Source organism: Rhodovarius crocodyli (assembly GCF_004005855.1).
Lineage (GTDB): Bacteria > Pseudomonadota > Alphaproteobacteria > Acetobacterales > Acetobacteraceae > Rhodovarius > Rhodovarius crocodyli.
Genome location: NZ_SACL01000008.1, coordinates 164797 through 220088, shown reverse-complemented (window position 1 = coordinate 220088; position 55292 = coordinate 164797). Strand labels below are relative to the sequence as shown.

The following is a 55292-nucleotide window of genomic DNA, read 5'->3' as shown; positions in this document are numbered from 1 at the left end:
AGAGTCGGTCGCCGCCAGACCACCTAACCAGAGAGTTTTTCCACTTTTACCGCGGGGTGGAGCAGCCCGGTAGCTCGTCAGGCTCATAACCTGAAGGTCACAGGTTCAAATCCTGTCCCCGCATCCACTGATAGCGAACATAAAAGCCCGTCGCACACTTGCGACGGGCTTTTCGCGTTCCGGGGCACAAACACACCCTCTACCCCACTCGCTCGAAGCAACGCGCTCAACTCACCTAAAAGCTCAATGCAGCCGTTAGCGCTCACCTCGACACGGGCAATCAGCGCACGCGATGCCTCCAGAACCTCCCGCCCATCATCGCTCTCCAGGCTCGTGACGCGCGCCCCTCAGCCGCGCCCGCTGAATTGATTGGCCGGTCGCGGCAGGCCGAAATGGTCGCGCAGGGTGCTGCCGCTGTATTCGGTGCGGAACAGGCCGCGCCGGCGCAGCTCCGGCAGCACCATCTCGACGAAGCGATCGAAATCGACCGGCAGGTTCGGCGCCAGCAGATTGAAGCCGTCGCAGCCGCCTGAGGTGAACCACTCCTCGATGTGGTCGGCGATCTCGGTCGGGGTGCCGGCGAAGGTGTCGTGGCCGCGGCCGAACGCGATCTGCTGGATCAATTGCCGGATGGTGAGGTTTCCGCGCCTGGCCATCTCCACATAGACCTGGAAGCGGCTCTTGCCGCCGTTGATCTGCTCGATCGGCGGCAGTTCAGGCAGCGGGCCGTCCAGCGGGTAGCTGAACAGGTCGATGTTCATGTTCCTGGACAGCATGTGCAGGCCGTATTGCGGGATGATGTATTCGTTCAGCTCCTGCTGGCGCTCCTTCGCCTCGGCGGTGGTGCGGCCGATGATGGGTGCTAGGCCCGGCAGGATGCACAGCTGATCGGGCTTGCGGCCATAGCCTGCCATGCGGGCCTTCACATCCGTGTAGAAGGCCTGGGCGTCGGATAGCGTGTTCTGCGCCGTATAGATCGCCTCGGCGAAGCGCGCCGCGAATTCGCGGCCGTCATCCGAGGAGCCGGCCTGGACCAGCACCGGATAGCCCTGGGGCGGCCGGGGGAAATCCAGCGGGCCGCGGACACGGAAATGCGCGCCCTGGTGGTCTATGGCATGGACGCGACCGATATCGACGAAGCGCCCTGCCTTCCGGTCGGCGATCAGGGCCTCCTCCTCCCAGCTGTCCCACAGCGCCATCGCCACCTCCAGGAACTCGGTGGCGCGGGCATAGCGCTGGCTGTGCTGCAGATGGGTGTCATGGCCGAAGTTCTGGGCCGCGCGCTCGTTGCTGGAGGTGACGATGTTCCAGCCCGCCCGCCCCCTGCTGACCCGGTCGAGCGAGGCGAAGCGCCGGGCGATGTCATACGGCTCGCCATAGGTGGTGGAGGCGGTGCCGATGACGCCGATATGCGTGGTCACGGCCGCCACGGCCGCCAGCAGCGTCAGGGGCTCGAAGAAGTTGTTGAACGGGCCGAATTCGATGTTCGCGTTGATCGCCAGGGCGTCGGCGATGAAGACGGCGTCGAACTTCGCGGCCTCTGCTTTCTGGGCAAGCCCCTGATAATAGCCGATGTCCATCATGTCGGCCGGGTTGGTCTCGGGGTGGCGCCAGGCGGCCTCGTGGTGGCCGATGCCCTGGATGAACAGGTTGAGGTGAAGCTGGCGCTTGGCGGGGGTCATCGACGCGGTCCCTGCATGGATCATTCGGCCACCGGGAGCCCCGCGCCGGGCGGCGCACTCACGGAACGGCTGGGCCCCAGCCTATCGCGCCGGGCCCGTCGAGAAAGGATGCGCCCGGCGTGCTTGATCCGGGCATCCGGGCAAGCTGCCGCGCCGAGGCGCATGCAGGCGATCCTGCTGCTCACGCAGCGACCAGGATGGTCCGATGGAAAGGCGGAGATTCGGTCTCGTCCGCCCGGCCTTCAGGCGGAAGGCCGGCTCGCACCGGGCAGGGGGCCATGCCGCCCCCCGCCCGATCCAGCCCGATCACCAGCTGTAACGCAGCCCCGCCGTCACGCTGTGCGCCGTATAGCGGTCGGCCAGGCGCGTCTCGTAGCCGGCAAACGCGCTCAGTCGCGTTCCCGTCTCCAGCCGCGCCTGCACACCCGCCACCGCGCTGTCACGCGCGGTCGGCGCATTGCGCACCGAGAATCCGGCCCCGGGCAACGCCGCGAAGGACGCGCTCGCGCGCAGGCTCGTGTCCAGCATCTCGTGGTTCCAGCCCAGGCTGCCCACCGCCGTCACGGCATAGCGCTGATTGATCCGGAAGCGACGGTCGATCTGAACGCCCAGCTCCGTCTGCAGGCTGCCCAGCGACCGCCCGCCGACACGCAGGCCGGCCAGCCCCGCCTGGCTTTCCGTCACGCCGCGGTTCGACACGGAAACGCCGCGCAGCGTCAGGCTCGGCTCGATCCCCCAGCCATTCGCCTCGAAGCGGCGGCCGCCGCGCACGGACCCGCCCCAGCCGCCGCCCGTCACGGTGCCGCGCGCGTCCAGCCCATGTGCCCCCATGCTGCGGCGCATCCGGCCTTCCTCGAAGGCGCCGCCGAACTGCCCGTCCAGGAAGAAGCCCCGCAGCCCGATGCTGCCATAGGCCATCAGCTGCGCCGCCTGGCCGTTGTAATGGCCCAGCCCGGCGCTGGACACGTACTGGCTGCCGAAGGCCGCCGCCACGCCCACCCTCGCGCGGCCCAGCGCCGTATCGGCACCCAGCACCGCCCCGCCCGAGGAGGCATGATAGCCGGGCGTGCCGTCCCGGCCGCTGCCGATCCGGGAGAAATCGCCGCTGCCGCTCATCCACAGCGTCAGCCCGCGCGGGCCCTCGGCGGTCTGGCCGCGGCCGGTGGCCGCCGGGCCGCGGCGGGCCTGCATCTCACGCCCGATGACCGAGGACGCGGCGTAGAAGGCATCCCGCTGCGCCGCGATCGCATCGGCATACAGCAGCGGCGACATCTGCCCCAGCGCGAGCGGAATGCGATCCGCCGTCAGCCGGTACAGCGGCGCGAACAGCGCGGTCTCCGCCGCCGTCATCGCCGGGCCTGCCGCCGGGCGCAGCCGGTCCAGCGCGGCCCCGACCGGTACGGCCCAGCCCGCCAGGGCCTGCGTGCCGTACTGCGTGGGCGTCACCACCAGATCCACCGCATGGGTGCCATACAGCGCATCGAAACGCGTGCCGTCCGCCAGCCCCACCGGCTGCGTCAGCCCGGTGAAGGAACCCCGCACCCCGCCCTCGGCCGAGATGACGTTGAACGCCGTCCCGATGCCCGGCGTGTAGCTGTTCGTCGCGCTGCCCGTGATGCCCCGCAGCTTCGGCACCACCGTGCCGTTCAGCGTGACGGTGCCGTTGCCGCCTGTCAGGATCAGGCGGCTGTAGCTGCCGGCGCCGTTTCCCGTGCCGGTACCGTCGATGTCGAACTGCGCGGTTGAGCCCGCCGACATCACGACCGGCCCCGCCACCGTCAGCGTGCCCGGGCTGTTGCCCGGCGCGATGGTGCCGCCCGATGCCACCAGCACGCTGTTGCCGATGCTGCCCGTGCCGCGCAGCATGCCGTCCGCGTTCACCGTGACGGGTGAGACGAGCGAGCCGTTGATCGCCAGCGTGGCGCCGCTCTCGATCGTGGTGCTGCCGGTATAGGTGCTGGTGCCGCTGAACACGACGCGCCCATCCGTGCCGCTGTTCATGATGATGATGTTGCCGCCCGAGGTCGCATCGCTGAACGCGCCGCTGAAGGTGGCGGTACGGCCCGCCTGGTCGATCCGGTTGGACCTCGACGTATCCAGCGTGAAGTTCTGCGCATAGACCGCGCCGGTCTGGTCAAGCCGCAGCGTGCCGCCCTGGAAGGTGGGGTTGATCGTGCTGCCCAGCGCGGTGGTCAGCGCCGTGCTGCCCGCCAGGATGGAGGTGATGCAGCTGTTGACGCCCGAGAAGGCGGCGCAGCCCGGCCCGTTCATGCTGAAGTTGAAATAGTCGCCCGACTGCGTGCCGCCGATGTTGAAGGCGATCAGCACGCTGTAGGTCTGGCCCTCCGTCAGCACCAGGGAGGGGAAGGTGCCGCTGTAGGAGCCGGTGCCGTTGCTGATCAGCTGGCTGTAGAGGAAGTTCGAGATCGGCGTGGTCGGGGTGCCGGTGCTGTTGGGGCTGAACAGCCCCTGCAGGAAGAAGGTGGTGTTCACCACCGGGCCGGTCGTCACGGTGGCCGAATAGGTGCCGCTCTTGGTCACGGTGAAGGAGTAGAGCGCGTAGTTCCAGGCGAATGCGCTGGAATAGGCGCTGAAGCTCGTGTTCACCGTATTGGCGGGGGTGGGGATCGTGGGCGCCTGGGTGCCGGTCGTGCCGCTCCAGCCGCCGGAGAAGCTGATCGTGTCGGCCGGGGCCAGTACGGGCAGGCAGGCGAGGCCAAGGGCCAGCGCCGCCGCCTTCTTGCTGGAACGGCGACGACGGGCGGAAGATGAGCTGGACAATGCCGGACTACCTCAGTGGGTTGATGCTTGCCCCCAGATGCGCAGCGCGCGGTTAATGCCCGGTTCCCAGCCGCCGAGTCCGTGCCACACTCCGCCATCCGGATGAGGTCGGCGATGGAATTGAACGAAGCGGTGGCGGCGTCGGAAACCCTGGTGCAGCGCCTGCTGGACGGCGTGGCCGAGATCGGGCGCGACCCGCCGGGCATCACCCGCGACGCCTATGGCCCCGGTGAGAGCCGCGCCCATGCCCTGCTGGCCGAAACCGCGCGCGGCATGGGCATGGAGGTCTCGGTCGATGCCGGCGCCAACCTGTCCATGGTGTGGCGCGCGGCTGACCCGGCCGGCCCGCCGGTCATCATCGGCTCGCATCTCGACAGCGTGGTGCAGGCCGGCAATTTCGACGGCGCGGCGGGCGTCATCGCCGGCATGGGCGTGGTGGCCGCGCTGCAGGCAGCCGGTGTCCGCCCCCGGCATGACATCGAGGTGCTGGCCCTGCGCTGCGAGGAAGCGGTCTGGTTCGGCCTGGGCCTGATCGGCAGCCGCTGCCTGCTGGGCCGCCTGCCGGAGGGCGCGCTGGAACTGCGCCACGCCCGCACCGGGCTGACGCTGGCCGAGAGCATCGCGGCCTGCGGTGGCGACCCGTCAAAGTTGGGCGCGCCGCTGCGTGTCCCGGCCACCATCGGCGCCTATCTGGAGGCCCATATCGAGCAGGCGCCGCAGTTGATCGAGGCCGGATCACCCATCGGCATCTGCCTGGCCAATCCCGGCAATCTGCGCCACCCGCATATCCGCATCACCGGCGAGGAAGCCCATACCGGCCTGCCGCACCGCTTCCGCCGCGACGCGGCCCTGGCCGGTGCCGACCTGTCGCTGTCGCTGGAACGCCTGTGGCTGGCCGAGGAAGCCCAGGGCCGCCCCATGGCCGTCACCATCGGCCGATTCTTCACCCCCGCCGACCGCCACAGCCTGACCGCCGTTTCCGGCACCTTCGAGATGAGCCTGGACCTGCGCGCCTACAGCCCGGACCATCTGGCCGCGCTGGAACCGGCCCTGCATCGGGTGGTGGCGGAGGTGGAGGCGCGCCGGGGCGTGACCATCGACCTCGGCCCGCGCAGCGCGGCCGCCCCGGGCCCGATGGACCCCGGCCTGATCGAGGCGCTGGCCGCCGCGGCAGGGCAGGGGGTGCCACGGCTCAACAGCCCCGGAAGCCATGACGCCAATAACTTCGCGGCCAGCGGCGTGCCCACCGGCATGATCATGGTCCGAAACCGGAACGGCAGCCACAACCCGCATGAGGCCATGGACACCCCGGACCTGATGGCGGCCGTCGGCGTGATGGCCGAATGGCTGGCGACGCGGTAAGAAGGGGAAATCATGAAGAACACCCCCGAGATCTGGCGCCACGTCGACGCCAAGGCCCCCGACATGATCGCCCTCGCCGACCGCGTGTGGGACATGCCGGAGCCCCTCTACACCGAGTTCCGCTCCGCCGCCGAGCACACCGAGGAACTGAACCGCCAGGGCTTCCGCGTGCAGCAGGGCGTGGCCGGCATTCCCACCGCCATCATGGCCGAGGCCGGCGAGGAAGGCCCCGTCATCGCCATCCTGGGCGAATACGACGCCCTGCCCAGCCTGTCGCAGGAGGCCGGCATCGCCGAGCCGAAGCCCGTGGCGCACCACAACGGCTTCGGCCATGGCTGCGGCCACAATCTGCTGGGCGCCGGCGCCATGCTGGCCGCCACCGCCGTGAAGGACTGGCTGGCCGCCCGCGGCATCAAGGGGCGTGTCCGCTACTACGGCTGCCCGGCCGAGGAAGGCGGCGCAGCCAAGACCTTCATGGTGCGCGAGGGGCTATTCAAGGACGCCGACATCGCCATCACCTGGCATTCGCAGAGCTTCACCGAAGTGGCGCCCGCGGCCTCGCTCGCCAATTCCCGCGTGGACTTCACCTTCACCGGCCGCGCCAGCCATGCCGCCGCCGCCCCGCATCTGGGCCGCTCCGCGCTCGATGCGGTGGAGCTGATGAATGTCGGCGTGAACTACATGCGCGAGCACATGGATAGCGCGGCGCGCATCCACTACGCCTATCTGGATGCCGGCGGCGTGGCCCCCAATGTGGTGCAGCCGCGCGCCAAGGTGCGCTACTCCATCCGCCACCCCGACACACCCGGCATGCGCGCCGTGCTGGAGCGCGTGAAGAAGATCGCCCAGGGGGCGGCCCTGATGACCGAAACCACGGTGAAGGTCGACATCATCTCCGGCGTGTCGAACCTGATGGCGAACACCCCGCTTGAGGAAGCGATGCAGCAGCAGTTCGAGCTGCTGGGCCCGCCGGAATACTCCGACGCGGACCGCGAATACGCCCGCGCCATCCGCGCCACGCTCTCGGTCGAGGATATCCAGGCCGCCTTCCGCGCCGCCGGCCGCACCTACGACCCCGACATGGATTTGTGCGACCAGGTGCCGCCCCGCGACGCCCCGCGCCAGTTCATGATCGGGTCCACCGACGTCGGCGACGTGTCCTGGGTGGTGCCGCTGGTGCAGGCGCATGGCGCGACCTGCGCGGTCGGCACGCCGCTGCACAGCTGGCAGATGACGGCCCAGGGCAAGAGCGGCCACGCCCATGCCGGCATGGTGCATGTGGCCAAGATCATGGCCGCCACCGCCGTGGCGGCGATCGAGAACCCGGCGCTGATCGAGGCCGCCAAGGCGGATCTGGCGAAGCGGCTGGCGGGCACGCCGTATGACTGCCCGATCCCGGCGGAGAACATGCCGCCGCTGGATATGGCCAAGGGGTAAGCAGTCAGGGGCGTTGCCCCCGACACCCCCACCAGAGGGCTCTGCCCTCTGGACACCCGCCAGGACCGTAGCGGCCCTGGACCCCGGGGAGTTGGGGCGTATCCGGCCAAGGTATTTCTGATTGATATTTATGATAAAAATGGCGCCCTACCTGCGAAGGTAGGGCGCCAAATTCATATCAGGTCCAGGAGATATTATCTCCTGGCGGGGTCGTCAGGGGCAGCGCCCCCGCCTTACGCCTTCACCGCTTCAGCCAGCGCCCGCACGTCATCCAGCACCGCCCGCACCGTCCCCGGCGTCGCGCGCCCTTCGCTGTCCAGCGTGCTGGCCAGCTTGTCGATCAGCGCGCTGGCCACCACGGCGCCATCGGCGATCTTCGCCGCTTCCGCCGCCTGTTCGGGCGTGCGCACGCCGAAGCCGATGGCGATCGGCAGGTCGGTGTGCTGCCGCACCAGCGGGATGGCGGCGCGCAGGGCGTCGCCCGTCGCGCTGCGCGTGCCGGTCACACCGGTGATGGCGACGTAGTAGATGAAGCCCGAGCTGTTCTTCAGCACCGAAGGCAGCCGCGCCGCGTCGGTGGTGGGCGCCACCAGCCGGATCATGTCCAGCCCCTGCGCCATGGCGAAGGGCTGCACGTCCTGGCTTTCCTCGGGCGGCATGTCGACGACGATCAGCCCGTCGACGCCCGAGGCCGCGGCATCCACGCAGAAGCGTTCCGGCCCGTAGCTGATGATGGGGTTCAGGTAGCCCATCAGGATGATGGGCGTGTCCTGGTCTTCCTCGCGGAAGTCCCGCACCATGGCCAGGGTGCCGGCCATGGTGGCGCCGGCCTTGAGCGCGCGCTGCCCGGCCAGCTGCACCGTCGGGCCATCGGCCATCGGGTCGCTGAAGGGCATGCCGATCTCGATCAGGTCGGCGCCCGCGCCCGGCATGCCCCGCAGGATGGCCATGCTGGTCGCGGGGTCGGGGTCATAGGCTTCGAGGAAGGGCATCAGCGCGCCGCGCCCTTCCTGCTTCAGGGCGGCGAAGCGCCTGGCGATACGGCTCACAGCTTCACCCCCAGATGGTCGGCCACGGAGAAGATGTCCTTGTCGCCCCGGCCAGAGAGGTTGATCAGGATGACATGTTCCTTCGGCAGCGTCGGCGCGATGGCCATGGCATGCGCGATGGCGTGGGACGGCTCCAGGGCGGGGATGATGCCTTCGAGCTTGGAGCAAAGCTGGAACGCCTCCAGCGCCTCCTTGTCGGTCGCGGAGACATACTTCACCCGCCCGATCTCATGCAGCCAGGAATGCTCCGGCCCGATGCCGGGGTAATCCAGGCCGGCCGAGATCGAATGGCCCTCCAGGATCTGGCCGTTCGCATCCTGCAGCAGATAGGTGCGGTTGCCGTGCAGAACGCCGGGGCGCCCGCCGGTCAGGCTGGCGCAATGGCCGTTCTCCACGTCCAGCCCATGGCCCGCGGCCTCCACGCCACGGATTTCCACCGAGGCGTCGTCGAGGAACGGGAAGAACAGGCCCATCGCGTTGGACCCGCCGCCGATCGCCGCCACCAGGGTGTCCGGCAGGCGGCCGATGGCCTCCTGCATCTGCACCTTGGCCTCGTCGCCGATCACGCACTGGAAGTCGCGCACCATCTGCGGATAGGGGGCGGGGCCCGCCACCGTGCCGATGCAATAGTAGGTGTCGTGGACGTTCGCGACCCAGTAGCGCAGGGCCTCGTTCATCGCGTCCTTCAGCGTGCCGGCGCCGGCCGTGACGGACACGACCTCCGCGCCCAGCAGCTTCATCCGGAACACGTTCGGCTTCTGGCGTTCCACATCAGTGGCGCCCATGAAGACCGTGCAGGGCAGGTTGAACAGCGCGCAGGCGGTGGCGGTGGCCACGCCGTGCTGGCCGGCCCCGGTCTCCGCGATGATGCGCGTCTTGCCCATGCGCTTGGCCAGCAGGATCTGGCCCAGCACGGCGTTGATCTTGTGGGCGCCGGTGTGGTTCAGGTCCTCGCGCTTCATCCAGACCTGGGCGCCGCCCAGGTGCTCAGTCAGGCGTTTGGCGTGCCACAGGGGGCTGGGGCGCCCCACGTAATCCTTCAGAAGCCAACGCCACTCGGCCTCGAATGCGGGATCCTGGCGGGCGGCGTCATAGGCCTCCTGCACTTCCTGGATGCACGGCATGAGGGTTTCGGCCACGTAGCGGCCGCCGAATGTGCCAAAGCGGCCGGCCGCATCGGGGCCGGAGCGCAGGCTGTTGGGCTGAAGGGGCTGGTTCAACGTCGTTCCCCGTTTCCTTGGGCTTGTGACGCTGGTGCTTCTAAAGCACTTCCGCCCCCGCTGATACCTAGGGGACGCGAACCACTTCGCAGAAGCGCAGCCCGCCCGGGTCCATGCTGGTGCGCATCAGCGCGCAGGGGCCGAGCGCCAGCCCGTGCCGCGCCAGGGCGCGGCGCATCGTGTCCTCGTTCTCGGACGGGTCCGTCAGCAGGCGGAAGGGGCCGCGATGTTCCGCGATGGCGCGGTTCACGCGGCGGCGCAGGCCATAATCCTCGCCCAGATGGTCGGCCAGGATGTTGTTGTAGAGGGCGACCACCCGCACCGTGGGCGGCAGGAACGGCACCACATAGGACAGCGGATAGCCGCCCGCGATCAGCAGCATGCCGTCGGCCGGCATGTCCGGTGCGGGCTCGAAGCGGAACAGCGGCGCGCGATGCGCCGTATGGCCCCAGTCAGGTTTTACCGTGTTGAAGATCGCCACCGCCGCCAGCCCGCCGAACAGCGCCACCGCCACTAGGCGGGGCCGCTGCACCAGCCGGCCGACGGCCACCATGGCCAGCAGGCCGGACAGGCTCTCGGCCAGCAGCAGATAGCGGTAGATGCCGAACATCCAGGCCCACATCGCATAGGCGCCGGCCATCACGACCAGCAGCATCAGCGGCGCGCGTTCACGCCGGATGACGTCGAGCCTGACGCCCCGGCGGAACAGCAGCACCAGCAGAAGCAGCGCCGCGAGGTAGCCGATGGCCATGCGGGCATCCATCATCGGCACTTCCGTCGAGATGACGCCCGGCTGCAGCCAGTAGAAGGGATAGAACAGCGCCTGCACCACGCCGCGCGGCAGGAAGCGCTCGTCGGCCAGGCGGATCGGCGGAAATTCCGGCGAACGGAAAAACTGGTTGTGGAAGGGGAAGAACAGGCTGCCGAATTCCGCCTGCAGCATCAGCGCGAAGGGCAGCCACGCCAGCAGGAAGCCCGCCAGCATGCCGCACCCCATCAGCAGCACAGGCCGCCGCCCCGGCAGCAGCAGCGCGGCGAGGCCCAGCGGCAGGGCGTAGAGGCCGTTCACCGGCTGCAGGCCCATCGCCGCGCCGCAGGCCAGGCCCGCCAGCAGAAGCCTGGCCCCCTCACCCCACCCGTTGAGCGGGGCGCCGGCCTGGCGCAGCATCAGCCACAGGCCGAGCAGCAACGGGCAGGCGAACAGGATGTCCTGGGCGCTGCTGCCGATCTGGGACGCGAAGCCCGCGCCCGTCACGCCCAGCAGCACTGCGATCCAGGCCGCCAGCTTGCCGACCCGCCGCGCCAGGAAGGCGCCCGCGGCCAGCTGAAGCGCGATGCGCGACAGCAGCCACGCATAAAGGCCCGCAGGCATGCCCATCACGAAGGCCAGCAGCCAGGGCCTGTCCCCCAGCCGCGTCGCCAGCCAGTAGTAGGGCACTCCCCCCAGCGGGTTCAGATAGGTCTGGAGCTGCGCCGGCGCGACGTCGAGGCCCAGCCGCCCGTGCAGGAAGGCGTGGCTTCCATACAGAAGGGAATTCCGCAGGTTCCAGTTGGTGTCGGTGCCGAGGGAAGCGGAGGCGTATCCGCCCAGGACCATCAGGGCCAGCAGCAGCGCCGCCTGACGAAGAAAGCCCTGCGTGAAGGTTGGATGCTGCATGGGCCCCCTGCGGTCGAGATCCCGCCGGGAGGGCGGCGCCGTTCGGTCTTAGGAACCACCCCCAAGCGGGTCAAGTTGTGAAGCGGGTTACCGCTCCAGCCGGCACAGTTCATAGCCGCCGGGCTCGAGGTTGCTGCGGACCGGCGCGCAGGGGCCGATGCGCATCCCGAAGCCCGCCAGATAGGCGGCCTGCACGCCACGGTCGCGCCCGTTCTCGGCCAGCATCAGCAGCGGGCCCCGGTGCCCGGCGATCGCCGCGCGTATGCGCCGGATCAGGCCATGTTCCTCGCCCTCGCGCACCAGGTTGTTGCGCAGGCCGATGGCGCGGATGCCCGGCGGCATGAACGGTACCAGATAGGACAGCGCGTCGTCGCCCACGAGCAGCACCATGCTGTCGGGCGCCATGGCCGGCATCTCCACCCCGACCGCTTGCCGTCCGTGGCGGACATGCGGCCAGTTGGGCGCGCGCGTCGATACCAGGATGGCGGCGGCGGCCAGGCCATAGGCCGCGCCCAGCCGCAGCCGGCGCTCCCGGAACAGCTCCCGTCCCGCCAGCATCATCAGCACGCCGGACAGGCTCTCGACCACCAGCAGGTAGCGGTAGATGCCGAACATGTGGGTCCATAACGCCAGGGCGCCCGCGCAGAACAGGAACAGCAGCAGGGCAGGGCGGGCAATGCGGGGCGGTTCCTCAAGCAGCCATCGGCTCGCGGCAGCCGCCAGGACCAGCACGGCCGAGAGGTAGCCGGCCGCGACCCGCCAGTCCCGCATGCCCAGCTCGGTGACCAGCCCCGTGTTCCGGACCGTCCAGTAGAAGGGGTAGAACACGGCCTGCATCGTGCTGCGCGGCAGGAAGCGGTCATCGGTCAGCCGCACCGGCAGATAGTCCGGCGAGGCGAAGATGTCATTGTAGAGCGGAAAGACCGGGCTGGCGTGCAGTTCGCGCATGATCAGGGCAAAGGGCCCCCAGCCCGCCAGGAACGCGATCCCCATGGCGATGCCGGCGGGCACCGCGGCGCGCAGCCCGAACAGGCCCAGCACCAGCAGCCCCAAGGGCGCGGCATACAGCACATTGGTCAGCTTCAGCCCCACCGAGGCGCCGGCCAGCAATCCCAGCAGCACCATCGCCCCGGTCCTCGGCCGGCCCCCGGCATAGGCCGCGCGCAGGGCCAGCCAGACCGCGAGCATCACCAGGGCGGCCACATTCACATCCGCCATGGATGAACCGATGGAGGGCCGCACCCCGGCGCCCGTCATGCCCAGCAGGGTGGCGGCCGCCGCCAGGGCCAGGGCGGCCCGGCCGCGCCCCATCACGTCCCGCGCCACCAGCAGCGCCACCTGCCACAGAGCGAAGGCATAGACCCCTGCCGGAACCCCCATCAGGAAGGCCAGGACGCGGGGGAAGCCGTTCAGGCCCCGGAACAACCCGTAGTAGTAGAAGTTCACGAGAGGGTTGAAGAAGCTCTGCTGCTGGGCGGGCGCGATGTCCTGGCCGATGCGCCCGTTCAGCAGCGCATAGGGGCCGTAGAGGTGGTAGTTGCGAAGGTCCCAGTTGGCGTCGGTGCCGGTCCGCACCGACCACAGCCCCGCGGCCATGCACATAAGCACCAGCAGCAGCCATTGCGGGCCGCTGCCGCCGCGCCCGGCCCACCGGCGCAGCTGTGACCATGCCATCGCAACAACCTCCGCCGCCGGGAACCGCTGAGCCGGGCTTAGGCAGCGCGCCCCATACGGTCAAGGCGCCGTCCCACTCTCGCGCGGCGTGCCGTCAGGCTCTAGAAGGACCACGAGTTCACAACCGGAACACCATGTTCGACCACCACACCGCCGCCGGGACCCGTGTCGCCGTCCTGGTGCCCTGCCACAACGAGGCCCTGACCGTCGCGGAGGTCGTGGCCGGATTCCGCGCGGCGCTGCCTGATGCCGAGATCTATGTCTACGACAACAACTCGACCGACGGCACGGCCGAGGCGGCGCTCGCCGCCGGCGCCATCACCCGCTTCGAGGAGCAGCCCGGCAAGGGCAGCGTGGTGCGCCGCATGTTCGCCGACATCGATGCGGACTGGTACATCATGGTCGACGGCGACGCGACCTATGACCCGACCGTGGCGCCCGAACTGCTGCGCTTCGGCGCCGCGGGCGGCTATGACCTGGTGAACGTCGCGCGCCAGGAAACCGCCGAGAAGGCCTACCGCCCCGGCCACCGCCTGGGCAACCAGCTGCTGACCGGCATGGTGGGCGCGGTGTTCGGCAGGCGGACCACCGACATGCTGTCGGGCTACAAGCTGTTCTCCCGCCGCTTCGCGAAAAGCTTCCCGGCCATGAGCAGCGGCTTCGAGATTGAGACCGAGATCATGATCCATGCGCTGGAACTGCGCATGCCGATCGGCGAGATCGCGGCCCCCTATGGCGAGCGGCCGGAGGGCTCCGTCTCCAAGCTCAAGACCTATGCCGACGGCTTCATCATCCTGAACATGATCGGCCAGCTGATCCGGCGCGAGCGGCCGCTGGCCTTCTTCGGCGCGGCGGGGCTGGTGCTGCTGCTGGGCTCGCTCGCCCTCGGCCTGCCGCTGGTGTTCGAGTTCCTGGAGACCGGCTTCGTGCCCAAGCTGCCCACGGCGGTGCTGGCCTCGGGCATGATGATCTCGGCGCTGCTGTCCTTCGCGGTGGGGCTGATCCTGGACGCGACCACCCACACGAGGCGGGAGCTGAAGCGCCTGGCCTATCTCTCGGTGCGATAGGCCATCATTTCCCGCAGATGGGCGGCGGCGCCTTCCGCCAGCCCCTCCAGGTCATAGCCGCCCTCCAGCATGCTGACGACGCGGCCGGGCGGCGAGGCCGCCATGATCTCCCGCGTGATCCAGGCGAAATCCTCGGCTTCCAGCTCCAGGCTGGCCAGCGGGTCGCGGCGGTGGGCATCGAAGCCGGCCGAGACGATCACCAGCTCAGGCGCGAATTCCCGCACCCGTGCCAGCAGCCCCTCCCAGGCGGCGCGGAACTCGGCCCCGCCCGAACCAGGGCGCAGCGGCGCGTTCGCCACATTGCCCACGCCCACCTGCCAGGCCGCCCCGCTGCCGGGATAAAGCGGCATCTGGTGGCTGGAGCAGAACAGGATGCTCGGGTCGGCCTCCACGCAGGCCTGGGTGCCGTTGCCGTGATGCACGTCGAAATCCAGTATCGCGACGCGGCCCACCCCCAGCGCCCGCTGGGCATGGCGCGCGGCGATGACGACGTTCGAGAAGATGCAGAAGCCCATGGCCGTGTCGGGTTCGGCATGATGGCCGGGCGGGCGCACCGCCGCGAAGGCCGCGCGCGCCTCGCCGGCCATGACCGCCTCCACCGCGCGGATGCCGGCGCCCGCCGCGCGCAGGGCGGCCTCCAGGCTGCCGGGGCCGATGGCCGTGTCGGCGTCCAGCCGCACCAGCTCTCCGTGCCGGGGGTGGGTGGCCAGCACGCGCTGCACGTAATGCGGGGGATGGGCCAGGGTCAGCTGCGCTTCGGTGGCCTGCGGCGCGTCCTCGCGCAGCAGGGCGTCGAACTCGGCCTCGGCGAAGGCCGCATGCAGGGCGCGCAGCCGGTCCGGGCGCTCGGGGTGGCCCTCGCCCATGTCATGCAGCAGGCAGGCCGGATGGGTCAGCAGCAGGACAGGGGCGGTCATGCTCAGCCCTCCCGCCGGCGCAGCACCACGCGCAGCACCTCATCCTCCTTCGCCAGCGACACCAGCCCATGGCCGGTCTCCTCCGCGAAGGCCGGAAAATCCTTCTCGGCGGCGGGGTCGGTCGCCAGCACCAGCAATTCGGCCCCCGGGGCCATGCCCCGCAGCGCCTTGTTGGCCTTCAGGACCGGGAGGGGGCATTTCAGCCCCCGGACATCGAGCGTTTCCATCCCCTGTATGATGCGACGGGAAGCCTTGCCCGCAAGGGTGCGGCGCGCGAAACAGGGGCATGCGCATCGGTATTGATCTCGGCGGCACGAAGATCGAGGTGGTGGCCCTGGCGGAAGCGGGCCATGCCCTGCTGCGCCGCCGGGTGCCCACCCCCCGCAGCTACAACGGCGTGCTGGACGCCATCCGCTTCCTGGTGGACGGCGCGGAGGAGGAGCTGGGCGCCAGCGGCACGGTGGGTGTCGGCATTCCCGGCAGCCTGTCGCCGGCCACCGGTCTGGTGCGCGGCGCCAATTCCACCTGGCTGAACGGCGGCCGGCTGGAGGAGGATCTCTCCCGCGCCCTGGGCCGCCCGGTGCGCATCTCCAACGACGCCAACTGCCTGGCGATGAGCGAGGCGAGCGACGGCGCCGCGGCCGGGGCCGCCAGCGTCTTCGCCGTCATCCTGGGCACCGGCGTCGGCGCCGGCGTGGTGCTGGACGGCAAGCTGCTGGAGGGGATGAACCGCATCGGCGGCGAATGGGGCCACAACCCGCTGCCCTGGATGACGGCCGATGAGTTCCCCGGCCGCCGCTGCTTCTGCGGCCGCGACGGCTGCATCGAGACCTTCCTCTGCGGCCCCGCCCTGGCACGCGATTGCGACGGAGAGGGCGCGACCGACGCCACCGGCCTGCCGGCCCGCGCCGCTGCCGGGGATGAGCGCGCCGCCGCCACCCTGGCCCGCCACGCGGACCGGCTGGCCCGTGCCCTGTCCCATGTCATCAACATCCTGGACCCGCAGGTGATCGTGCTGGCGGGCGGGCTGTCCAACATGCAGCACCTGTACACGGAGGTGCCGAAGCTCTGGAAACGCTGGGTGTTCTCCGATGTGGTGAACACCCGGCTGGTGCCGGCCAGGCACGGCGACAGCTCCGGCGTGCTCGGGGCGGCGCGATTGTGGTAAGCGGCCGTCCGGCAGGGCTGTCGGGCCGGTCTGGCGTGGCCTTTTCCGCGCCGGTCCAAAGCCAGCCCTCAGCCGACCGCCCTGCCGGACGGCCGCCCGCGATCTGCCGCGATTGCGACGAGCAGGAGGTGCCGGCCGCCACCTGCCCGCGCTGCGGCAGCCGGCGCATCCTGCGCCATGCGGAGCTGTTCGACCTCTCGATCGCCCATGTGGACTGCGACGCCTTCTATGCCAGTGTCGAGAAGCGGGACCGCCCGGAACTGGCGGCCAGGCCCGTCATCATCGGTGGCGGCAGGCGCGGGGTGGTCAGCACGGCCTGCTACATCGCCCGCACGCGCGGCGTGCACTCGGCCATGCCCATGTTCAAGGCGCTGGCCCTGTGCCCCGATGCCGTGGTCATCAAGCCCGACATGGCCAAATACGTGCATGAGGGCCGGCGCATCCGCGAGATGATGCAGGCGCTGACGCCCCTGGTGCAGGCGCAGAGCATCGACGAGGCGGTGATGGACCTGTCGGGAACGGCGGCCCTGCACCGCGCCCCGCCCGCCGTGGTGCTCGCCCGCCTCGCGCGGCAGGTGGAGCGCGAGGTGGGGGTGACCATCTCCATCGGCCTGGCCCCCAACCGGCTGCTGGCCAAGATCGCGGTGGACCGCGACAAGCCGCGCGGCTTCGCCGTGATCGGCGCGGCGGAGGCCGCGGGCCTGCTGGCCCCCGAACCGGTCACGCTGCTGCCGGGCGTCGGGCCCGCGATGGCGAAGCGGCTGTCCAGCGCCGGCTTCACCCGGCTGGGCCAGCTGGCCGCGCTGGACGCGCGCGATGCCGCCCGCCGCTTCGGTGAGGAAGGCCCGGGCCTGGCCGCCCGCGCGCGCGGCGAGGACAGCCGGCCGGTGCGCCCGGAGCGCGACACCAAATCCGTCTCCACCGAGACCACCTTCGAGCGCGACATCAGGGGGCTGGAGGAGCTGGAGACCATCCTGTGGAACCTGACGGAGAAGCTGTGCCGGCGCCTGGCCGGCAAGGAGCTGGCGGCGGGCGGCGTGGTGCTGAAGCTCAAGACCGCTTCTTTTGCCCTGCGCACCCGCAATGTGCGCCTGCCGCATCCCAGCCTGGTGCCGGAGCCCATCTTCGAGGCCGCCCGCGCCCTGCTGGCGCGTGAGGTGGACGGCACCGCCTATCGCCTGATCGGCATCGGCGCCCAGCCCCTGGCCGATGCGCGGGACGCCGATGCGCTGGACCTGGCGGACCCGGATGCGCCCCGCCAGGCGAAGCGCTGGCAGGCGATGGAGAAGCTGCGGGAGAAGTTCGGCGCCGGCGCCGTGGTGAAGGGCCGTTCGCTGAAGTGATCAGCCGGTGCCGATGTAGAAGATTGTGCCCGTGAAGGCGAAGCCGCCCACGCCCAGCCCGCCCTGAATCTGCGGCAGGTCCATCAGCGCCTGGCCCACCTGGGGCAGGTTGGACGGCACGTTGATGCGGGTGGAGCACAATTCCCGATCCGGGTGGAACAGCCCCACATCCGTGATGCTGAACACGCAGAGCTGCGCTCCCAGCACCACCGCCGAGGCACCCACCTGCACGATGTCGAACTTCTCCCGCTGGATGTCCTGGCAGGAGAAGGTGCCGTCCAGCGCGCTCCAGCCGTAATCCTGGGTTGGGGGGTGGAAGTTCGGGTTGATCAGCTGGCGGATGATGTCGGAGTAGGGGATGGAGACGGCGCTGCCGATGCTGCCGCCCGCGCCCGCGCCGCCGGCCACAGCCAGGAACACGGGGCGCACCGGAATGTCCGGGCTGCGGAACTGCATGAAGAACACGCCGCCGCCCAGTATCGCGGCGCCGCCCACCTGCGCGATGATGCAGGCCTGCCAGCGCGACGAACGCTGCTCCCACCAACCCATGACGCTTCTCCTGCACCGAAGGCGGAACTATCCGGCGCTTCGCGGCAATTTCAGGGCGACGGCGCCCGTCCGTGCCGATCCCGCAACATCGTGATGATGGCCGAGAAATCCTGGCCCGCATGCTCCGCCGCGAACTCGCCGTACAGGTCGAGCGCGAGCCGGCCGAGCGGTGTCTCGGCACCGAAATCCTCGGCCGCCTGCTGCGCCAGCCCCAGGTCCTTCAGCATCAGGGAAGTGGCGAAGCCCGGCACATAGTCCCGGTTGGCGGGGCTGGCCGGCACCGGGCCGGGCACGGGGCAATAGGTGGTCAGCGACCAGCACTGGCCAGAGGATGTGCTGGCCACGTCATACAGCGCCTGGTGCGACAGGCCGAGCTTCTCGGCCAGGACGAAGGCCTCGCAGGTGCCGATCATCGAGATGGCCAGCAGCATGTTGTTGCAGGCCTTGGCCGCCTGCCCGGCGCCGGCGCCGCCGCAATGCACGCGCTTCCTGCCCATCGCGGCCAGGATGGGGTCTGCGGCCGCGAAGGCTTCCGCCTCGCCGCCCACCATGAAGGTCAGGGTGCCGGCCTCGGCGCCCATGACGCCGCCGGAGACGGGCGCATCCAGCATGCGCGGGCCCAGTGCCGCCGCCAGTTCCCGTGCCGTGCCGACATCGATGGTGGAGCAGTCGATCAGCAGCGCGCCAGGGGCGATGGCACCCGCCAGCCCGCCTTCCTCCAGCCAGGCCTCATGCACATGCCGCCCGGCCGGCAGCATGGTGATGACGACCCCAGCCCCCTGGGCGGCCTTGGCCGCGCTGGGCATCACGATGCCGCCGCCGGCGGCGAAAGCCTCCAGCGCCGGCATGCTGAGGTCGAAGCCCTTCACGCTGTGCCCGGCCTTGACCAGGTTCAGCGCCATGGGCAGGCCCATCCGGCCCAGCCCCACGAACGCGATGTCGGCCATGTTTCCCCCTGTTGTCTTGCTTCAGGCGGGGATGATGCCCGGCGCGCGCGCCTCCGTCATCAGCTTCGCCACCGGGGCGGCTTCCGCGCCCGGGCGGCTGACATAGGGCAGGGCCAGGTATTCGGCCGTCATCCGGCCCCGGGCGGCCTCATGCCGGGTATAGCCGCGCCGGGCGGAGTGAAAGCGCAGGTGCGGATGCGCCGCGATCAGCGCCAGGGCGCCGGCATCGGCATCCCGGCCATCGCCGTCGCTGGCGATGGAGGTCGCGACGAATTCCGTGCCCAGCGCCCGGTCCCCCGCCGTGACCAGCCCCGCCCAGGCGCGGTGCACATCGCCCGTCAGCACGATGGGATTGGCGATGCCGCGATCGCGCAGCCCCTGCATCACGCGGCTGCGGGCAGCGGGATAGCCGTCCCAGCTGTCCATGCTGAACTGGTCGCCCGGATAGGGGCGGGTGGCCATGAAGATCTGCTGGCCCAGCACCTGCATCGCCGCGCCGTTGCGCACGCTGTCGAACAGCCAGGCCTCCTGCGCGCTGCCCATCACCTGGGCGGCGGGGTTATGCACGGCCTCGCAGGCCTGCTTGCGGCCATCGCCGCAGGGCTGGTCGTCGCGGAAGCTGCGGGTGTCCAGCACATGCAGCGCCATCTGCCGGCCGAACACCAGCCGGCGATAGGCCGTGATGTCCGGCCCGCGCGGCAGGGCGGCGGGGCGCACCGGCATGTTCTCGTACCAGGCGCGGAAGGCGGCGGCCTTGCGCAGCGCGAACTCCACCCCCGCCGGCTGCGGTACGGAGGGGATGTCGCTGACCCAGTTGTTCTGCACCTCATGGTCGTCGAAGGTGACGATGAAGGGGTGGGCCGCGTGCACGGCCTGCAGGTCGGCATCCCGGCGATACTGGGCATAGCGGGCGCGGTACTGGTCCAGCGTGACGCATTCCGGCCCGTCCACCGCGCGCGCGATCAGCGGCGAGGCACCCACGGCACGGTGGCCGTATTCATAGATGTAGTCGCCGTTGAAGAAGACGAAATCCAGCGCGTCATCGGCGGCCGCATGGCGCCAGGCGGTGAAATAGCCGTGCTCGTAGCGCTGGCAGCTGGCGTTGACGAAGCGCACGGGCACATCGGCATCCGGGGCGGGCGCGGTGCGGGTGCGTCCCACCCGGCTCGTCTGCCCCTGGGCCGTGAAGCGATACCAGTAGTGCCGCCCCGGCTGCAGGCCGGTGGGGATGACATGCACGGCATGGCCGTGGTCGGGGCCGGCCACGGCCTCGCCGCGCGCCACCACCTGGCGGAACCCGTCATCGGCCGCGATTTCCCAGCGCAGGGGCACGGGCTCCGGCGTGCGGGGCGTCAGGCGGGTCCAGAGCACGACGGAATCGGGCCAGGGGTCACCGCTGGCCACCCCCAGGCCGAACAGCCCTTCCTCCTGCGCGAGCGCGACGCAGCCGGGCTGGGTGGCCAGCGCCGTCAGCGCCAGCGCGCCGGTCAGCAGGCCGCGGCGGTGCAGATGGAGGATGTGGCGGTCGGCGCTGTGCATGGGCGCGACCATACCGCGCGCGTGACGATTTGCGGATGACGGCACGGCAACAAATGCCGTGCCGCCAGGGGGATCAGTCCAGGGTGATCCGCGCTTCGCGCGCGATGCCCTGCCAGCGGGTGGCGCTGGCGGCCACCCAGCTGTCATTCTCGGCGCGCGGCACGGCCAGGGGCTCCACGAAGGCCGTGCGCAGGCGTTGCGCCGTCTGCTCCGTGCGGGACTTCTCCAGCGCCTCGGTCAGTCGCGCCACGATATTGGCCGGTGTGCGCTTGGGCACCGCCAGGTTGAACCAGATGCCGAGGTCGTAACCCGCGAGGCCCGCCTCGGCCATGGTCGGCACATCGGGCAGGGCGCTGGCGCGGGTGGTGGTGGTCACGGCCAGCGGGCGGATGGAGCCGGCGCGGATCTGCGCGGTGGAGGTGGCGGTGGTGTCGAAGCCGAAATCCACCTCCTTCGCCAGCATCGCCGCCACCAGCGGCGAGGAACCGCGATAGGGCACATGGGTCGCCTCGATGCCCGCCATGCGCAGGAACACGGTGGCGGAGAGATGGGAGGAGGAGCCGTTGCCGACCGAGCCATAGGTCAGCGGCTTGCGCCGGGCCTCCGCGATGAAGCCGCGCAGGTCCGTCGCCTCGACGCGGCCAGGGATGACGGAGAGGATGTTCGCCACCTCCCCGATCGTGCCCAGGCTCGTGAAGTCCCGCACCGCGTCCACGCCGGAATTGGCATAGAGGATGGGGTTCACGCCGAACAGCGCGGTGGTGCCGAACAGGATGGTGTGGCCGTCGGCCTCGGCCTGGGCGGCGGCGACGGTGCCGATATTGCCGCCCGCGCCGGCGCGGTTCTCCACCACCACGGGCTGGCCCAGCTCATGGGTCAGCGGGTCCGCGATGATGCGGCCCACGATGTCGTTCACGCCGCCGGGCGGATAGGTCACGATGAGGCGGATCGGGCGGCTGGGAGCCCAGCTCTGTGCAAGGGCCGGGGCCGCCAACAGGCTGCCGGCCCCCGCCAGCGCGGCGCGGCGAGACGTGATGATCATGGACGTTTCCTTCTTCTGCGAAATGGGTAACGCGCGGGAAGGGCCGGGGCAACCGTTCGCATCACGGCGACGTTGGGTTATCAGGCCCGCCCAATGCTCCCTCGCTTCGTCCTCATCCTCATGTTGCTGTTTTCAGCTGTTTCCGCCTGGGCCCAGCCTGGGCAGGACGATGCGCGCCTGGGTGCCGCCCGTGCCCAGATCAACCGCTGCGAGGCAAGCGCCGAGGCGCTCGGCCGTGTCCGCGCGCGGGAGGTGAACCTGGCCTTCGCCCGCCTGGCCCCCTTCGCCGAGGAAGTTCTGGCCCGCCACCGGCTGGAGACCACCATCACCCAGGGCGGGCGTGAGCTTCACCTGCGCCTGCTGCTGCGGGATCTGCGGGACATGCCCACCCCGGACGGCAACCCGCGCACCACCTACCGCACGGACGTCGACACCCAGGCGGTGCTGCAGGACCGGCGTTCCGCGATCGCCTCGCTGTGGCGGGTGGATGAGGCGACGGTGCGCGCCGCGGACCGCGCCTATGACATCCGGGTGGGCGAAAGCCCCGACGAGCCCCCGCGCCTGATCGACCCCGCGGAGCCCGCGCCGCTCGACGGCTACGATATCAGGGCCATCCATGCCGACCGCTACAGCGGCTTCGCGGCGCTGGTGCTGCAGTCGCGTCCCGGCCTGCCGCCCCACCGCATCTATGCCATCGCCGGCACCCATGTGTTCGAGCACACGGATTTCCGGGGCTGGGCCTCGGGGCTCACCTTCTCCCGCGCGCAATATGTCTCCGACGCGGCGCTGGCGATGATCGCCGAGGCCGCGGACTATGCCGCCTCGCCCGATGGCGGGGAGGTGTTCATCACCGGCCAGAGCCAGGGCGGGTTGTCGAGCCAGGGCCTCGGCTTCCTGGTGCAATCCTACCTGGAGGAGCAGGGCGCGCCGCATCGGCTCGTGCATGTCGTCTCCTGGGGCGGCACCGGCGCGCAGGAGGCATTGGCCCGGCTGGTGCATGAGCGCGAACGCGGCTTCCCCGCCGCGCTGGAGCGCCATTGGGCCGCGACCAACCCCGACCACGCCGTGGCGATGCGCGTCTGGCAGAGCCTGACCGCGCGCTGGGCGCGCGTGGTGCCGGGGCAGGAGATGGCGCATGTGGCCCAGGTGGCGGCCGGGATGCGGGTCGTGGGCTACTTCTTCGAGATCGACCTGTTCGCCCGCGCCGGCACCTTTCCCGGCACCACCTTCGCCTTTCCCACCGCGCTGATGCTGCCTGACCACTGTGAGCCGCTGGTGCTGGAACTGGTGGTGGGCAAGGCGGCCGGGCGGCTGGGCGTCAGGCTGGAATCGCATTTCCTGCGCGGCTATCGCCGGGCGGTGGAGCGCGGCGCCCTGGCCCTGGCCCGCCCGGCGCAGCCGGCGAAATGGCAATGGGTACAGGCGCTGATGGCGCCCCTGGAAATGCTGGGCGATTTCTGGCTGCAGAACATCTTCTATGACGGAGAGGCCACGACGGAGGCGCATTGGCGCGACTGCCGCCGCGCCGGGCATTGGGTGACCATGCACAATGCCAGCTGCCGCCAGGGCTGGTGGCCCGGCTGCGCGCGGGTGCCCGCGGAACCCTTCTGGTGCCTGGCCCGATAGGGTTCTGGCGGCCTGGCTCGCCTGGGCCTATATCGTCATGATGCGCCGCAAAAAGATGCCCGACCCCTTTGCCGACTACGCCTGGCTGGCCCAGGCGGGTTGGGTCTACGGCATGCACAGCGCCCAGCTCTGGGCCAACCCGGCGCAGGCCCATGAACGCCTGACGGAGCTGGCCTTCGAGAAGTGGCAGGCCTGCATGACCGGTGCCTTCGACGCCGGCGCCGCCATGATGCGCGGCGCGACCCCGGAAGCCGTGGCCAAGGCGGCCATGGCGCCCGCCCGCCGCCGGGTCAGCGCCAATGCCAAGAAGATCGGCAAGGGCTGAGGGTCAGGCCCTGCGCCGGAACAGCTCGATCCCGGCGCCCTCGGATTCCGGGAAGATCTGGCGCTTCATGATGCGGATGCGGGCGGCCTTCACCCGGGCATCGCGGAACACCTCGGCCAGGGCTTCCTCGGCCAGCGTCTCCAGATATTCCACATGGCCGCGCCCGCTCCAGCTCTTCACCAGTCGGCGGATGGGGTCGTAATCCACGATGCCCTCGGCGCTGGGCTGCACGGCTTCCACCGGCACGAACATCTCCACATCGACCGAGAGCAGGTTGGGCCGCTCGGGGAAGCGTTCCCAGGGGTGGATGCCCACCGCCACCTCGACCGTGATGCCCGTGACGCGGGAGGCGACGTAGCCTTCGGGAAAGAGGGTGATCGCCTCCATGCTGGTTCCTGATCCTGGGGGTGGCGCGTGCTGCGCCCGCGATATAGGACCAGCCCGGCGAATGGCGCAAAGGGCCGAAGGGGCATTCATGGCAGGCAATGTGCTGATCACGGGCGCCGGGCGGCGCATCGGTGCCGCCATCGCGCGGCATCTGTCGGCGCTGGGCTGGGGCGTGGTGCTGCATTACCGGGATTCGGCCGCCGAGGCCGAGGCCCTGGCCGCCAGCCTGCCGCGCGCCTGGACCATCCAGGCGGATCTGGAGGACGCGCAGGCCGCAGCCGTCCTGCCGGGCCGCGCCGCCGCGCTGGCCGGGCGCATCGACGCGCTGGTGAACAACGCGAGCCTGTTCGACTACGATCAGCCCACGGCCTTCTCGGCTGAAGCGTTCCAGCGCCACATGGCGGTGAACCTGCTGGCGCCCGCGCTGCTCGTGAAGGGCTTCGCCGAGGCCCTGCCCGATGATGCGCAGGGCGCGGTGGTGAACCTGCTGGACAACCGGCTGTTCGCGCCCAATCCCGACTATTTCACCTACGCATTGTCAAAATACGGTCTTCTGGGCATGACGGAAATGCACGCGCTGGCCTATGCGCCTCGCATCCGCGTGAATGGCGTGGCGCCGGCAATCGTGCTGGTCTCGGGCGACCAGACGGACGAGAACTTCCGCCGCGCCCATATCAACAACCCGCTGCAACGCGGCGTCGAGCCACAGGACGTGGCCGATGCCGTCGCCTATCTGCTGGGCGCGCGCAGCACGACCGGAGAAGTGATCGTGGTGGATTCCGGACAGCGCCTGCGCCGGCGGGGCAGGGATGTGGCCTTTCCCGCAGCGACGGGGGTGGTGCGATGATCGACGCGCCGAACGCCCATCGCCGCACGCGGCTCGTGTTCGTGCGGGGGCTGGAACTGACCGCCAGGCTCGGCATCCACCCGCATGAGAAGGCCTCCCCCCAGACCATCGTCGTGGGGGTGGAACTCGAGGTCTATGACGAAAGCGCGCCCGAGGGCATCGGCCCCGACGCGCTGGAGCGGGTGGTGGACTATCAGGCCGTGGTGCATGCGGCGCGCGGCGTGGTCGCGACCGGGCATGTGTTGCTGGTGGAGACCCTGGCCGAGACCATCGCGGCCGCCGCGCTGCAGGATCCGCGCGTGGCGGTGGCGCGCGTGACGGTCGAGAAGCCCGATGCCTTTCCCGATGTGCGCAGTGTCGGCGTTGTCATCGAACGGACAAGAGTTTGAAAAACCAGCGCCCTGGGGGTTGACCGAGTCTGCAATTCGTCCACCGGCCGGGCTGCTGCTTCAACCATGGGGTGAAGGCAAGCGCTTTTTGTAACATGGCAGAATGTTCACGACCGCGTGCGAGGGGTTTTTTGTTCTAGATCAAATAGTTATCTTTCCAGCTCAAAATTTGGGCAGTAACAAAGGATTGGCGGATGGCCGCCATTTTCTCTGCCCCGCCAGAATTATTCCCACAGGGTTATCCACAGATTCCGTGGAGAACTCACAAGCCCTTGAGTCCGCAACAAACCCCGGCCACATGACCGCTGACATGCCAGAGAACGACCCGCCCGAAGCCCCGATGGAGGGCGATGCCGCCCCCGTCATGCAGGGGCTGGCGGTGCTCGAGGCCGCGCTGCCCACCCTGCCGCTCTCGCCGGGCGTGTACCGCATGCTGGATGCGCGCGGAGAGGCGCTTTACGTGGGCAAGGCCCGGGCGCTGCGCCGGCGGGTCACGACCTATACCCAGGTGGCCAGGCTGCCGGAACGCCTGCGGCGCATGGTGTTCGAGACGCGGCGGCTGGAGGTGATCACCACCGGCAGCGAGGCCGAGGCCCTGCTGCTCGAAGCCAACCTGATCAAGAAGCTGCGGCCGCGCTTCAACATCGTGCTGCGGGACGACAAATCCTATCCCTGGCTGATGCTCAGCGAGGACCATGCGTACCCGCAGATCGCCAAGCACCGGGGCGAGCGCCGCAAGGGCGCGAGTTACTTCGGCCCCTTCGCCAGCGCCTGGGCGGTGAACCAGACCATCACGGCGCTGCAGCGCGTGTTCCTGCTGCGCACCTGCCGCGACACGGTGTTCGACAGCCGCGATCGCCCCTGCCTTCTGTTCCAGATCAAGCGCTGCTCGGCGCCCTGCGTCGACCGCGTCAGCCGCGAGGAATACGGCGAGCTGGTGCGGGAGGCGAAGCAGTTCCTGGCCGGTGAGACGCCCTCCATCCAGAAGCGCCTGGCCGCCGAGATGGAACAGGCCGCCGAGGCGCTGGAATTCGAGCGCGCGGCGTCACTGCGTGACCGTATCCGGGGCCTGACGCATGTTCAGGGCAGCAGCCGCATCAACATGGAAGGCGTGGGCGACGCCGATGTGATCGCCCTGCACATGGCGGCCGGGCAGAGCTGCGTGCAGGTGTTCTTCTTCCGCGGCGGCCGCAACAACGGCAACCGCCCCTACTTCCTGACCCACGCCAAGGCCGACATCACGCCTGAGGAGGTGATGGAGAGCTTCCTGGGCCAGCTCTATGAGGATCTGCCCCCGCCGCCGCTGGTGCTGTTGAGCCATGAGCCGAGCGAAGCCCCGCTGCTGGCCGAGGCGCTGCGCATCAAGGCGGGCCGCAAGGTGGAGCTCTCTCGCCCGCAGCGCGGCGACAAGCGCGCCGCCGTGGAGCACGCGGCGACCAACGCGCGTGAGGCGCTGGAGCGCCGGCTTGCGGAATCCACCGCCCAGGGCGCGCTGCTGGAGGGGGTGGCGACGGTGTTCGGCCTGCCGGACACGCCCAGCCGCATCGAGGTGTACGACAACAGCCACATCCAGGGCGCCAATGCCTATGGCGCCATGATCGTGGCGGGTGCCGGCGGCTTCATGAAATCGGCCTATCGCAAGTTCTCGATCCGCGAGGCCAAGGGCGGCGACGACTTCGCCATGATGCGGGAGATGCTGGAGCGCCGCTTTGCCCGGGCGTTGAAGGAAGACCCGACGCGCGAGGGTGAATCCTGGCCCGACCTGCTGCTGATCGACGGCGGCGCGGGGCAGTTGTCCTCCGTGCGCGCGGTGATGGCGGAGCTGGGGGTGGATGACATTCCGGTGGTGGCCATCGCCAAGGGCGTGGACCGCGATGCCGGGCGCGAGTGGTTCGAGATGGACGGCCGCGAGGCCTTCCAGCTGCCGCCGCGCGACCCCGTTCTGTATTATCTGCAACGCCTGCGCGACGAGGCGCACCGCTTCGTCATCAACACCCACCGCGCCGGCCGGTCGAAGTCGCTGGTGAAGAGCGAGCTGGACGAGGTGCCGGGCGTGGGCACGCTGGTGAAACGCAAGCTGTTGAACCATTTCGGTTCGGCGCGGGGCGTCAGGAATGCGGGGCTGGATGATCTGGTGAATTGTCCGGGGATCGGGCAGAGCCTGGCGAAGAAGATCTTCGAGCATTTTCATCCGGCTTGAATGTTCTTTTTTGGAAAAAAGAACCAAAAAACTTTTGGGAATTTAGAGGGCGGGGAGCCACCTTCGGCGTTGGTCGGCTCGAAAAGTCTTTTTGCTTCTTTTTCTTCGGAAAAAGAAGAATCCCTCTGAGCCCCTTTTCGCCGCAGCGCAGCGTGGCATAACCCCGCCCATGATCCGTCTCGACAACATCAGCAAGCAGAACGGCCAGCAGCTTCTCTTCATCGAGGCCTCGGCCGCGTTGCAGAAGGGCGAGAAGATCGGCCTGGTCGGCCCCAACGGCGCCGGCAAGTCCACGCTGTTCCGCATGATCACCGGCCAGGAAGTCCCCGATGAGGGCCAGGTGTTGATCGATCGCGGCGTGTCCATCGGCCTGTTCAGCCAGGATGTGGGCGAGATGTCCGGCCGCAGCGCGGTGGCGGAGGTGATGAACGGCGCGGGCGATGTCTCGACCGTCGCGGCCGAGCTGCGTGAGCTGGAAGCCGCCCTGGCCGACCCCGACCGCATGGATGAGATGGAGGCGCTGATCGAGCGCTTCGGCGAGGTGCAGGCGCGCTTCGACGACCTGGGCGGCTATGCGCTGGAGGCCCAGGCACGCGAGGTGCTGAACGGCCTGTCCTTCAGCCAGGAGATGATGGACGGCGACGTCGGCAACCTGTCGGGCGGGTGGAAGATGCGCGTGGCGCTGGCCCGCATCCTGCTGATGCGCCCCGATGTGATGCTGCTCGACGAACCGTCGAACCACCTCGATCTCGAAAGCCTGATCTGGCTGGAGAACTTCCTGCGCGGCTATGACGGCGCGCTGCTCATGACCTCCCACGATCGGGAGTTCATGAACCGCATCATCAACAAGATCATCGAGATCGATGGCGGTTCGCTGACGAGCTACTCGGGCGACTATGAGTTCTATGAAACTCAGCGCGCCATGAACGAGAAGCAGCAGCAGGCGCAGTTCGAGCGCCAGCAGGCGATGCTGGCCAAGGAAATCAAGTTCATCGAGCGCTTCAAGGCGCGCGCCAGCCACGCCGCCCAGGTGCAGAGCCGGGTGAAGAAGCTCGACAAGATCGAGCGCGTGGAACCCCCCAAGCGCCGCCAGACCGTGAGCTTCGAGTTCCAGCCCGCCCCCCGCTCGGGCGAGGATGTAGCGAGTCTGAAGGGCGTCTCGAAGCGGTACGGCAGCCGGGTGATCTATGACGGCGTCGATCTGCTGATCCGCCGGCGCGAACGCTGCTGCGTGCTGGGCGTGAACGGCGCCGGCAAATCCACCCTGCTGAAGCTGATCACGGGCGACAGCGCGCCTGACGAGGGCACCGTGACCCGCGGCGCCAGCGTGAAGATGGGCTATTTCGCCCAGCACGCCATGGAGCTGCTGGACGGCGAGCACACCGTGTTCGAGGCGCTGGAGGACAGTTTCCCCCGCGCCGCGCAGGGTTCCCTGCGCGCGCTGGCCGGCTGCTTCGGTTTCTCGGGCGATGAGGTGGAGAAGCGCTGCAAGGTGCTGTCGGGCGGTGAGAAGGCGCGGCTGGTGATGGCCCGCCTGCTGTATGATCCGCCGAACTTCCTGGTGCTGGACGAGCCGACCAACCACCTGGACATGGCCACCAAGGAAATGCTGATCGAGGCGCTGAAGGCCTATGAGGGGACGATGCTGTTCGTCTCGCACGACCGGCACTTCCTGGCGGAGCTGTCCAACCGCGTGCTGGAGGTGACGCCCGAGGGCATCCACCAGTATGGCGGCGGCTATACCGAATACGTGGCCAGCACCGGGCAGGAAGCGCCGGGGCTGCGTTAGGCCGCCAGCCGATACAGCGTGATGCCGCCGGCCTCGCCCAGCGGCATCTTCCCCACCGCCCAGCGCGGCAGCTCCGCCTCGCGGTGCCAATGCGTGGCGCCAGGGGCCAGGTCCGGCAGGGCGCCCGCGATGGCGCGCGCCGCGATGCGCCGGCAGATGGCCAGCGCCGCGTCGCCTTCCGGCACGCGCCAGGCCTCGCCTTCCACCCGCCAGCAGCCGAACTGGAACGGCGCGCGGCAGACGGCCGCCACCAGACCCGGCAGGCTGACCATCGGGCTGTTCCCCGCGAAGCGCGCCCGCGCGGCGGCATCCTCCTTCGCCAGCCGCGCGCGGCGCAGCACCAGGGCGGCCAGCGCCTCGATGCCGCGCACGGGGCAGCGGCCGGCCTCCGCATACAGGGTACGGGCCAGGATCTCGGTCGGGTTCATCGGCGGGTCGCCTCTTCCAGCTTGGCTTCGATGCGGTTCAGGTGCTCGGTCACGCGCTGGTCCAGGCTGCGGATCAGCGACAGGGGCACGTAGGTGCGCGCCACTTCCAGCTTGAAATGGGCCAGTTCCTCCCGCGTGCGGGACAGGCCATCGGTCTGGCGCAGGTCGCCGCGCTCGATGCGGCGGTCCAGCTCGCGCCGGATGCCCAGCAGCATCCAGAACAGCCCCATCAGCATGGGGGCCTGCACCACGGAAACGATCAGGTTGGGGGGGACCTCGGCGGGCGTCATGCTATAAGCCTCTGGCAAGGGGATTTTGATGATGTGGAATGAACCGTATCTCGAGACCTGCTGCCGTTCGGCCCTGCACCGGCTGACGCTGGTGGGCACGCATGGCCGCCCGCCCGGGCTGAAGGACGGGCCGTGCCTGAAGCGGCTGCAGTCCATGGGCCTGTCGGCCGAGCGACCGGACGGAAGGTTCGAGATCACCGCGGCGGGGCGCGAGCGCCACGCCGTGGAGATCATCCCCCGCGCCAGGACGCTGGGCGCGCGGGCGGCGGCCTAAGGGGCAAGCGAACAGGCTCGCTCAGGATCAGCCCGGCGGCAGCATCCAGCCCGTCATCCCGCGCGTTGCGGTCCTCCGGGCGCCAGTCGGTCATTTCGGCGCTGAACGGGCCATCCAGCACGCGGTCATGTGCGAACAGGCGCCGCGCCGCGAGTAGCGGGTCGAAGGCCGCCAGGATGCGGTCGGCCTTGGCCTTGTGGCTGTTGTGCTCGCGCACGGTCGCCGCCGCCCCGGCCTCGGCCAGCGCCCGCCGCAGCAGCGCGGGCAGGAACTTGCCGATGCCGTTGGTCTCCACGAATACCGCGGGCAGCTTCAGGTCACGCACGATCGCGGCCACCTGCCGGCATTGCTGGGTGGCGTTGTCCGTCTCCGCATCCGGGTCGTGGGTCAGCCAATCCATGCTGTGCAGGAAGTGGCAGCCCTCGCCGTCCGAGAAGGCGGTGGCGAGCACCGAGCCGTCGCCTGCCTCACGCCTGCCGAAGGAGGGGTCCCAGAAGGCCCCGCCCGACAGCATCCGCCGGCCCAGCAGGTCCATCTGGGCGCGGCCGTTGGCCTCCCGGTATTCGGGTTCGGCGCGGTAGCGGATGATGAGCGCGGGGTCGAGCCGCGCGGCCTCCGCCCGCACCGGTTCCAGCTGCATCTGCCGGGCGAAGGCGAGCGGCCCCACGCGGTCCCGCAGCGCCATGATGGCGGGCAGCGGGAAGCGTTCGGGCCAGGCGCTGTCGCCGGCGCTGTTCAGCATCGGCAGGCGCAGGCGGCGATAGCCGCGCAGCAGCGGCTCCTTCTCCGGCCGGTAGAGCGTCTCGGCCGAATGCGGGGTGCCCACCATCAACTGCGTGCCGCCGGGCACGAGCACGAATTCGCTCTCGGCCAGGCGTTCGCGCAGCTCCGCGCGCTTGGTGGCGGTGTCGCAATTGCCCGCCACCTCCACGTCGTCGCAGATGATCAGTTCCGCGCGGTTGCCGGTGATGTTGCCGCCGATGCCCTGCGCCATCATGGACGGGTCGCGCAGCACGGCCTTCCGGGCCACGGTGAAGCGGTCCGCCGCCCAGGCATCCGCGCCGTCCGGCAGAAGGGGCGCGCAGAGCGGGTGGCGCTCGATGATGCGCCGGACCTGGCCCACCATCTTGCCTGCCAGCGCCTGGTCGGCCGCGATGACCAGGATGCGCGCATCCGGGTTGGTCACAAGCCACCAGGCGCAGAACAGCCCGACCAGCGTGGACTTGCCCGAGCCCCGGAACGCCATCAGCAGCAGGCGGGTGTCGCCTGCCTCCCGCCGCGTGCCCAGCCAGCGGGCGATGCGGCGGTGGTGCGCGGGCGTCGACTGGCCCTGCACCTCGTTCCAGACCCAGACGAACTCAATAAACTCAAGTGTCGGCCTCCGGCTCACCCGTGGTGTCCTCCGGCTTGTCCCCGGCCAGGGCTGCGCGGGCGCGGGCCACGATGGCGGAGAGGTTGTCGCCTGGCGCCTGTTGCCCGGCATCGCCGAGCTTCATGAGCGCCTCGAGATGCGAGAGGGCGGCCTTGGCGGCGTTGTGCCGCGCAAGGAACAGCTTGGACGTGTCGAGGTCCTGGAACGCGGCATTGCCCGCGAGGAAGTTGCGATATTCCTCCGCGACCAGCCGCGTCTGTTCCTCCAGATCCAGCCCCGCCCTTTTCAGGCGGCGCCGCGCCACTACAGCGTCACCATCACAGGCGCGGCTTCACGGCGCGCACCATCAGCGTGCCGCTCGCCAGGTCGATGGCCGTGCTGGCGTGCCGGTTGGTGGCGCGTGCGGTGACCGTGCCGCTGGAGCCCGTGGTGGTGATCGCGCCGCTCCATTCGATGAAGCCCGATGCCGAGCTGTGCGAGACGGAGACGAAATCCCCGCCCTGCACATAGGGCAGCGTGACCGCCTGGGTGGCATTGGCGCCGGCGGCAATGCTGGGCGGGTCATAGGTGATGCTCGCCGTCAGTTCCCGCCCGCCCCACAGCCGCCCGCCGCCCGCCAGGATGGCCGGCGCATCCGTGCCGCCGACATACAGGCGCAGCGCCTTCAGCACCGCGCCGGCCGACCCGCCGCGCACGCCGATGACGGCATAGGCGGCCGAGCTGTGCAGCGTGACCCGCTGCAGCCGGTTCAGCGCGATGCCGGCCGACAGGCTGTCGAGATCCGCATTGCCCTCCCACCAGGAGGAGGGCGAGCCCTGCCAGACGGTGTTCATGTTGGAGAACAGCACCGGTGCGCTGTCGTTCAGCACGGTCTCGCTGCCGTCGAACTGCACGATGAAGGGGCGCAGGGTAGTGCCCTCGGCGGCCAGGAAAAACTCCTTGCACAGGGTGCAGTCCACCACGAAGCCGATGCCCCGGCTGGTCGGCAGGGTGATGTTGTCGTTGTTCAGCGTGATGGAGGACAGGCCCGCAAAGCACAGCCCGTTCATGGTGGTGGGCGGGCCGGAGGGGTTGCCCGAGAGCACCGTCATGCCCTCGAAGCCGATATCCGTGCTGTTCCAGCGGAAGGCACGGGCGCGGACATTGCCGGCTTCCGCGACCAGGCGCGGGCTGCCATGGGCGGCGGCGGCCTGGTGCAGGGCCACCACCGTGCCGCCGGCCCGCGTGGCGCCCGCGGGGTAATGGATACCGGCACCGGTGAAGCCATAGGTGCCGACATAGCCCACCTCATACAGGCAGTCGTTCGCCCCGCCGGTGTGGCGGGCGACATAGGGGCTGCACTGCTCCATCCGGATGCCGCGCGCGGTGATCGCCCGCGCATCGGCCACATCCACCAGGAAGGGGATGGCATCCACCGTGCCCGGCGTGCCCTGGCGCTGCAGCTCGAAGGCGGGGCCCACGAAATGATGGGCATTGTGCCGGTTATAGGCCCCCGCCGCGCAGGAGAACCGCACGCCGAAGCGCGACAGCGTGGGGTTCACGCTGGAGGCATTGGCGAAATGCCCACCCATGTAGGTGATGCTGTTGTTCCAGCCCGCCGCGCTGCCGGTGCGGATGTCGAGCCCGTAGCGGTTGTTCGCGATGCGGCCGAGGTGCAGCGTGCTGTCCTCGAAGCCGCGCTCGTCACCCAGCGTCTGGATGCCGATGCAGAAGCCCTCGGCCTGCAGCACCTCCACATGGCAGGCGTCGAGGTTGACCAGCCGGATGCCGACATCGCTCTCGCTGGACCAGTCGCTCTGCGTGGCGCGCATCACGCGCAGGCCCGCGTAGTGGCGGGTGGCGTTGCGCGCGGCCCCGCCGGAACCGATGGTCAGCGCCGCCTGGCCCCAGGTGCCGGCATAGAGGATGGAGCCGCGCATGGTCAGCCCCGCCGCATCGCCCGAGAGCGAGAGCGGCATGGTGGTGCGGTGCGTGCCCTCACCGATGACCAGCAGCTTGCCCGCGACCGCCGCGGCATTCATCGCGGCCTGCAGCGCCGGGCCGTCATCGGCCACGCCGTCACCCACCGCGCCGAAGTCGCGCGCGGTCAGGGCCTCGGCCAGCTTGTCCTCCACGCTGCGCGGCACGGCGCCGGTGAAGGCGTTGGTGATCAGGCCGGTCTGGGCCAGCAGCGCGATGCCGCCCGTGGCGTCGAAGCCCAGCACCTTGTTGGCGCGGCCGGGGGCGCTGGGCAGGGTCAGGTCCCCGTATTCCGACGGGTCGAGGCGCATGGCGCCCGTCAGCGCGTCCTGCTGCTCCTGCATGGCCGCGACCTGATAGTCGAGCTCGTCATTCAGCACGCGTGCGCGCAGCACGCCGTTGGACTGGAAGTCGCTGGTGCGGGCCAGGCGCAGGTTGCGCCGCAGGGTCAGGCGGCGGCCGGGCGCGGGTGGCACGTCGAAGGTGACCTGCCCGCCATTGCTGTCGCCGGCGCCGGAGACGGTGAAGCCCGAGAACTCCCGGACATTGTCGAGGCGGACCTCCAGGTCCTCGATCTCGAAGATGGGAAACGGGTAGGTGAAGGCACCCTGCATCCCGTTGGTGACGTAGTGGACGCGCGGCGCGATGTCGCCGATCTGGATATGGTCAGCCATGGTGGGGCTCCTCAGCCGAGCAGGCTGGAGACGGCGCTGCCGAAGCTCTGCCCCGCGCGCACATAGGATGTCAGGCTGGCATCCGGGTTCAGCAGGGAGGCACGGCCGGAGGCAAGGCGCGCCTGGTACACCTGGTCGGAGGCGTTCTGCGCGGCGGCGGCATCGCCCGTCAGCCCGGCGGTGACGGCCGCGGCCGACCCGTCATCGGCGGAAATGCCCGAAGCCCCGGCACGCGCGCGCGCCGAGGCCACGGTGCGGGCCAGTTGCAGCTGGCGCGTGGCGGCATCGGCCGATTGCTGGGCCACCAGCTGCTGCTGGCGCGCGGCCTCGGCCTGCTGGGACTGCGCGGCCTGGGCCTGGGCGAGCGCCGCCTGGGACTGTGCCTGGCGCGTCTGGGCATAGACGCCCGCGCCGGCGCCCACCAGCGATGCTACGGAAGCGAGAGCGGCCATCAGTCGGTGATCCTCATCTCGGTGGTGATGGAAAGCAGGGTGAAGGGCAGGGGCGTCGAATCCTCGATCCGCCACAGGGGGCGCGTCGCATCCCGCCGCCAGCCGAGCGCGCGCAGCCGCACATCGCCGGTAAACACCGGCGGGGCGGCATCGAGCATGTTCGTGTCCAGCCTGCGGAATGGCACCGGCTGCGCGCCGCGCCCGACATCGACCGTGAGCGCGCTGGTGTTCAGCAGGCGGAAGGTGACGGCGACCAGGCGCAGCGGCACGGAACGCGCGCCGCCCACCCCCAGCAGCTCGGGCGGCAGGGGCTCGATCATGTGGGTATAGGCGAGGCCCACCTGCAGGGCGGTGGCGCCGTCATCCAGCACCACAGCGCCGTTATCGACCACCTGGCTGTCGCGCGGGGCGCCATCGGCCAGGATGGCGGCCTCGTGCCCCTCCAGGTGCGACAGGCCGGACCAGGTCAGCTGCGGGGCGCCGGCGGTGCCGGTCAGCGCCGCATCCAACGTCAGCTCGGGGTCGAAGCGCTCCAGCCGGAACACGCCCCAGCGCCAGGTCACGGCATAGACCGTGCCCTCGACCTCCGCGAGCATGACGAAGCTGCCCTGGGTGGATTGGCCGGTCCAGGCCGTGACCTGCTCGTCGCGATACAGCGTGAGCGTGGCCAGGCTGCCGTCGTCCATCGCCACATGCAGCAGGCGCCGCCGCTGGTCATAGGCCATGGAAACCGGCGTGCGCATCAGGTGCTGGGACACCAGCGCCAGGTCATTGGCCTGATACACCTGTTGCACATCGGTATAGGCGAATTCGTAGATCGAGGTGCCGCTGCGGGCGGCGAAGATGGTGCTGCCATCCACATCCACCGGCGGCACCATGCGGGCCACCATGCTGCCCACCCGGGTCTGCCGGTTGAGCTGGATGCTGGAAGGCGTGAGCGGGTCGCCCGTGACCATCCATTCGCCGCCCGAGGTGAAGACCTGCAGGTGCCGCCCCGAGAACACGCCCCGGATGGCGTTCACCTGGTCGCTGACCAGGCCGAAGCTGATGCCCTGGTCATCGAGGCCGGTGCCGAGATCGAAATTGAACAGATCCCCGCTCCGGGACAGCCACAGCCGGTTCGGCAGGTCCCGCGAGCCCCCGATCACCAGCCGGTCCTGGTGGAAGCACACCGTCACGGGCCAGCCGTGAATGGTGCTGAAGGCGCTTTCCTCCCAATCCTTCGTGGCGGCGATGCCGGGCAGCGTGTCGAGCACATTGGCCGTCGCGGTGGTGGGCGAGGCGATGGACACGATGTCCACCCGCTTGCCCTGGATCAGCCAACGCTGGCCGGCATGGCCCGCCAGGAACACGTTGCCCCCGGCCGTGAGGGTGATGGTGCCGGTGGTGGCGCTGGGCGTCATGCTCACGCCTGCATCGACGAAGCGGTGCGTCGGCACCTCCACCCAGGGCCAGGCGTCGATCGTCCAGGCGGTGTGGCTGCTGCGCGTCACGCGCTTCGGGTCCACATCCGGGTGGCAGATCAGCAGCGTGTCCGCGCTCTGCGTGAAGCTGAGCTGCGAGAGCTGGGACAGGGCCCAGGGGCTGGCCAGCTGCGCCACCTGGGCATCGCCCATGTAGACGGACATCAGACGGTCGGTCAGCACCAGCAGATAGGTCTGCTCGGTGTTGAACTCGAAGGCGATCAGGCGCGCATAGCCGGGCAGGGTGGCGATGTGGCGCAGGCCCGGCCGGCGCGTCAGCCCGCCCGTGGGCTGGATGAACACGTTGGTCAGCTTGCGGGCGCCATTGGCATAGGCGCGCAGGTCGGCGCGGCCCAGCAGCTCGGGCGCCAGCTCACCGGCGGTGAAGCTGGTCTTGACGGTGCGGCTGTCTGCCATGGCTCACCCCCTCGCGCTGATCAGCGGGAAGTCCCGCAGGGCACGCGGCGTGTCCTGGCTGCTGTCGGCATGGCGGGCGGCGCGCAGCTCGCTCTCGGCCTGCTGGTACAGCAGCTGGGCGCGGGTGGTGGTCTCGGTCAGCGGGATGCAGAACTCCGCCGCCAGCCGCGCCACCAGCGCCGAGGCGAAGAAGGCCGGGAAGGCGCTCTCATCCGGGCGGAAGACGTAGGTGAGGGTGACGGTCTCGGCATCCGTGTGCAGCCGGCCCTCGAACAGGCGATAGCGCAGGCCCTCACCCGCCATGGCGCCGCCGGCCGACAGCACGCGCAGGAAGCCCACGGGCAGCTGGTAGGCGTGGTTGAAGTCCGCCACCGGGCTCGCGGCCAGGCGCGGCAGGCCCTCCTGGCCCGTGGCGAAGGACCACGGGTGAAGGGACAGCAGCGTGTCGCGGATGGCGGGATACAGATTGGCCGCCACCTCCGCCTCGGTCGTGCCGTCGTCGAAGGAAGCGATGGGCTGGGCACCGATCTTGAGCAGCGCGCGTGAGCACAGGGCGAGGGCGGTGAGGGCCATCGGCGGGAACTCCGGAATGTGGGTGGGTGAGCGAAGGTGGGGTGGGGCGTTACGGGGGGCGTTGCCCCCGGAACCCCCAGCAAGGGGCGCTGCCCCTCGCATCCCCGCCAGGACCGTAGCGGCCCTGGACCCCGAACAATTGGCACCAAGGCTTGGGAAGGCAGGACTGTTTGAATTATATAAAGAAAATGGCGCCCCACCTGCCAGGGTAGGGCGCCAAAACCCGGTTTCCAAAGGCCTTTCGGCCTTTGGCGGGGTCTAAGGGGCGAAGCCCCTTACTCCTTGCAGCGCATCCGCACGGCGCCCTGGCCATCCACCAGCACAGCGCCCTGGCTCATCATGCTGTTCACGAAATACGCCGCGCGGTCGCCGTGCCAGGTCACGTCGGTGATGACCTCGGACGCCGTCGCATGGGCCACGGCCGTCTTGTGGTAGAAGTAGCAGTAGCGAAGGCTGCCGTTCTTCGTCAGGCCGGAATGCGGCATCCACAGCGCGCCCAGCCACTTCTTCGCCTGGGTGCCGCCCTTCCAGGGCAGCTCGTCGGCGCCGGCGTAGTTGGCGTGGGCGAATTCCGTGATCGTCAGCAGCTCCGACCACTGCTTCCAGCCCACGATCGCCACGCGCTGGCCATCATCCGGCACGTCGTTGGCGCCCAGCGCCTGGAAGGCCAGCAGCACCTTGTTGCGCGTCATGCCGTCATTGTCGGTCTCGCCGACATTGGTGCCGATCGCCTCGTTCGTGCTGGTGTCCAACGCGGAGATGATCAGCTCATCCGTCTTGCGGCCGAGCGCGAAGGCGCCGGCATTGGCCACGACCGAACGCTCGTCCACGTTCGTCTTCAGCTCGTCGAACCGGTCGATCCAGTCGCCGGCATAGTGGTCCTGCAGGAAGCATTCGACGCTGGTGTGGTCCAGGTTCATCACCGGCACGACGCCGTTGCGGGACTTGGACGCGGCGGTGCCGCGGCCGACCTTCTGGAACACGGTGGAGGCGCCGCGCACGCCGGTCTTGCTGCGGATGGTGGCGCGCAGCTTGCTGCCCTGGCGCTGGTAGGCCTCGTGGACCTCGGTGGCGTACTGCTTGATGAAGGCCTGGTCGATGGAGGCGGACATGGCTGTCTCCTGGAGAGGGTTCGGGGGGTAGGCGCGCAACGGGGTTCACCCCGAGGGGGCCTCGTTGCGCGCAGGCCGTCGGCGCCTGCCGCGCGGGGCGGCCGGTTGTGCCGGGGCAAAGGGGAAGGGGGCCCGCCGGTCGCGAGGGGGAACACGACCGGCGGGCGGCCCAAGGGCGAGGGCACTCGGCGAGAGCCGGCTCTCAAGCCCCCGGGCGAACGGGGCACGCGGAGGAAGGGGGCGCGTGCCCCGATGCCGAGTTCAGCGCCTCAACCGTTCACGAGCTTGCGGAAGCCCTCGGTCACGCGCTGCACGAAGGCGGGCTCGCGAGAGCGCCAGTAGCGCGGGTCGCGCATCATCACGCGCAGCTCCTCCTCGCTGAGATTGGCGGGCGGCTGGCTGTCCTTGGCCATCTCGGGCTCCTTGCCGGCCATCATCCGCTCCAGCGCCAGCACACCCTCGAAGGTAGTGGACAGCGCGTCGAAGACCGGCGCCGGCAGGTTCTGGCGGCCCCAGGCGGAAAGCTGGCGGGCCACGCGGCGGAAGCGTTCCTCGCCGCCGAAATGCTCGGACAGCTTGGCCACCTGGCGTTCGGCCTCGAACTGCTGGGCGGCCTCGGCGATCAGCGGCAGCAGCTTCTGCTCGGCCAGGTCATAGACCAGCTGCACCTGTTCCTGCGTGAAGCCCGCCTGATGCAGCGTGGCGTTCACCGCGGGGTCGATGCCGAGGCCGGCCTTGTCCGTGATGGTGTACATGTCCGGGCTCTGCGGAATGCCCAGCAGCTCACGCCAGCGCTCCAGCTCCGCCGGGTCGGCGTTCACGTCGGGGCGGGCGACGCGCTGGGACAGGCGCTTCTCCAGCTCGCGATAGCTTTTCAGCAGGGCCTCGACGCGCAGCTCGCCGGTCGCGGGGTCGAGGAACTTCTGCGGGATGTCGAGCTGCGCGGGCTTGGCGGCATCGGCGTGGGTCTTGTCGGCCTGGGAGGCTTCGAGCGCGGTATCGAGCAGGCTGTCGGTCATGGGGGGTTATTCCTCAACTTGGGTAGGAACGAGGATCTCGGCGGGGGCACCGAGAGTGCGGGCGAGCCAGCGGGTGGCCGAGGCCGCGTCGACCTGGGCGGCCGCCGTGCCGCCGATCTTCCCGACCGCGTCGAGGAAGAGCAGCGTGTTGGCGGCATCCGCGCGGCCCTGCACACGGGCGAGCGGGCTTTCGTAGCAAAGCCGCACCCCGGAGCCGTCGAGCAGCACGGGCGGCACCTCGCCACGGCGTGCCAGGATGTTCAGGCAGCGCGCGATCATCGGCGTCAGCAGCTCCGTCTGCAGCCGGCCGTAGGTCGCGCCCAGCAGCCGGGCGGCGGTGGCGGAGCGTTCCAGCACCTCGGTCGCCGTCATCTGCGCCTTGCCGTCGGGCATGGTCAGCCGGTCAGCCAGCAGGGCGGAGCGGATGCGCGCGCGCAGATCGTTCAGCACAAGCTGCGACACGTCGAAGCTGCCCGGTGCCTGAAGGGGCGTGAGGCCGGAACTGCCCGGGGCCTTCGGGATGATCGCGCCCGGCTTCAGCTCGATGGTGGCGGGGTTCAGCACTCCGTCATCCTCGGCCTGCCAGATGCCGGTGCAGGCGATGGAGGCATTGCGCAGCACGAGCTCGACCACGCGGTTCGCGGTGCGGATATCGGGCAGCGCCTTCATCACCGGGCCGCGGCCATAGATCTCGCCGGGCGCCTTCAGCCATCGGAAGGCGATGAAGGGGCTTTCGGAAAAGCCGCCCTCGGCCAGCATCAGGGGCTGGCTGTCGCCGGTGGCCAGCACCGCCGCGAAATGGGTGCCATAGGCATCGGGCCAGACGGCCTCGATCACCTTGTGCCTGGTCTCCCGGTCCTCCGCGACCTGGCGCGGCAGCTCCGTGAAGGGGAAGCGGCGCAGGATTTCCTCCGACGTCATGCGCATCTCGCGGAAGATCGTCGTCAGGCGGCCGGAGGGGCCTTCCTCCAGCACCGCGCTCGCGATCGGCACGGCGGTGAAGCGGAGGGCGGAAGGCTCGCCGAGCGGGGCTTCCTCCACCAGGATCACGCCGGTGCCGGTCACGACCAGATCCAGGAAGGCCTGGTGCATCTCGATGGCGAAGTTCGAGCGGTCCAGCTCGCGCTGCAGGGAGCGCGCCGTGCCTTCCAGGGCGAAGGCGGTGGCCTGGCCTTCGGGCGTGTCGGCCATTTCCTCGCTGGGGGCGAGGCCGAACCAGCGTGACCAGGGCGGCGTCAGCTCCGCGAGGAGGGAGGCGGCGAGCTGCTCGGCCGCATCGGCCGCGGTGGCGTCGAACAGGCCGGCCTCCTGGCCGGGGCGGGGCAGGACATGGTCGTAGGCGTCCTTCCAGGTGGCTTCATAGGGGCGGCGGCGTTCCAGCGCGCGCTCCATGCGGGCGATGATCTGTTCCGGGGTCATGCTTTACTCGCCGAGCAAGGTCTTGCGGGAGACGGCGGGGGCGGCGGCGAGCACGCCGCGTTCCGAGGTCGCGATGGTGCCCTGCAGGCCGCGGCGCAGCCGGGCCTGGTTGTCGGTGCGGGCGGCGGAGGCGGCCTCGTCGCCGGTGGGGGCGGGGGTGGCGATGGTCTGAGCCGGCGTCGAGACGACGACGGGCTTCGGCGCGCTGAAGACGCTGCCCATGGGCCGTACGCTCCTGATTGTGGGGGGCACAAAAAAGGCCAGCAGTCGCTTCAGCGATGCCAGCCTGGAAGCGGGCGCAGCTCGCCCGTTGATAGGGAGCTTATAGTCAGGAACATTATCCGACGTCAAGAACTTTTTCTTGTTGTTCGGTTGCGTCGTGAGGGCGCGATGCAACCCATGCGGGGTCAGGGCGAAGGGCGCACTACCTCCCAGCGTGGCGCGGCACAGGCCGACGCAGTTCATCGGCATGATGGCAGGCCACAGGGAGGCACGCGCGGGCGCCGGCACGAAAGGGCCGGCCGAGGCGAAGCCGGCACGCCGATAGAAGCGCGGCAGATCGAAATCCGCCGGCAGATCAAGGCGTTCCACGAGGAGGCGGTTGGTCATGGGGTCGAGCAGCGTCCAGCCGCGATCATCGAGGATCGCGGCGAAGCAGTGGCGGAAGCGGGGGGAAAGCAGGCGCTGCCAGGCCATGTCGGCCCGGCCGCCGAACAGGATCCAGACCTGCTGGCCCTCGCCTTTCGGGGGGCGGGCGGAGGGCATGTCAGCCGAACAGGGGCACGACGTTGTCGTCATCGGCGGGCGGCGCCGTGAAGCCGTTGCCGGCCACGATGCCCTTGTTGCGCAAGGGCCATTCCAGGCGCGAGAGCGCTTCCTTCCACTGCTGGAAATCGGCGCGCTCCGTGGGGTAGCGCGGGTTGGGGGCGCTGCCGCGCTCACCCCAGCGGCGCAGGACGCGGGCGTGGTTCAGGTCGATGCGGCGCTGGCGGTACAGGCGGTCCAGGCACTTCACCACATCGTCCGGCTCGCAGGGGCGGATGGCGGCGCCGCGGCCGGCGACGACGCGCGCGCCGTCCTGGCGGGCGATGAGCGCGGACATGGTCCAGAACCAGGCTTCCTCGGCGCTGGCGAAGGGTTCGGCCTTGGCGATGGACGCGAAGGTGGTGGCGTGGTGGGGGCGGGGGGCGGAGGCCATGGGGGGGACGCCTTCTGCGTAAGAGAACACAACGGGAACATAAACCCCAGGTTGCAGAACCCGCAAGTGGTAAAAACAATATTTTCCTATTGCCTCGGGAATGCGTCCCTAGGATAATAGGCGCATGCGACACGATGACGTCTGGCGGGCCATCGATGCCATCGCCGCCGAGAACGGGCTTTCGCCCTCCGGTCTCGCGCGGCGCGCGGGGCTCGATCCTACGGCCTTCAACCCCTCCAAGCGGGTGGGGCCGGATGGGCGTGCGCGTTGGCCGTCAACGGAATCCGTCTCCAAGGTGCTGGCCGCGACCGGCACGGCGGTGGAGAATTTCGCGTCGCTCGTCTCCGGCCAGGGGCCGCAGGCCGGCCGGTCGCGCGGGTCTGTCGCGCGGCGCATTCCCCTGATCGGCCTGGCGCAGGCCGGTGGGGATGGTTTCTTCGACGATGGCGGTTTTCCTGTCGGCGGCAGCTGGGATGAGATTTCCATCCCGGATATCGCCGATCCGAATGCCTATGCCCTGGAAATTTCCGGGGATTCGATGGAACCCGTCTTCAGGGATGGGGATATAGTCATTGTCTCACCCCAGGCGCCGGTCCGGCGCGGGGATCGCGTGGTGGTGCGCACCAGGCTGGGTGAGGTGATGGCCAAGCAGCTGGTGCGGCAATCCGCCAAGCGCATCGAGTTGCAGAGCCTGAACCCCGCCCACCCGAACTACAATTTCGAACTGTCCGAGGTGGCCTGGATGCATCGCATCGTCTGGGCCAGCCAATAGGGCGCTTCAGCCGCCGCCGATGCAGGCGGTGCTGACCACGCGGCAGGTGGCCTGCGGGTCGCGGCTGTTGCAGCTGGCGACGGCCGCGCGTTCCGCGTCGCTGCGGCTGGGGCCGGTGCCGCTGGCCACATAGGTCACGCGATAGGTGCTGGGGTGGTTGCTCGGCACGATCGACATGCTGCGCACCGCCTGCGCCGCGGAGCCGCAGCCGCTGGAGAACTCGGTCAGCAGCCGGCAGTCGCCGCGCGCGGTGGTGCGGCACTGGCTCTCGGCCTGGGTGTGGGCGATGTTGCGGTCGCGCGGGCCGGCCACGATGCCCACCGCCGCCGTGGGCGGCAGCGCGGCATAGATGGCGCCCCACTGCCCCGCTGTCGCCGGCAGGGCGCTGGCCGCCACCGGGATGCCCCGGCCGCTGCTGTACGGGTTGGACGCCGCGCGCGTGACGGGGCCGCGCAGTGGGCGCTGGTTCTGCTGTGCCGAGAACTCACTGGCCGCGCGGCAACGGATCAGGCAGGCCTGGACCGGCGGCGGGTTGGCCTGCAGCGACCGGGCGGGGGCGGCGCATTGCTGGAAGCAGGCCGCGGGCGGGTTGCCCTGCGCCTGTGCCGCGCCGGCCGTGATGATGGCGAGCCCGATAGCCAGCGCCAGCTGCCCGATCGATCGCATGTGCAGGGAACCTCGAGGAAAACGGCGCCTCTATACCAGCGATGTATAAAAAATGAACTCGCATTTGCGTGATGCAACCGTCGGTGGCGCCGGCCAGGGCAGGAATTCCGTTCAGATGGTCCTAGCTCGCCAGCGGCAGGGTCACCCGCGCCGAAAGCCCGCCCTCGGGCCGGTTCCGCAGGATCACGTCACCGCCATGCGCCCGCAGGATATTGCGCGCGATGGTCAGGCCGAGGCCGGTGCCGCCGGTTTCCCGGTTCCGGCTGTCCTCCAGGCGGCGGAAGGGCTGGAAGGCGCGCTCCTGCTCGCTTTCGGGAATGCCCGGCCCTGTGTCGTCGATGCGGATCAGGGCGGCGCCGTTTTCCACCGTCAGGCACAGCTTGGCGTCGCCCGCGTATTTCAGGGCATTGGCGACGAGGTTGGCCAGGGCGCGCTTCAGCGCAGCCGGGCGCCCGTGCAGGCGCAGCCTGTCGGGGCCGTCATAGGACAGCTTCTCCGCCAGGTCGGGGGCAGCGTCGGCGGCCTCGTCCAGCACCGTCTGGGACAGGGCGGCCAGGTCGAAGGGCACGCTGGGCTCCTTGGCCGCGTCGTCGCGGGCGAAGGCGAGCGTCGCGTCGATCATGGCCTCCATCTCGGCCAGGTCCTTCAGCATCTTCGCGCGCTGGTCGTCATCCTCCATGAACTCGGCGCGCAGGCGCAGCCGGGTGATGGGGGTGCGCAGGTCATGGCCGATGGCCGCGATCATCTGCGTCCGGTCCTCGACGAAGCGGCGGATGCGGCTGGCCATGGTGTTGAAGGCGCGGGCGGCGGTGCTGGTCTCCAGCGGGCCCGATTCCGGCAGGGGCGGCGCGTTCACGTCGCGGCCCAGCGCGTCGGCGGCGGCGGCGAGTTCCGCCACCGGGCGCGTCAGGCGCCGCACGCCCCACAGGATGAGCGACGCCGCGCACAGGCTCATGGCGATGAAGGCGTAGAGGAAGCTCTCGCTGTGCCAGGGGCGGGGCGCCGGCGGGTCGATGCGCAGGTTCAGCCAGCCCACATCGGGAAAGCGCATGGAGAGCAGGAAGCCCGAAGGCGGCGCGGAGGCAGCCAGGATCTCTCGCGGGCGGAAGCGCGGGGGCAGGGGCGGGGGCGGGGGAATGGCGTCCAGATGGATGCGCGGTTCCTCACCCGGGGGCACCGGCGGCGGGCCGCCGAAGCGGAAGCGGCGCTCGATGTCGGGCGGCACGGGCGGCATGCCGGGGATGACGACGGGAATAGGGTCGTAGGAAGCGAGCAGCCCCGGCGGCAGGTCGATGTCGGCCAGCAGCGCCGCGCGGCGTTCCGGCGGGGTCAGGATCAGGTTGCGCCACAGCGTGAGGGTGCGTCCGCCGATCTCGCGCGCCTGGATGATGCCTTGCAGCTCCACGCGGTCCAGCGCGTGGATGGTCAGGCCCAGGCCCTGCACCAGCATCAGGCCGAACAGCAGCATGGCCGCCGTGCGGCCCGCCAGGCTGCGCGGCCAGAGCGGCAGGCGCGTCACGAACGCTCCACGGTGGTGGCCAGCACATAGCCGCCGCCGCGAACGGTCTTGATGAGGTTGGGGTTGCGCCCGTCATCCTCCAGCTTGCGGCGAAGGCGGCTGACGGCCACGTCGATGGCGCGGTCGAAGGGGCCGGCCTGGCGGCCGCGCAGCAGGTCCATCAGCATGTCCCGCGTCAGCACCCGGTTGGGCCGTTCCAGCAGGGCCAGCAGCAGCTCGTATTCACCGCCGGTCAGCGAGACCTCGGTGCCGTCCGTGCTCAGCAGGCGCCGGCGGGAGGGCTCGAGGATCCAGCCGGAGAAGCGGATCGGGCGCTGGTCGGTCTCGACCGTGGGCCCCTCGCCATTGGCCCGGCGCAGGATGGCGCGCACGCGGGCCAGCAGCTCACGCGGGTTGAAGGGCTTGGGCACATAGTCGTCCGCGCCCAGCTCAAGGCCCACGATGCGGTCCGTCTCCTCGCCCATCGCGGTCAGCATCACGATCGGCACGTTGGACTGGCCGCGCAGCCAGCGCGCGAAATCGAGGCCGGACTCGCCCGGCATCATGATGTCGAGCACCACGAGGTGGTAGCGCCCGAGCGGCCAGAGGCGTCTGGCCTCGCGCGCATCCCGTGCTGCCGAGACGCGCATGCCCTGTTTTTCCAGGAAGCGGGCGAGCAGTTCCCGGATTTCCCTGTCATCGTCCACGACGAGGATGTGCGGCTGGTTTTCCATAGCGCTGTTACAATAGGCGCTTCCCGCGCCGTTGCTGAGGGGGAAAGGGTATCGGCGTGTTGCGGGCCCGGTTTCCGTAGCAGTTCGTTGCAGTTTTTCCGCTTTCGCGGTGGGAGATCCGCGCAGGAATGGCGGTGAGCCTGCCTTCGTGCTAGGCGCGCGGCCATGCGAGCCCTCCGACTCTTCGCCGAACGCGACCTTCGACTGACCGATATCGAGCCGCCGCCCCCGCCCGCCGCGGGTGAGGTGCAGCTGCGGATTCGCGCCATCGCCCTCAATCACATCGACCTGTGGGGCTTCCGCGGCATGGCCTTCGCCAAGCGGACGCTGCCCATCACGGTGGGGGTCGAGGCGGTGGGCGAGGTCGCGGCGCTGGGCGAGGGCGTGTCCGCCCTGGCGCTGGGCACGCGGGTGGTGCCCTATGGCGCGCTGGTCTGTGGCACCTGCCCGGCCTGCCGCGCGGGGCGCGAGAACCTGTGCGAGAACGTGAAGGGGCTGCGTGGCTTCCATGTGGATGGCTTCGCGCAGGAATACGTGAATGTGCCGGCGCGGCTGTGCGTGCCGGTGCCCGACGGGGTGAAGACCGAGGATGCGGCGACCACCGCCGTGACCTACGCCACCGTGCAGCACATGCTGTTTGACAACGCGAAGCTGCAGCCGGGCGAGACCATCATCGTGCACGCGGCGGGGTCGGGCATCGGCACCATCGCGGTGAAGATGGCCAAGTCGCTCGGCTGCACCGTGATCGGCACCATCGGCAGCGAGGCGAAGCGCGCCCAGGCCGAGGCGCTGGGTGTCGACCATGTGGTGAACTACACCGATGACCGCTTCGAGGCCGTGGCCCGGCGTGTGACCAAGAAGGTCGGCGTGGATGTGGTGTTCGAGCATGTGGGCGCCAGCACCTGGGCCGGTTCGCTGCTGTCGCTGAAGATGGGCGGGCGGCTGGTCACCTGCGGGTCCACCAGCGGTGTCTCGGCCGAGACCAACCTGATGATGCTGTTCCAGCGCCAGCTGAAGCTGATGGGCAGCTTCGGGTCGCCGCTGCATTGCCTGGGCGAGGGCCTGGCGAAGATGGCCGAGGGCATCACCCCCGTGATCGATTGCGTGCTGCCGCTGGAGCGTTTCGGTGAGGGGCTGGAGCGGCTGGAAACCCGGAAGGTGTTCGGCAAGGTGGTCGTCACGCTGTGACGGCTTTCGCGGAGCGGCTGCTGGCCGGGCTGGTCGCCGTCCTGTTCGGCTTCATGCGGCTGCTGGGCTCGCGCGCGGCGCCGGCGCTGGGCGGCTGGGTGGCGCGGGCCCTGGGGCCCTATGTCGGGCGGTCGCATCGCATCATGATGCAGAACCTGGCCCTGGCCTTCCCGGAAAAGGACGAGGCGTGGCGCCGCGACGTCGCCCGCCAGGCCTGGGACAATCTGGGCCGCACCGCCTGCGAATACGTGCATCTGGCCGAGATTTTCGAGGGCGCCTGGCCGCCGAGCCCCGGCGCGCGCGTGACGCTGAGCGAGGAGGGCCTCGCGCTGTTCCATCGCCTGGCGGCCGAGAACAAGCCGGTTTTGGTGTTTGCCGCGCATCTGGCGAATTGGGAAATGCCCGCCGTGGCGGCGCATGCGGTGGGGCAGAACGCAGCCATCCTGTACCGCACGCCCAACAACCCGCGCATCGCGGAGATGATCCGCAAGATGCGCGAGCCGATCATGGGCCGGCTGATCCCGGCCAAGATGACCGCGCCCATTCAGTTGGCCGAGGCCTATGAGGAAGGGCTGAACCTGGGGATGCTGGTGGACCAGCGCTTCGGGCGCGGGCCGCAGGTGCCCTTCTTCGGGCATGACGTGGCGGCCAACCCGCTGCTGCCGCGCCTGGCCGCGCGGTATGGCGCGCCGATGTACGGCATGCGCGCGATCCGCCTGCCCGAGGGGCGGTTCAGGCTGGAGTTGGAAGGCCCCTTCGAGCTGCCGCGCGACGCGCGCGGCAAGGTGGATGTGCCCGCGACCACCGCCCTGATGAACCGGGTGATCGAGCGCTGGGTGCGCGAGAACCCCGGCCAGTGGCTATGGATGCACCGGCGCTGGCGCTGAGTTACAGCGCCCGCCAGCCGATATCCCGCCGGCAGAAGCCTTCCGGCCAGTCGATGGCGTCCACGGCGGCATAGGCGATCTTGCGCGCCTCGGTAAGGTTCGCTGCGCTGGAGGAAACCCCCAGCACCCGTCCGCCGGAGGCCAGCACCTGGCCCTCCTTCGCCACGGTGCCCGCGTGGAACACCACGGCACCCGGAATGGCGGCGGCCTTGTCCAGGCCCTTGATCTCGCTGCCCTTGCCATAGGCGCCGGGGTACCCGCTGGTGGCCATGACCACGACCATGGCGCTGTCGTCGCGCCATTCCACTGTCTTGCCCGCCAGCTCGCCCTTCGCGGCGGCCAGCAGCAGCGGCAGCAGGTCGCTTTTCATCCGCAGCATCAGCGTCTGGCATTCGGGGTCACCGAAGCGGACGTTGAACTCGATCAGGCGCGGGCCGGTGGCGGTCAGCATCAGCCCGGCGAACAGCACGCCGGTGAAGGGGGTGCCGCGGGCCGCCATCACGTCCAGGCAGGGGGTGATGATGCGCTCCATCACCTCGGCCTCGATGGCGGGGGTGAAGGCGGGGGCGGGGGAATAGGCGCCCATGCCGCCGGTGTTGGGGCCGGTGTCGCCATCGCCCACGCGCTTGTGGTCCTGCGCGGCGGCCAGCGGCAGGGCCACGCGGCCGTCGCAGAGCGCGAAGAAGCTGGCTTCCTCGCCCATCATGCATTCCTCGATGACGACCGAGGCGCCGGCATTGCCGTGCACCCGGTCCTCCATGATCTCGGTGACGGCGGCCTCGGCTTCCTCGACCGTCATGGCGACGACCACGCCCTTGCCGGCGGCCAGCCCGTCGGCCTTGACCACGATGGGCGCGCCCTGGGCACGGATATAGGCGCGGGCGGCCTCGGCTTCCTCGAAGCGGGCCCAGGCGGCGGTGGGGGCTTTCGCGGCGTCAGCGACCTGCTTGGTGAAGGTCTTGCTGCCCTCCAGCGCCGCGGCTTCCTGGCTGGGGCCGAAGCAGGGGATGCCGGCGGCGCGGCAGGCATCGGCCAGGCCCAGCGTCAGCGGGGCCTCGGGGCCGGCGACGACCAGGTCCACGGCGTTGGCGGTAGCGAAGGCCACCAGGGCCGGGATGTCCTCGGCGCCGATCGCCACGCATTCGGCCACATCCACGATGCCGGCATTGCCCGGCGCGCACCACAGCTTCGTCAGCAGGGGGGACTGCGCCAGTTTCCAGCACAAAGCGTGTTCCCGCCCGCCGCCACCGACCACCAGAACCTTCATGCGCGCACCTCATCTGCCCCGGCCGCCCCGGGCGCGGGGTGCCTTGGGGCGCGGGTTAGCATAAGTTGGGCGGATGGAAACCCAGACCAACATGCCCGAATTCGCGGTGGGTGAGCTTGCCGGCGCCATCAAGGGCGTGTTGCGGGAGGCTTTCGGCCGCGTGCGGGTGCGTGGCGAGATCACGGAATGCAAGCGGTACCCTTCCGGCCACATCTATCTGTCGCTGAAGGATGCGGACGCGAAGCTCGAATCCGTGGTCTGGAAGATGTCGGTGCGGAACCTGGCGGTGCAGCCCGAGAACGGGCTGGAGGTGATCGCGACCGGCCGCATCGATACCTATGCCGACCGCAGCAAGTACCAGCTGGTGATCGACCGGCTGGAATATGCGGGCGAAGGCGCGCTGCTGGCGAAGATCGAGAAGCTGCGCGTGGCGCTGAAGGCCGAGGGGCTGTTCGACGCAGAGCGCAAGAAAGCGATCCCGCTGTTGCCGGCCCGCGTGGGTGTCGTGACCAGCGAGAAGGGCGCGGTGATCCAGGACATCCGCACCACCATCGCGCGCCGGTTTCCGCGCCCGATCCTGCTGTGGCCGGTGCAGGTCCAGGGGCAGGGCTCGGCGGAACTGATCGCGCGCGCGATCGAGGGGATGGGCGCGCTGCCGCCCGGGCTGCGGCCGGATGTGCTGATCGTCGCGCGTGGTGGCGGCTCGCTGGAGGACCTGATGGCCTTCAACGAGGAGGTCGTGGTGCGGGCGGCGGCGAATTGCCCGATCCCGCTGATCTCGGCCGTGGGGCATGAAACCGATACCACGCTGATCGACTTCGCCTCCGACCGCCGGGCGCCCACGCCCACGGCTGCCGCCGAGATGGCGGTGCCGGCGCGGATCGAGCTGCTGGCCGACCTTTCCCAGCGCGGCGGGCGGCTGCATCACGCCATGCGGGGCTGGATGGAGCGCGCGCGCGGTGCGCTGCTGCGGGCTGAGCGCGGCATGCCCGCCATGCCCGATGTGGTGGCCGGGCTGCGTCAGCGGCTGGATGACCGGGGGGAGCGGCTGCGCCAGGCGCTGCCTGGCCTGATCGGTGCCAAGCGGGCGGCGCTGACCCGCCTGCACCTGCCGCACCCGCGTGAGGGCATCGCGGCCCGGCGCGGCATGCTGGCTCTGCTGGCGGAGCGCCTGCGGGGCGGCTTCGCTGCCGGCCAGGCGCGGCGGCGCGCGGCGCCGATGCTGGCGCGCTTCAGCGAGGGGCCCGTGCTGGCCCGGCTGCGGGAACGCCGCACGGCGCTGGACGGGCTGTCGGCGCGGCTTGAGTCGGTGTCCTATCAATCAGTGCTGGCGCGCGGCTTCGCGCTGGTGCGCGATGCCAAGGGCCGCGCCGTGACGCATGCCGCCGAGGTGAAGCCCGGCGCCGCGCTGACCATCGCCTTCCAGGATGGCGAGGCGCATGTCCACGCCGACAAGCCCAAATCCGAGCCGCTGCAAGGGAGCCTGTTCTGATGCTGCGTCGAAGCCTGCTTGCCACCCCCGCCCTGCTGTTGGCCGCCCCTGCCCAGGCCCTGGAGCTGCCCGCCGAGGCCGCCCAGGGCGGCATGCTGATCGGCCGGGGCGCGCAGGGGCTGCGGTTGAGCCTGGAAGGCCGTGCCATCCGCGTCGCGCCCGGCGGGGAGTTCGTGCTGGGTTTCGGCCGCGACCATGGGCCCGAGGCGGTGCTGCACATCACCGATGCCCAGGGCCGCGCCAGCCAGCGCCGCATCGCGGTGCGCCCGCGCGAATGGGACGTCCAGCGCATCCAGGGCCTGCCGCCCGCGCAGGTGTCGCCCGACGCCGCCGCCCTGGCGCGCATCACGGCCGAGCGCCAGCGCCTGGCCGCCGCCCGCGCCACCGACAGCGCGCGCACCGGTTTCCTGGACGGCATGGCCTGGCCGGCGCGCGGGCGGATCAGCGGTGTCTATGGCAGCCAGCGCATCCTGAACGGTGAGCCGCGCGCGCCGCATTTCGGGCTGGATGTGGCGGGGCCGGTGGGCACGCCGATCAGCGCCGCCATGCCGGGCCGCGTGGTGCTGGCCGGGGATTTCTTCTTCTTCGGCAAGCTGCTGGTGATCGACCACGGGCATGGGGTGCACACGCTGTATGCGCATCTGTCCGCGCAGCATGTGGGCGAGGGGGCGGATGTGGCGAAGGGCCAGCATGTGGCGGCCATGGGGGCGACGGGCCGGGTGACCGGGCCGCATCTGCACTTCTCGCTCGGGTGGTACTCCACCTGGCTGGACCCGCAGCCGTTGCTGGCGGGGTAAGCCCGCCAGGGGCAGTGCCCCTGGCGAGAAGGCGCCCGTTACTTCCTGCGGGCGTCCAGCACGATCCCCAGATCGCGCAGCTTCTCGATTTCCTTCTCCGAGAAGCCATGCGTCTTCAGCACCGCTTCCGTGTCCTGGCCGTAGCGCGGCGGCTCGCGCCGCGTGCCGCCCGGGGTGCGGGACATCTTGATGGGCGTGCCGAGGCCACGGAACCAGCCGAGCTCCGTCACCATCTCGCGGTGGGCGGTGTGCTCGGCGGCCATCGCCTCGTCCACATGCGTCACCGGGCCGGCCGGCAGGCCGGCGGCCAGCAGGCGCGGGCACAGCTCGAAGCCGTCCTCGACGGCCAGCCGCGCATCCAGGATCTCGGTCAGCGCCACGCGGTTCACCACGCGGTCGCCGTTCTTGGCGAAGCGCGGGTCGGTGCCGAGTTCCGGAATGCCCAGGAAGTTGCACAGCTTGCGGAAGGTGGCGTCGTTGCCCACCCCCATGAAGATGTCGCAGGTCTTGGTGGTGAAGGTGGCATAGGGCGCCAGGTTCGGGTGCGGGTTGCCCGTGGCGACCGGACGCTTGCCGTTCAGGAAGTGGTTGGCGGCATGCGGGTGCAGCAGCGCCATGCCGCAATCATGCAGCGTCATGTCCAGGTACTGGCCCTGGTTGCTCGACTGGCGCTCGATCACGGCCATCAGGATGGCGATGGCGGAATACAGGCCGGTGCCGATATCGACCATCGGCACACCCAGGCGCGTGGGACCGCTGGTGGCGGTGCCGTTGATCGACATCAGGCCCACGATGGCCTGCACGATCGCGTCATAGCCCGGCGCGCCGCCCAGCGGCCCCGTGGCGCCGAAGCCCGAGACGCGGCAATGGATCAGGCGCGGGAAGCGCTTGGACAGCACCTCCTGGTAGCCCAGGCCCCACTTCTCCATGCTGCCGGGCTTGAAGTTCTCGATCAGCACGTCGGCTTCTTCCAGCAGGCGCAGCAGCACCTGCACGCCCTCGGGCTTGGAGAGGTCGAGGCCGACCGACTTCTTGTTGCGGTTCACGCCGATGAAGTAGCTGGCGTCGCCTTCATGGAACGGAGGGCCCCAGTCGCGCACTTCGTCACCGAGGGGCGGTTCCAGCTTGATCACCTCGGCGCCATGGTCCGACAGGATCATGGTGCAGTAGGGCCCGCCCAGCACGCGCGTCAGGTCGATCACCTTGATGCCGGCCAGCGCACCCGCGCTTTTGGCCAAACCCTTGCCTTCCGAAATGGGAAGCGCGTCCGTCATGCGGCAGCCTTTCTGTTGAACACCCGGGCGCAGAATTCCGGGTAGGTTTCCAGCATCTCGTCGCAGATCGGCCCGCGCAGCAAAGCGAGCTCCTCCGCGGTGGGTGCCGGGGTGAAGGGGATATCCCCCTCGACGTCGAAATCGAAGCCGGTGGCGGCGCGGATGTCCTCCACCGTCTCACCGGGGTGCAGGGATTGCAGGCTGAAGCGGCCGCGGTCCGGGTGGAACTGGAACACGCAGCGGCCGGTGACCAGCGCCTGGGCATGGCCGCGCCGGAACACGCCGGGAGCCGAGATGCCGAGGGCGGAGATGTTGTCCACGCGGTCCACCAGCACGCGGGGGGAGTGTTCCTCCCGGAACAGGATGGTGCGGTGGGTCATCATGTACATGAAGGCGCTGCCGAAGCTGCCGGGGAAGCGCACGCCCTTCCCAGGCCACTCGCCGGTGCCGACCAGGTTCAGGTTGGCCTGGCCGTCGATCTGCCCGCCACCCAAGAAGAACAGGTCGATGCGGCCCTGGCCGGTCAGGTCGAACAGCTCTCGCGTGCCTTCGGTGAAGGGGTTGCCGCTGCGCTTGTGCAGCAGGGAGAGCCGCACGGGCGCGCCGGACTTCGCCACCAGCCAGCAGGCGGCGGCCGGCACGGGCGAGGCAGCGCCCACCGCGATATGCCGCGCGGGGGGCGCGGACGGGTCACGGATCAGCCGGGCGAGCGTGACGGCGAGGAGTTCCTCGGTGTTGTAGTCCATGGTTTTACTCCGCGGCCGCCGCGACGGGGTGGAAGATCTCCCGCGCCGCCCATTCCTGGAAGCCGGCATCGGTCTTGGCCATGCGGGCGTATTCCGCGACATAGGCCGCGTCGAAACCGTATTCGTCGAGCAGCGCCGCCGGGCGCGCGCCGCGCTCCGCGATCGCGATGCTGTCGATATAGGTCGCGTTGATGGTGCCGGAGGCCAGGCGCTCATCCTCCAGGAAATTGCCTTCGACCACGCGCTCCACCGTGACCAGCGCGCGCTTGCTGGCATGGGCGATGGTGGCGCATTCGCGCCGGCGGCCGAGCCAGACATTGCCGTGGCTGTCCGCCATCACGCCATGGAACACGCCGATATCGGGCGAGAGGGCAGGCAGCAGGACGATGATGTCGCCCTCGGGCCCGAAGGGGTTCTGGATGACCTTCCAGTCCGGGCGGTTGGCCAGGATGTCGCTGCCGATCAACCCGCGCAGCGGCATGAAGGGCACGCCCTTCTCGGTGGCCTGCAGCATGGTGTGCATGGCGGGGCAGGTGGCGTCGCGCACCACGATGCTGCCGGCGCGCAGGGCGGCGGTGAAGCGGGGGGCGAAGCCGGCCTCGCCGAGCGAGACGGCACTGGTCTGGATCTCGGCCACGCAGCCGGCACCGATCAGGATGTCGGAGGCGAAGCCCGAGACCGGCACGCCCACCAGGCGCAAGTTCTTCACGCCGCGCCGCGCGATGGCCATGGCCAGCGCCACGGAGGGCAGGGAGTTGTCGGGCGGCAGGGCCAGCATCGCGCCGTCCGGCACGGTGGCGGCCATGGCATCGAGTGCGATGGGCTGCATTGGGTTCGGTCCTCCTGCCTGCTTCGCCCGACCTTGCGGTCGGGTTACAGGCTTGGGGCGACCTTACAGCACGGGCGGCCTATGCCAAGCGGCCTCTCACCCCTGTTCCAGCTCGCTGTCCCAATACAGATAGTCGCGCCAGCTTTCGTGCAGGTAGTGCGGCGGGAAGCTGCGGCCGTTCTCCTGCAATTCCCAGCTGGTGGGCTGCCGGGGTTCGTCACGCAGCAGCATGTTGCACTCGCGCGGCAGCTTGCTGCCCTTGCGCAGGTTGCAGGGGCCGCAGGCGGTGACGACATTGTCCCAGCTGGTGCGCCCGCCCCGGCTGCGCGGAATGACGTGGTCGAAGGTCAGCTCATGCGTCGGGAAGGGCAGGTTGCAGTACTTGCACTCGAAGGCATCGCGCAGGAACACATTGAACCGCGTGAAGGCCGGGCGCCGGGCCGCCGGGATGTATTCCCTGAGCGCGATCACCGAGGGCAGGCGCATGGTATGCGACGGGGAACGCACCTCCGTCTCGTACTCCGACAGCACGGAGACACGGTCCAGGAACACCGCCTTCACCGAATCCTGCCAGGACCACAGCGACAGCGGAAAATAGGATAGCGGCCGGAAATCGGCATTCAGCACCAGGGCCGGATAGCCGCCCGATACGCCACCACCAACAAGACTACCGTCAGGCAACGCGCCGCTCCTTCACCAGGGCGACGGGGCGGACAGAACAGGGTCAGCCTCGCCGCCAGCTTCAGCCGGGTACGGCGGACCACCACAACTGGTGTCCAGTAATCGTCAGAGGCACCAGAACTGGTAGCTCACCGCGAAACGCGCGTAAGGCTTCCCACGGAAGCGTGCGCTTCGCAAGGGCGACGCCTGCCTTACACGCAAGCTTCATGCGCCTGGAAACGGCGGAATGCCGCCGATCGGTGCTTTCGGGGGCGGGCGGGATGCGGCAGCCTTCGCGCCCATGACCTATTCGCTGACCGCGCGCTGCGCCGCCACGGGTGCCTTCGGCACCATCGTCACCTCCTCCTCCATCGCTACCGCCGCGCGCTGCGCCTGGGCGGGGCCGATGGGGGCGGTCGCCACCCAGAACCTGTCCGACCCGGCGCTGGGGCCGCAGGGCCTCGTGCTGCTGCGCCAGGGGCTGGGGGCGCAGGCGGTGGTGGACCTGCTGACGCGCTCCACCCGCGGGCTGCAGCACCGCCAGGTGGCGGTCGTGGACCGCATGGGCGGCATCGCGCATTTCTCGGGCGACCAGGCGATGGCGGTGGCGGCGGTGGCCCAGGGACGCGACTGCATCTCCATGGGCAATCTGCTGGCGAACGATACCGTGCCGGCCGCCATGGTCGCGGCCTTCGAGGCCAGTGCCGGCGAGGCCCTGGCCGAGCGGCTGATGCGCGCGCTGGAGGCGGGGCTCGAAGCCGGCGGCGAGTTCGACGACGAGCATGGCGCGGGCCTGCTGGTGGCGGATCGCTTCGACTGGCCGGTGGTGGACCTG

The 55292-nt window shown here is 69.9% G+C and carries 52 protein-coding genes and 1 tRNA gene (1 of these 53 running past the window's edge); 19 read left to right on the top strand and 34 right to left on the bottom strand.

Going from position 1 to position 55292, the window contains the following annotated elements; all coding sequences use genetic code 11:
- Positions 1-50 precede the first annotated feature (50 nt).
- Positions 51-127: transfer RNA gene (locus tag EOD42_RS20370), tRNA-Met, on the top strand.
- A gap of 220 nt (positions 128-347) precedes the next feature.
- On the opposite strand, the gene EOD42_RS20365 is transcribed toward EOD42_RS20370, so the two are convergent.
- On the bottom strand, positions 348-1682 hold the full coding sequence (locus EOD42_RS20365) for an LLM class flavin-dependent oxidoreductase (RefSeq protein ID WP_127789413.1): 1335 nt from the start codon (positions 1680-1682) through the stop codon (positions 348-350).
- A 306-nt stretch (positions 1683-1988) separates the two neighbouring features.
- The gene (locus EOD42_RS20360) at positions 1989-4463 is read right to left on the bottom strand and encodes an autotransporter outer membrane beta-barrel domain-containing protein (protein ID WP_127789412.1); all 2475 of its coding nucleotides are present in this window, start codon (positions 4461-4463) and stop codon (positions 1989-1991) included.
- 114 nt (positions 4464-4577) lie between these two features.
- On the opposite strand from EOD42_RS20360, the gene EOD42_RS20355 reads away from it, so the two are divergent.
- Together EOD42_RS20355 and EOD42_RS20350 are read left to right on the top strand one after the other, a co-directional pair.
- Complete coding sequence (locus EOD42_RS20355) at positions 4578-5825, top strand: Zn-dependent hydrolase (RefSeq protein WP_164868036.1); 1248 nt, start codon at positions 4578-4580, stop codon at positions 5823-5825.
- Positions 5826-5837: 12 nt separating this feature from the next.
- Positions 5838-7262 carry a M20 family metallopeptidase gene (locus EOD42_RS20350; protein ID WP_127789410.1) on the top strand — a complete coding sequence of 475 codons (1425 nt, stop codon included), beginning with the start codon at positions 5838-5840 and terminating at the stop codon, positions 7260-7262.
- Positions 7263-7495: 233 nt separating this feature from the next.
- Here EOD42_RS20350 and trpA read toward each other — a convergent pair whose 3' ends face one another.
- From trpA to EOD42_RS20330, 4 genes are all read right to left on the bottom strand, one after another.
- Entirely contained in the window at positions 7496-8311 is an 816-nt protein-coding gene (gene trpA, locus EOD42_RS20345) for a tryptophan synthase subunit alpha (protein WP_127789409.1), read from the bottom strand.
- On the bottom strand, positions 8308-9531 hold the full coding sequence (gene trpB, locus EOD42_RS20340; RefSeq protein WP_127789408.1) for a tryptophan synthase subunit beta: 1224 nt from the start codon (positions 9529-9531) through the stop codon (positions 8308-8310). The genes trpA and trpB overlap by 4 nt, the downstream gene beginning before the upstream one ends.
- 67 nt (positions 9532-9598) lie before the next feature.
- Positions 9599-11188 carry a hypothetical protein gene (locus EOD42_RS20335; protein ID WP_127789407.1) on the bottom strand — a complete coding sequence of 530 codons (1590 nt, stop codon included), beginning with the start codon at positions 11186-11188 and terminating at the stop codon, positions 9599-9601.
- 87 nt (positions 11189-11275) lie between these two features.
- Entirely contained in the window at positions 11276-12862 is a 1587-nt protein-coding gene (locus tag EOD42_RS20330) for a hypothetical protein (RefSeq protein WP_127789406.1), read from the bottom strand.
- A gap of 134 nt (positions 12863-12996) precedes the next feature.
- Here EOD42_RS20330 and EOD42_RS20325 point away from each other — a divergent pair, with 134 nt between their 5' ends.
- A complete protein-coding gene (locus tag EOD42_RS20325; protein WP_127789405.1) occupies positions 12997-13929 on the top strand; it encodes a glycosyltransferase family 2 protein in 933 nt (310 codons plus the stop codon).
- Here the strand turns inward: EOD42_RS20325 and EOD42_RS20320 are convergent.
- Entirely contained in the window at positions 13911-14846 is a 936-nt protein-coding gene (locus EOD42_RS20320) for a histone deacetylase family protein (RefSeq protein WP_240655230.1), read from the bottom strand. The two genes, EOD42_RS20325 and EOD42_RS20320, sit on opposite strands and share 19 nt — an antisense overlap.
- 2 nt (positions 14847-14848) lie before the next feature.
- Entirely contained in the window at positions 14849-15073 is a 225-nt protein-coding gene (locus EOD42_RS20315) for a sulfurtransferase TusA family protein (protein ID WP_127789404.1), read from the bottom strand.
- Positions 15074-15132: 59 nt separating this feature from the next.
- On the opposite strand from EOD42_RS20315, the gene EOD42_RS20310 reads away from it, so the two are divergent.
- Entirely contained in the window at positions 15133-16014 is an 882-nt protein-coding gene (locus EOD42_RS20310; RefSeq protein WP_127789403.1) for an ROK family protein, read from the top strand.
- A gap of 35 nt (positions 16015-16049) precedes the next feature.
- Complete coding sequence (locus EOD42_RS20305; RefSeq protein ID WP_127789429.1) at positions 16050-17357, top strand: DNA polymerase IV; 1308 nt, start codon at positions 16050-16052, stop codon at positions 17355-17357.
- Here the strand turns inward: EOD42_RS20305 and EOD42_RS20300 are convergent, their stop codons facing one another.
- From EOD42_RS20300 to EOD42_RS20285, 4 genes are all read right to left on the bottom strand, one after another.
- Positions 17358-17906 (bottom strand): hypothetical protein, encoded by a 549-nt coding sequence (locus EOD42_RS20300; protein ID WP_127789402.1) that lies wholly within the window; start codon positions 17904-17906, stop codon positions 17358-17360.
- 50 nt (positions 17907-17956) lie between these two features.
- A complete protein-coding gene (gene mmsB / locus EOD42_RS20295) occupies positions 17957-18853 on the bottom strand; it encodes a 3-hydroxyisobutyrate dehydrogenase (RefSeq protein WP_127789401.1) in 897 nt (298 codons plus the stop codon).
- A 21-nt stretch (positions 18854-18874) separates the two neighbouring features.
- Positions 18875-20392, bottom strand: a complete 1518-nt coding sequence (locus EOD42_RS20290) for an alkaline phosphatase D family protein (protein ID WP_164868035.1) — start codon at positions 20390-20392, stop codon at positions 18875-18877.
- 73 nt (positions 20393-20465) lie between these two features.
- The gene (locus tag EOD42_RS20285) at positions 20466-21434 is read right to left on the bottom strand and encodes a Bug family tripartite tricarboxylate transporter substrate binding protein (protein WP_127789399.1); all 969 of its coding nucleotides are present in this window, start codon (positions 21432-21434) and stop codon (positions 20466-20468) included.
- 120 nt (positions 21435-21554) lie between these two features.
- Between EOD42_RS20285 and EOD42_RS20280 the strand changes: the two genes are divergently transcribed.
- A complete protein-coding gene (locus EOD42_RS20280; protein WP_127789398.1) occupies positions 21555-23060 on the top strand; it encodes a hypothetical protein in 1506 nt (501 codons plus the stop codon).
- Positions 23061-23097: 37 nt separating this feature from the next.
- Positions 23098-23385 carry a hypothetical protein gene (locus EOD42_RS20275; RefSeq protein ID WP_127789397.1) on the top strand — a complete coding sequence of 96 codons (288 nt, stop codon included), beginning with the start codon at positions 23098-23100 and terminating at the stop codon, positions 23383-23385.
- 3 nt (positions 23386-23388) lie between these two features.
- Here EOD42_RS20275 and EOD42_RS20270 read toward each other — a convergent pair whose 3' ends face one another.
- Positions 23389-23772 carry a dihydroneopterin aldolase gene (locus EOD42_RS20270; protein WP_164868034.1) on the bottom strand — a complete coding sequence of 128 codons (384 nt, stop codon included), beginning with the start codon at positions 23770-23772 and terminating at the stop codon, positions 23389-23391.
- A gap of 88 nt (positions 23773-23860) precedes the next feature.
- On the opposite strand from EOD42_RS20270, the gene EOD42_RS20265 reads away from it, so the two are divergent.
- From EOD42_RS20265 to EOD42_RS20250, 4 genes are all read left to right on the top strand, one after another.
- The gene (locus EOD42_RS20265) at positions 23861-24619 is read left to right on the top strand and encodes an SDR family oxidoreductase (RefSeq protein WP_127789395.1); all 759 of its coding nucleotides are present in this window, start codon (positions 23861-23863) and stop codon (positions 24617-24619) included.
- Positions 24616-25008, top strand: coding sequence for a dihydroneopterin aldolase (gene folB, locus EOD42_RS20260; RefSeq protein WP_127789394.1), 393 nt, complete (start codon positions 24616-24618; stop codon positions 25006-25008). Before EOD42_RS20265 ends, folB begins: the two co-directional genes overlap by 4 nt.
- A gap of 310 nt (positions 25009-25318) precedes the next feature.
- On the top strand, positions 25319-27208 hold the full coding sequence (uvrC, locus tag EOD42_RS20255) for an excinuclease ABC subunit UvrC (RefSeq protein ID WP_240655228.1): 1890 nt from the start codon (positions 25319-25321) through the stop codon (positions 27206-27208).
- 169 nt (positions 27209-27377) lie between these two features.
- Positions 27378-28997 carry an ABC-F family ATP-binding cassette domain-containing protein gene (locus EOD42_RS20250; protein WP_127789392.1) on the top strand — a complete coding sequence of 540 codons (1620 nt, stop codon included), beginning with the start codon at positions 27378-27380 and terminating at the stop codon, positions 28995-28997.
- On the opposite strand, the gene EOD42_RS20245 is transcribed toward EOD42_RS20250, so the two are convergent.
- Complete coding sequence (locus EOD42_RS20245) at positions 28994-29425, bottom strand: cell wall hydrolase (RefSeq protein WP_127789391.1); 432 nt, start codon at positions 29423-29425, stop codon at positions 28994-28996. The genes EOD42_RS20250 and EOD42_RS20245 overlap by 4 nt on opposite strands.
- Entirely contained in the window at positions 29422-29715 is a 294-nt protein-coding gene (locus tag EOD42_RS20240) for a hypothetical protein (RefSeq protein ID WP_127789390.1), read from the bottom strand. The genes EOD42_RS20245 and EOD42_RS20240 overlap by 4 nt, the downstream gene beginning before the upstream one ends.
- A gap of 31 nt (positions 29716-29746) precedes the next feature.
- Here EOD42_RS20240 and EOD42_RS20235 point away from each other — a divergent pair, with 31 nt between their 5' ends.
- Positions 29747-29989 carry a hypothetical protein gene (locus EOD42_RS20235; RefSeq protein WP_127789428.1) on the top strand — a complete coding sequence of 81 codons (243 nt, stop codon included), beginning with the start codon at positions 29747-29749 and terminating at the stop codon, positions 29987-29989.
- Here EOD42_RS20235 and terL read toward each other — a convergent pair.
- From terL to EOD42_RS20175, 11 genes are all read right to left on the bottom strand, one after another.
- Positions 29946-31379, bottom strand: coding sequence for a phage terminase large subunit (gene terL / locus EOD42_RS20230; protein WP_127789389.1), 1434 nt, complete (start codon positions 31377-31379; stop codon positions 29946-29948). The genes EOD42_RS20235 and terL overlap by 44 nt on opposite strands.
- Entirely contained in the window at positions 31357-31665 is a 309-nt protein-coding gene (locus EOD42_RS20225; protein ID WP_127789388.1) for a hypothetical protein, read from the bottom strand. The genes terL and EOD42_RS20225 overlap by 23 nt, the downstream gene beginning before the upstream one ends.
- 13 nt (positions 31666-31678) lie before the next feature.
- Positions 31679-33994, bottom strand: a complete 2316-nt coding sequence (locus tag EOD42_RS20220; protein WP_127789387.1) for a glycosyl hydrolase family 28-related protein — start codon at positions 33992-33994, stop codon at positions 31679-31681.
- A gap of 11 nt (positions 33995-34005) precedes the next feature.
- Positions 34006-34446, bottom strand: coding sequence for a hypothetical protein (locus EOD42_RS20215; protein WP_127789386.1), 441 nt, complete (start codon positions 34444-34446; stop codon positions 34006-34008).
- Entirely contained in the window at positions 34446-36326 is a 1881-nt protein-coding gene (locus EOD42_RS20210) for a hypothetical protein (protein WP_127789385.1), read from the bottom strand. The genes EOD42_RS20215 and EOD42_RS20210 overlap by 1 nt, the downstream gene beginning before the upstream one ends.
- A gap of 3 nt (positions 36327-36329) precedes the next feature.
- Positions 36330-36899 carry a hypothetical protein gene (locus tag EOD42_RS20205; RefSeq protein ID WP_127789384.1) on the bottom strand — a complete coding sequence of 190 codons (570 nt, stop codon included), beginning with the start codon at positions 36897-36899 and terminating at the stop codon, positions 36330-36332.
- Positions 36900-37174: 275 nt separating this feature from the next.
- Positions 37175-38011 (bottom strand): phage capsid protein, encoded by an 837-nt coding sequence (locus EOD42_RS20200; RefSeq protein ID WP_127789383.1) that lies wholly within the window; start codon positions 38009-38011, stop codon positions 37175-37177.
- 269 nt (positions 38012-38280) lie between these two features.
- Positions 38281-39030 (bottom strand): capsid assembly protein, encoded by a 750-nt coding sequence (locus EOD42_RS20195; protein ID WP_127789382.1) that lies wholly within the window; start codon positions 39028-39030, stop codon positions 38281-38283.
- 6 nt (positions 39031-39036) lie between these two features.
- Positions 39037-40449 (bottom strand): portal protein, encoded by a 1413-nt coding sequence (locus EOD42_RS20190; protein ID WP_127789381.1) that lies wholly within the window; start codon positions 40447-40449, stop codon positions 39037-39039.
- Between the two features lie 3 nt (positions 40450-40452).
- Positions 40453-41214 carry a hypothetical protein gene (locus EOD42_RS26415; RefSeq protein ID WP_240655227.1) on the bottom strand — a complete coding sequence of 254 codons (762 nt, stop codon included), beginning with the start codon at positions 41212-41214 and terminating at the stop codon, positions 40453-40455.
- Position 41215: 1 nt separating this feature from the next.
- Positions 41216-41647 carry a hypothetical protein gene (locus EOD42_RS20175; protein ID WP_127789380.1) on the bottom strand — a complete coding sequence of 144 codons (432 nt, stop codon included), beginning with the start codon at positions 41645-41647 and terminating at the stop codon, positions 41216-41218.
- Between the two features lie 124 nt (positions 41648-41771).
- Here EOD42_RS20175 and EOD42_RS20170 point away from each other — a divergent pair, with 124 nt between their 5' ends.
- On the top strand, positions 41772-42419 hold the full coding sequence (locus tag EOD42_RS20170; protein ID WP_127789379.1) for a S24 family peptidase: 648 nt from the start codon (positions 41772-41774) through the stop codon (positions 42417-42419).
- A gap of 6 nt (positions 42420-42425) precedes the next feature.
- On the opposite strand, the gene EOD42_RS20165 is transcribed toward EOD42_RS20170, so the two are convergent.
- The 3 genes from EOD42_RS20165 to EOD42_RS20155 form a co-directional block, all read right to left on the bottom strand.
- Positions 42426-43085 (bottom strand): DUF4189 domain-containing protein, encoded by a 660-nt coding sequence (locus tag EOD42_RS20165; RefSeq protein ID WP_127789378.1) that lies wholly within the window; start codon positions 43083-43085, stop codon positions 42426-42428.
- A gap of 121 nt (positions 43086-43206) precedes the next feature.
- Positions 43207-44604 carry an ATP-binding protein gene (locus EOD42_RS20160; RefSeq protein ID WP_338069643.1) on the bottom strand — a complete coding sequence of 466 codons (1398 nt, stop codon included), beginning with the start codon at positions 44602-44604 and terminating at the stop codon, positions 43207-43209.
- Positions 44601-45317: a response regulator gene (locus EOD42_RS20155; protein ID WP_127789377.1), complete on the bottom strand. Its 717-nt coding sequence runs from the start codon at positions 45315-45317 to the stop codon at positions 44601-44603. The genes EOD42_RS20160 and EOD42_RS20155 overlap by 4 nt, the downstream gene beginning before the upstream one ends.
- Positions 45318-45482: 165 nt before the next feature.
- Here EOD42_RS20155 and EOD42_RS20150 point away from each other — a divergent pair, with 165 nt between their 5' ends.
- Both EOD42_RS20150 and EOD42_RS20145 read left to right on the top strand, forming a co-directional pair.
- Positions 45483-46505 (top strand): zinc-binding dehydrogenase, encoded by a 1023-nt coding sequence (locus EOD42_RS20150; RefSeq protein WP_127789376.1) that lies wholly within the window; start codon positions 45483-45485, stop codon positions 46503-46505.
- Positions 46502-47392, top strand: a complete 891-nt coding sequence (locus tag EOD42_RS20145; protein WP_127789375.1) for a lipid A biosynthesis lauroyl acyltransferase — start codon at positions 46502-46504, stop codon at positions 47390-47392. Before EOD42_RS20150 ends, EOD42_RS20145 begins: the two co-directional genes overlap by 4 nt.
- Position 47393: 1 nt before the next feature.
- On the opposite strand, the gene purD is transcribed toward EOD42_RS20145, so the two are convergent.
- Positions 47394-48659 carry a phosphoribosylamine--glycine ligase gene (gene purD / locus EOD42_RS20140; RefSeq protein ID WP_127789374.1) on the bottom strand — a complete coding sequence of 422 codons (1266 nt, stop codon included), beginning with the start codon at positions 48657-48659 and terminating at the stop codon, positions 47394-47396.
- A 73-nt stretch (positions 48660-48732) separates the two neighbouring features.
- Here purD and xseA point away from each other — a divergent pair, with 73 nt between their 5' ends.
- Positions 48733-50151, top strand: a complete 1419-nt coding sequence (xseA, locus tag EOD42_RS20135; RefSeq protein WP_127789373.1) for an exodeoxyribonuclease VII large subunit — start codon at positions 48733-48735, stop codon at positions 50149-50151.
- On the top strand, positions 50151-50948 hold the full coding sequence (locus EOD42_RS20130) for a M23 family metallopeptidase (RefSeq protein WP_240655226.1): 798 nt from the start codon (positions 50151-50153) through the stop codon (positions 50946-50948). Before xseA ends, EOD42_RS20130 begins: the two co-directional genes overlap by 1 nt.
- A 38-nt stretch (positions 50949-50986) precedes the next feature.
- Here the strand turns inward: EOD42_RS20130 and EOD42_RS20125 are convergent, their stop codons facing one another.
- The 4 genes from EOD42_RS20125 to EOD42_RS20110 all read right to left on the bottom strand — a co-directional run bounded on the left by EOD42_RS20125 (position 50987) and on the right by EOD42_RS20110 (position 54478).
- Complete coding sequence (locus EOD42_RS20125) at positions 50987-52222, bottom strand: CaiB/BaiF CoA transferase family protein (RefSeq protein WP_127789371.1); 1236 nt, start codon at positions 52220-52222, stop codon at positions 50987-50989.
- The gene (locus EOD42_RS20120) at positions 52219-52968 is read right to left on the bottom strand and encodes a CoA-transferase (RefSeq protein ID WP_127789370.1); all 750 of its coding nucleotides are present in this window, start codon (positions 52966-52968) and stop codon (positions 52219-52221) included. The genes EOD42_RS20125 and EOD42_RS20120 overlap by 4 nt, the downstream gene beginning before the upstream one ends.
- A 4-nt stretch (positions 52969-52972) precedes the next feature.
- Positions 52973-53797 (bottom strand): CoA transferase, encoded by an 825-nt coding sequence (locus tag EOD42_RS20115; RefSeq protein WP_127789369.1) that lies wholly within the window; start codon positions 53795-53797, stop codon positions 52973-52975.
- A 96-nt stretch (positions 53798-53893) separates the two neighbouring features.
- Entirely contained in the window at positions 53894-54478 is a 585-nt protein-coding gene (locus tag EOD42_RS20110; protein WP_127789368.1) for an HNH endonuclease, read from the bottom strand.
- A gap of 226 nt (positions 54479-54704) precedes the next feature.
- Between EOD42_RS20110 and EOD42_RS20105 the strand changes: the two genes are divergently transcribed.
- Positions 54705-55292, top strand: the 5' portion of a protein-coding gene (locus tag EOD42_RS20105; RefSeq protein WP_206020410.1) for a DUF1028 domain-containing protein. Its footprint extends 120 nt past the window's final position; the window shows 588 of its 708 coding nt (coding positions 1-588); the start codon lies at positions 54705-54707; the stop codon falls past the right edge of the window.

Bases quoted from the DNA above. Each gene is read 5' to 3' on its own strand.
- EOD42_RS20320 (WP_240655230.1), bottom strand. From the start codon at position 14,846: ATGACCGCCCCTGTCCTGCTGCTGACCCATCCGGCCTGCCTGCTGCAT.
- purD (WP_127789374.1), bottom strand. From the start codon at position 48,659: ATGAAGGTTCTGGTGGTCGGTGGCGGCGGGCGGGAACACGCTTTGTGC.
- folB (WP_127789394.1), top strand. From the start codon at position 24,616: ATGATCGACGCGCCGAACGCCCATCGCCGCACGCGGCTCGTGTTCGTG.
- EOD42_RS20125 (WP_127789371.1), bottom strand. From the start codon at position 52,222: ATGACGGACGCGCTTCCCATTTCGGAAGGCAAGGGTTTGGCCAAAAGC.
- EOD42_RS20200 (WP_127789383.1), bottom strand. From the start codon at position 38,011: ATGTCCGCCTCCATCGACCAGGCCTTCATCAAGCAGTACGCCACCGAG.
- EOD42_RS26415 (WP_240655227.1), bottom strand. From the start codon at position 41,214: ATGCCCTCCGCCCGCCCCCCGAAAGGCGAGGGCCAGCAGGTCTGGATC.
- EOD42_RS20120 (WP_127789370.1), bottom strand. From the start codon at position 52,968: ATGGACTACAACACCGAGGAACTCCTCGCCGTCACGCTCGCCCGGCTG.
- EOD42_RS20335 (WP_127789407.1), bottom strand. From the start codon at position 11,188: ATGCAGCATCCAACCTTCACGCAGGGCTTTCTTCGTCAGGCGGCGCTG.
- EOD42_RS20290 (WP_164868035.1), bottom strand. From the start codon at position 20,392: ATGCACAGCGCCGACCGCCACATCCTCCATCTGCACCGCCGCGGCCTG.
- EOD42_RS20300 (WP_127789402.1), bottom strand. From the start codon at position 17,906: ATGGGTTGGTGGGAGCAGCGTTCGTCGCGCTGGCAGGCCTGCATCATC.
- EOD42_RS20190 (WP_127789381.1), bottom strand. From the start codon at position 40,449: ATGACCCCGGAACAGATCATCGCCCGCATGGAGCGCGCGCTGGAACGC.
- EOD42_RS20175 (WP_127789380.1), bottom strand. From the start codon at position 41,647: ATGGCCTCCGCCCCCCGCCCCCACCACGCCACCACCTTCGCGTCCATC.
- EOD42_RS20240 (WP_127789390.1), bottom strand. From the start codon at position 29,715: ATGACGCCCGCCGAGGTCCCCCCCAACCTGATCGTTTCCGTGGTGCAG.
- EOD42_RS20270 (WP_164868034.1), bottom strand. From the start codon at position 23,772: ATGGAGGCGATCACCCTCTTTCCCGAAGGCTACGTCGCCTCCCGCGTC.
- EOD42_RS20355 (WP_164868036.1), top strand. From the start codon at position 4,578: ATGGAATTGAACGAAGCGGTGGCGGCGTCGGAAACCCTGGTGCAGCGC.
- xseA (WP_127789373.1), top strand. From the start codon at position 48,733: ATGGAAACCCAGACCAACATGCCCGAATTCGCGGTGGGTGAGCTTGCC.
- EOD42_RS20315 (WP_127789404.1), bottom strand. From the start codon at position 15,073: ATGGAAACGCTCGATGTCCGGGGGCTGAAATGCCCCCTCCCGGTCCTG.
- EOD42_RS20170 (WP_127789379.1), top strand. From the start codon at position 41,772: ATGCGACACGATGACGTCTGGCGGGCCATCGATGCCATCGCCGCCGAG.
- uvrC (WP_240655228.1), top strand. From the start codon at position 25,319: ATGCCAGAGAACGACCCGCCCGAAGCCCCGATGGAGGGCGATGCCGCC.
- EOD42_RS20150 (WP_127789376.1), top strand. From the start codon at position 45,483: ATGCGAGCCCTCCGACTCTTCGCCGAACGCGACCTTCGACTGACCGAT.
- EOD42_RS20275 (WP_127789397.1), top strand. From the start codon at position 23,098: ATGATGCGCCGCAAAAAGATGCCCGACCCCTTTGCCGACTACGCCTGG.
- EOD42_RS20220 (WP_127789387.1), bottom strand. From the start codon at position 33,994: ATGGCTGACCATATCCAGATCGGCGACATCGCGCCGCGCGTCCACTAC.
- EOD42_RS20250 (WP_127789392.1), top strand. From the start codon at position 27,378: ATGATCCGTCTCGACAACATCAGCAAGCAGAACGGCCAGCAGCTTCTC.
- EOD42_RS20210 (WP_127789385.1), bottom strand. From the start codon at position 36,326: ATGGCAGACAGCCGCACCGTCAAGACCAGCTTCACCGCCGGTGAGCTG.
- EOD42_RS20195 (WP_127789382.1), bottom strand. From the start codon at position 39,030: ATGACCGACAGCCTGCTCGATACCGCGCTCGAAGCCTCCCAGGCCGAC.
- EOD42_RS20235 (WP_127789428.1), top strand. From the start codon at position 29,747: ATGTGGAATGAACCGTATCTCGAGACCTGCTGCCGTTCGGCCCTGCAC.
- EOD42_RS20165 (WP_127789378.1), bottom strand. From the start codon at position 43,085: ATGCGATCGATCGGGCAGCTGGCGCTGGCTATCGGGCTCGCCATCATC.
- EOD42_RS20330 (WP_127789406.1), bottom strand. From the start codon at position 12,862: ATGGCATGGTCACAGCTGCGCCGGTGGGCCGGGCGCGGCGGCAGCGGC.
- EOD42_RS20280 (WP_127789398.1), top strand. From the start codon at position 21,555: ATGTTGCTGTTTTCAGCTGTTTCCGCCTGGGCCCAGCCTGGGCAGGAC.
- mmsB (WP_127789401.1), bottom strand. From the start codon at position 18,853: ATGGCCGACATCGCGTTCGTGGGGCTGGGCCGGATGGGCCTGCCCATG.
- EOD42_RS20115 (WP_127789369.1), bottom strand. From the start codon at position 53,797: ATGCAGCCCATCGCACTCGATGCCATGGCCGCCACCGTGCCGGACGGC.
- EOD42_RS20215 (WP_127789386.1), bottom strand. From the start codon at position 34,446: ATGGCCGCTCTCGCTTCCGTAGCATCGCTGGTGGGCGCCGGCGCGGGC.
- EOD42_RS20265 (WP_127789395.1), top strand. From the start codon at position 23,861: ATGGCAGGCAATGTGCTGATCACGGGCGCCGGGCGGCGCATCGGTGCC.
- EOD42_RS20350 (WP_127789410.1), top strand. From the start codon at position 5,838: ATGAAGAACACCCCCGAGATCTGGCGCCACGTCGACGCCAAGGCCCCC.
- EOD42_RS20130 (WP_240655226.1), top strand. From the start codon at position 50,151: ATGCTGCGTCGAAGCCTGCTTGCCACCCCCGCCCTGCTGTTGGCCGCC.
- EOD42_RS20155 (WP_127789377.1), bottom strand. From the start codon at position 45,317: ATGGAAAACCAGCCGCACATCCTCGTCGTGGACGATGACAGGGAAATC.
- EOD42_RS20365 (WP_127789413.1), bottom strand. From the start codon at position 1,682: ATGACCCCCGCCAAGCGCCAGCTTCACCTCAACCTGTTCATCCAGGGC.
- EOD42_RS20205 (WP_127789384.1), bottom strand. From the start codon at position 36,899: ATGGCCCTCACCGCCCTCGCCCTGTGCTCACGCGCGCTGCTCAAGATC.
- EOD42_RS20245 (WP_127789391.1), bottom strand. From the start codon at position 29,425: ATGAACCCGACCGAGATCCTGGCCCGTACCCTGTATGCGGAGGCCGGC.
- EOD42_RS20325 (WP_127789405.1), top strand. From the start codon at position 12,997: ATGTTCGACCACCACACCGCCGCCGGGACCCGTGTCGCCGTCCTGGTG.
- EOD42_RS20310 (WP_127789403.1), top strand. From the start codon at position 15,133: ATGCGCATCGGTATTGATCTCGGCGGCACGAAGATCGAGGTGGTGGCC.
- EOD42_RS20285 (WP_127789399.1), bottom strand. From the start codon at position 21,434: ATGATCATCACGTCTCGCCGCGCCGCGCTGGCGGGGGCCGGCAGCCTG.